A 57,671-nucleotide genomic window follows, 5' to 3' on the forward strand; every position below is an offset into this window, starting at 1 on the left:
TAAATTGCGCTCTGCTTCGATTCCCTTTAACGGCAAACCAGTTGGTGCAAGTGGATGCGAACGTCTCGTTTCTTTATAACGAGTTACAAGCGTACTATCTTTCGCATCTAAAAATAAAATATGAGGAATAATCCATGTACGTTCTGATAAATCATCAAGTGCTCCCCATAAATGTTCGAAAAACTCGCGGCCACGTAAATCAATACCAAGTGCCACTTTATTCATTTTCCCTTTTGAATCCGCCATAAGCTCAATAAACTTTGGCAATAACATCGGTGGTAAATTATCTACACAAAAATATCCTAAATCTTCAAAACTTTGTAAAGCTACTGTTTTTCCAGCTCCAGACATCCCTGTAATAATTACCATTTTTATATCATTATTCTCTGTCATCGTATCCTCTCCTTGACGGTTTAACTCGGATCTAATCGATATGAAAGCAACTCAAAATCTGGGGTATATACAAATGTACCGTAGATTATGCCATTTCCTTTAATTAAATAATCAATAATGTGATAATCTCCTGGCGCCATTGCTAAATCATCAATTTTATCAAATGTATGCCAACCAATGATGCCTTCTTCGCTCTCTAGTTTGTTTTCTCCTGCAAAATCTGTCGCTAAAAAGGAGAACATCATCCATTCAGAAACAACTTTATCACCTTCTTGGATGACAAAGGTGAAGACCCCCTTTAACGCTGGGTTTTTCAAATAAATACCTGTTTCTTCGCGATATTCGCGAACAACGGAATCTCTTACAGTCTCACCACGCTCCATTTTCCCGCCTGGTGCAACCCACCAATTCCGGCGAGGTTTTTGGAGTAAGAGTACTTCATTATCTCTAATTAACACACAGTTTGTCACTCTTTGCATGTTTCTTCACCTCAGCTACTTGCAGTAAAATTCCTCACTGCATACTTCTTTCATTATACTATCAAAAACAGTTTGCTACAACGAAGGAGCCAGTCCTCTTTCGCTAAGCATATGCTACTCAGCAATTTTAAAAAAGCTTTCTATAACAAGCAATGTAAATGCTTAGACTTTTAATGAATAGCATGAAAAATCCCCTTAACGATTTTTATCGCCAAGGGGATTAAAGCCCTTATTTCTTACCGAAATAAGTAACAATCGCAAATCCTAAAATAAAGGTAATGATTGAACTTATAATTGAAAATCCACCAGTCGGAATCCCTGGGAATACAATTACAATCGAACCGATTACAAGTCCAATAATTGCCGCAAATGTCATACTTTTATAACGATCTAATAAAAAACTAATGCCTTTACTACTTACAACAAATCCGACCATAACACCAGCACCGATAACCACGATTAAAGGTAAATTAAGTGTAGTTAAAGCGTTAATTGCTGTTGGATACACACCAATAATTAATAAAATAAACGATCCACTAATCCCAGGAAGCAGCATGGCCATACTAGCCATCCATCCTGCGAAAAATAAACCAATTGCATTTAAAATTGTTAAATTCGTAATTGGATCTGCTGCCTTATCTGGTTTAAAGAAAGCTGTAATCGCAACAAGAATTGCTGCAACTATTAATAAAACGATGTGCTTACCTTTAAACGATGACTTTGCATCAGCTTCCCTCATTAACATCGGTAATATACTAATAATTAAACCGAGGAAGAAAAATTGAGTCGGTTCATAATGATTTGCAAGTAAATATTTAATAACGTGACTTAACGTTAAAAATGCAGCTGCCACACCAGCTGCAAGGGGAATTAAAAATCCTAAATGTTTTTTCCATTCACGACTAAAGAATCCACTAATTGCCGCAAGCAATTGTTCATAAATCCCTAACACAACAGCGATTGTACCGCCGCTCACACCAGGAATTAAATCACTAACGCCCATACAAAATCCACGATATATATTACGCCATTCCATACTGAATAAATTCCTCATTTCTTATAGTGATTTTTTCCGTAAAGTCCAGTATATCAATAAGAAAGCTTATAATCCTTATATTTTTTGACAAAACTTTGACATTTTCACACAAAAAAAGAAGAAAGCTCCTGTCGGTAGCTTTCTTCTCAAAAGGTATATTATCCCTTATTTTTCTGATACAGTTTTTAATTCCTCTAATAATTCTTCTACGTAATGTTGTGCACTTTGCGCTGCAATACTACCGTCACCTGTTGCAGTTACAATTTGACGAAGCATTTTTTCACGAACATCACCAGCTGCGAAAATACCAGGGATTTTCGTTTCCATACGCTCGTTCGTTTCAAGGTAACCATTTTCATTTGTAATACCTAGTTCAACAAATGGTTTTGATAAAGGTAACATACCGATGTATACGAATACGCCGTCAGTTTTGACTTCTTTCTCTTCTCCACTATTTACGTCCACAAGTGTTACACTTCCTACTTTACCACTTGCTTCGTTGATTTCTTTTATAGTGTGATTCCAAATGAAATCTACTTTTTCGTTTTGGAAAGCACGGTCTTGTAAAATTTTCTGTGCACGAAGCGTGTCACGACGGTGAACGATCGTTACTTTTGATGCGAAGCGTGTTAAGAACACACCCTCTTCAACAGCAGAATCTCCGCCACCAATTACGATAAGCTCTTTTCCTTTAAAGAATGCTCCGTCACATACTGCACAATATGATACACCGCGGCCGCCAAGTTCTGTTTCACCCGGTACACCAATTTTTTTATACTCTGCACCGCTTGCAACGATAATTGCACGTGCTTTATATTCTTTTTTACCAGCAATAATTGTTTTGTATTCTTTACCATCGATGACTTCTTTCACATCACCGTATGCATATTCAGCACCAAATTTCTTCGCATGCTCAAACATTTTATTTGATAAATCTGGTCCTAAAATAGACTCATAACCTGGGTAGTTTTCTACATCTTCCGTGTTTGCCATTTGGCCACCTGGAATACCACGCTCAAGCATTAATGTGCTTAAATTTGCACGAGATGTATATACTGCAGCTGTCATACCAGCTGGTCCTGCACCAATAATAACGACATCATAAATTTTTTCTTCTGACACACTATTCACTCCTATCCATTCCTACACAATTAAGTTACCCTCATTATACTGTTAGCATCATTTTTTTCCCAATGATTTGCTTATCTTATGTGTGCGTACGCTTAACAGCTTGCACATACTTTCGGACAGTCGCTACAGATACATTATATACATCTCCAAGCTCCGACTGTGTCATTTTATTTCCTTGTTCGCCGCGTACAATGTATTCAATCGCAGCTGACCAGCCGTACACATTTGTAAATATGTCTCCAGATGTATATAAACGTATGAACGTACAAAACCAAAAGTGTAAACACTCTTCAATTAATTCATCATCTTTTTTCGTATAATTGTATAATGCATCCGCAATTCTCGCGCACTGCTCAAATTGCTGTAAATCAGCTGGAATACTCTTATGACTATTAAGTAAAAAGAAGTACTTTGCAAGTTGCGATACGATGGGAACACCGTTCTTCGCTTGCGTTATATCAAAGAAGAATCCAACCTTCTCCGGCGTTGACAATTCATTCATTAAATATAAAGCTAGCATTTGTTCTTCTAGCGTCGCACTTTGCTGAAATGATTTTCGTAATTCTTCAAATAACACATTTTGCCCTTCATCTGCTAAATTCAGCGCATTCCACGGTTCTTTTCCCTTTTTATCAGGATGTAATTCCACGACATATTGCCACATTTTTTCAGCTAGTTGCTGGTCTTTCACCATATACGCAGAATATGCAAACCAATAATAAAAACTAACGTCTCCCTCATATCCTTGACGCTTTAATAGTTTGAACCACTTATATGCATGCTCGAAATAACCAATTGTTGCGAGTGTAGTTCCCAGTTTCAAACGATGTTCAAATGAAATCGGATATACCGAAACTAGCTGTCCCGCTAATGCCTCTACTTGTTTATGCTCTCCAATTGAATATAGAAAAATAAGCGTATTACAAAGCGCATGTATATTGCCAGGATTTTTCTCTAAAATCATTTCTGTTAACTTCAGTGCTTTGTCTACATTACCAGATTGAAAATGTGCAATGGCTAAATTATTATGACCTGACCAAAATTCCGGATAATCTTTCGTAACAATTTCTAATGTAGCAATTGCTTCTTCCAATTGTCCATTACGAATATAGCGATTCGCTTCTTCCTGCATAACAATTAAATCATCTTCATCTTCAATCTCTTCCGCACCCATTGCTTCTTCTTCCATAATCTCAAGAAGTTCTAATGTATCTTCTACGAATTCCTTCTCTTTTGCAACTTCTAAATAAAGATCTGCATATTTCTTCGCCTGTTGAAATAACCCCATATATGCATAATTATTTGCAATAAAATAATAGCACTGTTCAAGTTCTGGATTAGATCTAACTAACTTTAAGAAGATTTGATTCGATTCTTGATATTCACCAGCCTCAGATAATACTGATGCTAATTGACATAAAATAAACGGCTCCTTCTCACTTTGTGCCGCTCTTCGAAAATATTTAATTGCATCTTGCAATTTTTGTCCTTTGTAAGCTCTCATCCCTTTTTTATAAAAGAAGTCCGCTAATTGATTAAAAGAGATAACTTGTCCGTTCTCCTTATATATCCTTTGATTTTTCCCCATATATCCTCCAGTTTTTTGTTTTCTTCGTTCACACATTCTTCTATCTATAAGTATAAACGATTCCGTAAAAAACAAAACAGTATATTATACTCAATTATTTCCTTTTTATTCATAAAAAAAGAGGAGAAATGTTACATTTTCACCATGAACCTTCTCTTGCGGTCATTTGCTCTTTCGTATAAATAATACGCATTGGATTTCCACCTACGAAAGCACCGCTCGGTACATCTCTATGAACAAGTGTGCCAGCTGAGACAGTCGCACCGTCTCCAATGTTCACACCTGGTAATATTGTTACATTCGCTCCAATCATTACTTCATTTCCAATGACGATTTCGCCAAGTCGATATTCACGAATTAAATATTCATGTGCTAAAAGCGTTGTGTTATAGCCAATAATCGAATTCTCTCCCACAGTTATCTTTTCTGGGAACATAATATCCGGCATTACCATAAGCGCAAATGATGTTTTCTTTCCTACTTTCATCCGTAAAAAAGTGCGGTACAACCAATTTTTTACGGATAAAAATGGCGTGTAACGCGCAATTTGGATAATAATAAAGTTTTTCATTACCTTCCAAAAAGACACTGTTTTATACACATTCCATAACGAATTTTCTCCTGAAACAGGATAGCGCGTTGTCCGTCGCACTTAGCTCGCTCCTCTACTAACTTACTTGGACCTTTATGAACGGTTCATGTTAGACAAAATCGGTAGCAAATCACTCATTTTATCTAGCATAAAGTCCGGCTTGTAAGCCTCTAAATACGCTCTACCTTTCAACGTCCATGAAACCGCAGCTGTTTTCGTCCCCGCATTTTGACCACCGACAATATCATGATGATTATCCCCAACCATCAATGCCTCTTCTGGTTTTGCATCTAATAATTCAAGCGCTTTTTGAAGTGGCTCCGGATGTGGTTTCACATGCTCTACATCATCAATTGTCACGACAACATCAAAAAATTCATCAAGCTTTGACAACTGTAATCCCATCTCAACGGTTTGTCTCGCTTTCGTTGTAACAATACCAACTTTATAACCTTGCTTCTTCAACTCTCGAACTGTTTCATATACAGTTTCATATTCTTCTACTAATTCATCATGATGATCATGGTTAAATTTCCGATAGCTAGTAATCATCTCTTCAACCTTACTTTCATCAATCTTGCTGAAAGTATCATGCAAAGATGGACCGATAAATGGCAACACATCTTCACGCTTATATTGATTTGGATAATATGTATTTAAAGTATGTAAAAACGAAGAAATAATAAGTTCATTTGTATTAATTAAAGTTCCATCTAAATCAAATAACACGGTATTTATTCTCATCGCCTTAGTCCTTTCGCCTTCCTGAATATGAAAGAAGCAGCATCTTATAATAAGATGCTACTTGTCTCTAATTTTCTAAATATCTTTTATCAGCTTGCCCCATTTTTTGTCTCACAATAATGAAAATAATAGAAATAACAACAAGTCCAATTGACATTACTTGTGCAATACGAAGTGGTCCTAGCATTAAACTATCTGTACGTAAGCCTTCTACGAAGAAGCGTCCTACTGAATACCAAATTAAATATGTGAAGAATAACTCCCCGCGACGTAAATTCACTTTTCTTAATGCAAGTAGTAAAATTACGCCTGCAAAATTCCATAATGATTCATATAAAAACGTCGGATGATAGTACACACCCTCAATATACATTTGATTAATAATGAAATCCGGTAAATGAAGACCTTCTAAAAACTGTCTCGTTACTTCATCACCATGCGCCTCTTGGTTCATAAAGTTTCCCCATCGGCCAATTGCTTGTCCTAGTAAAATACTTGGTGCAGCAATATCAGCCAACTTCCAGAAGGAAACCCCGCGTCGCTTCGCAAAAAGAATTCCGGTAATAACAGCTCCGATTAAACCACCATGAATCGCCAAACCGCCTTGACGAATATTAATAATTTGACTCGGATTTTGTGCGTAATATTCCCATTCAAAAATAACATAGTACATTCTCGCAAAAAGAATAGCGATCGGTACTGCAATTAATACAAGGTCAACAAATGTATCTTTTGGAATACCTAGCCTTTCTCCCTCGCGAGTTGCCAGCCAAAGACCTAATAGCACACCTGTACCGATAATAATCCCGTACCAATACACAGGAAACGGCCCAAGTTGGATAGCTACACGGTCAAGCTGTGGTACAGAAGCTAACAGCATATGTATATGACCTCCCTCTCCAAAGTTTACTCCTGATTTCCTAACTCAATTGCACTCATTAATCGTTCAGAGAACTGCTGTGCTGCATTGACTCCCATACGTTTTAAACGGAAGTTCATCGCTGCTACTTCAATAATAACAGCCAAGTTTCGACCAGGACGAACTGGAAGTGTAATCTTCGTAAGCTCTGTATCAATAATTTTCATCTTCTCTTCATCAAGACCTAAGCGATCGTAATTTTTCTTTTGATCCCAAATTTCAAGATTAATAACAAGTGTAATACGCTTATAATTTCGTACTGCCCCTGCACCGAATAACGTCATAACGTTAATAATACCTAGACCACGAATTTCTAATAAATGCTCGATTAAATCTGGTGAACTTCCGACTAACATATCTTCATCTTCTTGACGAATTTCTACACTATCATCCGCAACAAGACGGTGACCACGCTTTACAAGCTCAAGAGCTGTCTCACTTTTACCAACACCACTTTGACCTGTAATTAAAACACCAACGCCGTAAATATCTACTAACACACCATGAACAGCTGTTGTTGGTGCTAACTTACCTTCTAAATAGTTTGTTAAACGACTTGATAATCTCGTTGTCGTTTGAGAAGAACGTAATAAAGGCATACCTGATTCACGTGATGCTTGTAATAACTCATCTGGTACATCTTGATTACGAGTTACAATAATACATGGCGTCTCCTCAGTACAAAGCGCTTTCATTCTCTCTTGTTTTTGCTCTGACGTTAACGTGTCAAAGAAAGTAAGCTCCGTTTTACCAAGAAGCTGCACACGATCTGCTGGATAGTATGTAAAAAATCCTGCCATTTCAATTCCAGGTCGTGATAAATCACTTGTATCAATTGGACGATGAATACCTTCTTCACCACTGATTAACTCCAATTGAAATTGTTCAATTAAATCTTTTGTCCTTACTTTCGGCATATGTATAAACCTCCACTCCGCTGCGGGTTCAGTCTCGTTTGATGTAAAATTCCATTCTATCGGATATTGTACCATTTTTTTCTGAAAACAAGAAATACGGTTTCTAATAAATAGAAAAAAACATTTCATACGAATAATGAAATGTTTTTCTTTTTGTCACTTTCTCTTTTTTTCATATAGAGGCTCAACAATTGCCTTTTCAATTATCATATTAAAAATTGAAATACAAATTGCCGCAACAATCGCTACACCAAATCCTGATATATTAAAAGCATCTCCTAATAATGAATCTGCTATTTTTAACGTAATCGCATTAATAACAATTAAGAAGAAGCCGAAAGTTACAACAGTAATTGGTAGCGTAATTAAAATTAAAAACGGCTTTACGAACACATTTAAAACCGCCAATATAATACTCGCAATAATTGCAGTTTGTATATTTGCTACGTAAAATGCATCTGGTGCAATCCCTTTTAAAAGTCCCGATACAGCGATTAACACAACGCTATTTACAAGAAGTGATACAATCCATCTCATTTCGTCACACATCCTTTTAAACATATATATTTCATCATACGCTAATAGATAATAAACGCAAGTATGATACGAACACTTATATCAACTTATTCTATCTTTCATGCTTGTATACCTACTAACATTTCTTAGTAAAATAAGGGCCGCACCATCTATGTTCATGAGTTTTTACAAAAGTCCAAGTGAACTCCTTATCTACAATATAGATATCACCCTTATACATATCGTCCCTCTCACACAATATATCATCCATATGTAACAAACTCGCATCCTTTATTAACAGTACCTCATCACAGTGTTGGTAGAAAATGTAGCAATCCTTTTTCACTTCATTATGAAACGCGTTCTTTGCTTCTTTACCCTCTAAACACTTCTTTTTCTCATAACTAAATATGTGCCAAAGATACCCACATCCATACTTATCTCCATAAAGAAAAATGTCTTCTTTTTCTTCATCACTTAAATGATTTGCAAAGTGATCCTCCCAGCGCTTTCGAAAATATACACCCCAACTTTGAAACTCTCTTACTTTCATATTTTTCTTCCTTAACACCTCTAAAAACTTCATCTTCTCCCCCTATACAATAAAAACCGAGCGTCATTTCCACCCGGTTTTCATCAATAAACTTATTGCGATAATTCTACTTCTTTTATTTTCTCTTTCATTCTTGCTTTATCACGATTTAAAATCTCTTTTAAATATTTACCTGTGTACGAGCGCTCTTCTTTCACTACTTGCTCTGGCGTTCCGGAAGCAACGATTTGTCCACCTTTATCTCCACCCTCTGGTCCAAGGTCAACTATATAATCAGCTGTTTTTATCACATCTAAATTATGTTCAATTACAAGTACCGTCTCACCGCTCTCAACAAGACGTTGCAACACTTCTAGAAGACGTGCAATATCATGCGCATGCAAACCAGTCGTTGGTTCATCTAAAATGTATAACGTACGTCCTGTAGAACGACGGTGTAATTCAGAAGCTAATTTTACACGTTGTGCTTCACCACCAGATAACGTCGTAGCTGGTTGCCCTAATTTCATATAACCAAGCCCAACGTCTACAAGCGTTTGAAGTTTACGCTTAATTTTTGGGATATTAGCGAAGAACTCTACTCCATCTTCAATTGTCATCCCTAACACTTCAGAAATATTCTTATCTTTATATTTCACTTCTAACGTTTCACGATTATATCGTTTACCGTGACAAACTTCACACGGAACATACACATCTGGTAGGAAATGCATTTCGATTTTAATAATTCCATCACCACGGCACGCTTCACAACGGCCACCTTTTACGTTAAAGCTGAAACGTCCTTTTTGATATCCGCGCACTTTCGCTTCATTCGTTTGTGCAAACACATCACGAATATCATCAAATACACCTGTGTACGTCGCTGGATTAGAACGTGGTGTACGACCAATTGGTGATTGATCAATATCAATTACTTTATCTAAATGTTCAAGACCTTTAATCTCTTTATGAGTACCTGGCTTCGCTTTCGCTTTATATAACTTTTGAGCTAGCGATTTATATAGTACTTCATTAATCATCGTACTTTTACCAGAACCAGATACCCCTGTTACCGCTACAAACGTACCGAGTGGGAATGACATTTTCGCATTCTTTAAGTTATTCTCTTTTGCGCCGACAATCTCTACTTTACGTCCATCACCTTTACGTCTTTCAAGTGGAACTGGAATAAACTCTTTGCCACTTAAATACTTCCCTGTTAATGAATTCTCATCTTGCATAACTTCAGCCGGCGTCCCCGCTGAAACGACCTGTCCACCGTGAATACCTGCACCAGGCCCTATATCAAGTAAATAGTCAGCAGCCATCATCGTATCTTCATCATGTTCAACAACGATTAACGTATTACCTAAATCGCGCATTTCTTGCAATGTACGAATAAGACGATCGTTATCACGCTGGTGTAAACCAATTGAAGGTTCATCAAGAATATAAAGTACGCCAGTTAGACGAGAACCAATTTGCGTCGCTAAACGAATACGCTGCGCCTCACCACCTGATAAAGTTCCTGCGGCACGACTTAACGTTAAATAATCTAAACCAACGTTCACTAAGAACCCAACGCGCTCCTGAATTTCTCTTAAAATTAAATGAGCTATTTTTTGTTGCTTCTCCGTTAGCTCTACATTCGAGAAGAATTCTTGTACTTCTTGAACTGAATACTTCGTTACGTCAGCAATCGTTTTTCCGCCAACGAAAACAGCTAAACTCTCAGGCTTTAAGCGTCCACCTTTACACTTCGGACAAGCTTGCTCTGCCATATATTTTTCCATTTGCTCACGAACATAATCAGAACTCGTTTCACGATAACGACGTTCAATATTTGGAATAACACCTTCAAATAAAATCTCATTTTCCTTTACTTGACCAAATTCATTTACATAGCGGAAATAAACCTTCTCTTCACCGCTTCCGTATAACACTTTATCAAATAAATCTTTCGGTATATTTTTCACAGGCACATCCATATCAACGCCATAATGATTACATACAGATTGTAAAAGTTGCGGGTAATATTGTGAGCTTGTCGGTTCCCAAGGCGCAATCGCATGTTCCTTTAACGATAAATCCCAGTTCGGGATAACAAGCTCTAAATCTACCTCTAGCTTTGAACCAAGTCCATCACAAGAAGGACATGCTCCGAACGGACTGTTGAATGAGAACATACGCGGCTCTAATTCTCCGATTGAAAAACCACAATGCGGACAAGCATGATGTTCACTAAATAGAAGTTCCTCTTCTCCCATTACATCAATTAACACTCGGCCTCCGCCAAGCTTTAATGCACTTTCAAGTGAATCAGCAAGACGGCTTGCGATTCCTTCTTTTACAACAATACGGTCAATTACAACTTCAATGGAATGCTTCTTATTTTTATCTAACGTAATATCTTCAGATACATCAAGCATTTCACCATCAACACGTACACGAACATATCCTTGCTTCTTAATATCTTCAAGTACTTTCACATGTGCACCTTTACGCCCAGACACGATAGGAGCTAACACTTGTAATTTCGTACGTTCAGGATATTCAAGAACACGGTCTACCATCTGCTCTACTGTTTGTGATGTAATTTCAATTCCATGATTTGGACAAATTGGCGTACCAATTCGCGCAAATAATAAACGTAAATAATCATAAATCTCCGTTACCGTTCCGACAGTTGAACGTGGATTACGACTCGTCGTTTTTTGATCGATTGAAATCGCTGGTGACAATCCTTCAATCGTGTCCACATCTGGCTTATCCATTTGTCCTAAAAACTGGCGCGCATACGCAGATAATGATTCTACGTATCTGCGCTGCCCTTCTGCATAAATCGTATCAAATGCTAATGATGATTTCCCCGAACCAGACAATCCCGTTACAACGACAAGCTGATTTCTCGGAATGGTTACATCAATATTTTTTAAGTTATGTGCTCTAGCACCTTTTACAACGATAAAATCCTTGCTCTTACTCACTTTTTTCACCCTTCCGCTTTTAATTCTAATAGTAAATCTCTTAGTTCAGCTGCACGCTCGAAGTCTAACGCTTTTGCTGCTTCTTTCATCTCTGCTTCCATCTTCGCAATTGTCTTTTCGCGCTCTTTTTTCGTCATTTTCTTAGAAGGAGTTGCTTCGTATGTTTCTGTCTCTTCAGCAGCTGTCGTTGCACGGATAACATCACGAACGCCTTTTTGAATCGTTTTCGGTGTAATACCATGCTCTTCATTGTAAGCTTCTTGTATACTACGACGACGCTTCGTTTCTTCAATCGCAATCCCCATAGATTTCGTTATACGATCTGCATACATAATAACGCGGCCGTTTTCATTACGCGCGGCACGACCAATTGTTTGAATTAATGAACGTTCTGAACGCAAAAATCCTTCCTTATCAGCATCTAAAATAGCTACAAGTGATACTTCCGGAATATCTAATCCTTCTCGCAATAAGTTAATGCCGACAAGTACATCAAATTTACCGAGGCGAAGATCACGGATAATTTCAATACGTTCTAACGTTTTAATTTCAGAGTGAAGATAGTTAACTTTAATTCCTACATCTTTTAAGTAATCCGTTAAATCCTCTGACATTTTCTTCGTTAAAGTCGTAATTAATACACGTTCATTTTTTGCAATACGATCTTGAATCTCTCCTAATAAATCGTCAATTTGCCCTTCAATTGGTCGTATATCAATTGGTGGATCTAAAAGCCCTGTTGGACGAATAATTTGTTCTATTACTTCTGGTGACTGCTCTAACTCGTACGGTCCTGGCGTTGCTGAAACGTAAATAACTTGATTTGTTTTCTCTTCAAACTCATCAAACATAAGCGGTCTATTATCTAGAGCCGATGGCAGACGGAATCCATGATCCACAAGCACTTGTTTACGTGCTTGGTCACCGTTATACATCGCTCTTACTTGTGGTACTGATACGTGCGACTCATCCATAACAATTAAGAAATCTTTCGGGAAATAGTCTAATAACGTATACGGCGTTGCCCCCGCTGGACGAAGTGTTAAATGACGGGAGTAGTTTTCAATACCTGAACAAAAGCCCATCTCGCGCATCATTTCTAAATCATAACGTGTACGTTGCTCTATACGCTGCGCTTCTAACAACTTACCGTTATCATTTAACTCCTTTAAACGTTCTTCTAATTCTTTTTCGATATTTTCAATAGCGACCTTCATTTTCTCTTCACGTGTAACGAAGTGAGATGCTGGGAAGATTGCTACATGATCACGTTCTGCTAATACTTCACCTGTTAACGCATTTACTTCACGAATACGATCGATTTCATCACCGAAAAACTCAATTCGAATACAATGCTCATCAAGTGATGCTGGGAAGATTTCAACTACATCTCCGCGTACACGGAATGTACCACGCTTGAAATCAATATCATTACGTCCATACTGTACATCAACAAGTTCACGAAGCAATTGATTACGGTCTTTTTCCATACCAACTCGAAGCGAAACAACTAGCTCGCGGTATTCTTCTGGAGAACCTAAGCCATATATACACGAAACACTCGCAACGATAATTACATCGTCCCGTTCAAATAATGCAGACGTTGCCGAGTGACGCAATTTATCAATTTCATCATTAATCTGCGCATCTTTTTCAATAAACGTATCTGTTTGTGGTACATACGCTTCTGGCTGATAATAATCGTAGTAACTAACAAAATATTCAACTGCATTATTCGGGAAAAAGTCTTTCAACTCACTATATAACTGCCCTGCTAACGTTTTATTATGAGCCATAACAAGTGTTGGCTTTTGCACTTCTTTAATGACATTTGAAATCGTAAATGTCTTACCCGTTCCTGTCGCTCCAAGCAACACTTGCTTTTTCTTTCCACTATTAATTCCCTCTACAAGCTTCTCTATAGCTACCGGCTGATCACCTTGCGGGGAATACGCTGAGACAATTTCAAATTGACGTTCCAAGAAAATCCGACCTCCTCATAAAAATCTGTATTATTATTTTACCACGAATACCTATAAAAAACCTAAAAAAACGAACAGATATTCGGTAAAGTTTTCGACAATATACACATAGAAAAAGGAAGGAGTAAATACCTCCTTCCTCTACTAATTCTATTTTTTAGGTACATATACTAAGTCATATCCATTGCGCCCAGCTTCATTCATACAATCTATTAACCGATAAGTACTTTCTGATTCGCGCTGCTCTTTAACAATACCTTTACAACTATCTTTATGTAACCCTTTATCCTTCCCAGCAAATTTGTCTTTTCTATTATCTGACACATAAAATATATCGTTCCCACTATACTCTAACGTTTGAAAAATCGGGTACCCTTCAAGGGTATACTGTACAATTCTTATTTTATCAACTTCCCTTTGCTCGACATTCAAAACGAACTTTTCAAATTTATCTAGATTGAGAATTCCTGCTCCCTTTACAATGACATCATTCTTCTTATCAATTGTAGTGCTAGATGGTGAACATGCTACTAAACTAAAGAGAAATAGACTTATAAAACTGGTTCTTTTTCCTATTGTCATCCTCTCCTATAAAAATTATTTGTATACCAGAAAAGCTACTTTCAACTATGAAAGTAGCTTTTCTTTTCCTTTCTCCTTCTTCGGAAAAATCACATATGAAAATGAAATCGCTGTATCAACTAAAAATATAATCGCCCACACTTGACTCACGCGACTTGCAGCTTTATTTAAAACGATTCCCGATTCTAACCAATTACCCCATTGTTCAAATGGAATAAATCCATACGCGAAGAAAAAGAATATGTGCACACCAACGAATAAAACAAGATGTAATACCCAATTTTTTATTTCCTGCTTTGCATAGGCCATACCTGTTAATTCTACCTGTTCTTCAATAATAGGCGCCGGTTCATTACGCCATTTCGCAACTGATTTTTGTACAAATATATCAAGCTTCTTTAAATCCTTTTTCCCGTAGAAAACTGCATATAATAAAATGATTACAGTAATAATCTGAAAGTTAGAGAACTTTCCTGTTTGATAATAGTCCACTACCCCTAAAGTTAAAATAAATACTTCATTTACGAGGAGTACAATCCCCATAATAAAACTCGCCCTTTTCAAACGGAATCCGTAGCGAAGTAAAAAGAAACCGATAGCTGATAACCAAAATACAATTTCTGCCCCAATTAAAAAATACCAACGATATTCTGCGAGTATACTCATTTATCCTTCTCCCTTTCATCATAAATACGAAAAGCCTCATCCATATATGCTAAAAGTTCTTCTTCAATTGGATACATGCTCATTTTCTGTGAATCTTCCTTCGATTTTCTAACTTCCCATAACTTATCTAAAAACGCTTCGTCACCATTAGCCATTTCTAAACATTTCTGCATTAATTTCTTCGTTGCCTCTTGTACTTCATCACTCACGACTTCTTTACCGTCTTTCATAAAAGTACGTAATTGCTTTAATAAATCTACCCATTCTAAAACATTCGGATCTTCCTCACTCATATTTGGCAAATTCTGAAGCAATTTTTGTTCTTCCTTTGAAAATACTTCATTTTGAAATATTTCACGTATACGAGGAGACTGTTTTGAAAGCTGAATAAGTTCAAACATAACTTTCCAATCAAGTTCTCCCTCTACATCTACCGAATAAACAACTGCTTGTAAAACACGCTCCATTCGATTAAATTTCTTTTGTTCTTCCTGTACAAACCGAAGTTGTTTTTCAAGCGAATTTTTTAAATCCAGCTCACCTTTTACTAACATATTCGCAGCTTCTTTTAATGAAAATCCCATTTCTTTCAAAAATAAAATTTGTTGCAAACGAATAACGTCATTTTCACTATATAACCGATGTCCACCCTCTGTTTTTCCGCTCGGCTTTAATAAATCTATTTGATCATAATAACGTAGTGTACGTACTGTAACCCCTGTTTCTTTCGTCAATTCTTGTATTGAAATCACTACCATCACCTCTTCCCTCTCATTATAAAAGATGACGTTACGTAACTTTCAAGCGTTTTGTAAAAAAAATACAAAAAGCTGTTTATACAAAGTGTATAAACAGCTTTTATGGAAATAACCCCTTTTGTATGGCGCGCCCACAAAATAAAATAAGTGCTCCAACAACAACACTCGTTGCCGTTTTATGATAATGGGCTAATAATAATAAATAATACGATAAACCTACAGTACCAATCATAATACAAATGCTCGGCACTGGATTACGAGAAAAGTTTTGCATTCCCCAAAGAAGCGAAAATATAGCTGTAGCGACACATAACACCGGTAATCCCATCCCAGTTCCCCTTTTTCTATCTATTATTCCTTGTTGCTAACACGCTCGTTGATGCGATGCTAATTAATAAATCAAAACCAATCCTTATATATTTAAACGTTTACTCTAATTGAAATCTCTCAAGCTTATCATTTATTTTCTTTCTCCTTACTCCAGCGTAAATATTTCCTCCACCTTCACTCCAAAATACTTGGCGATTTTTAAAGATAACTCTAGACTCGGATTGTAATGATGGTTTTCAATCGCCACTATCGTCTGCCGCGTCACCTGCATCGCCTTTGCCATTTCAACTTGCGTTATATGATTTTGCTTTCTTAACTCTTTTATTTTATTTTTTACACCCATAGGCTCCACCTTCAAAAGTAAAGATATCTTTACTTAAATTATAAATATTTTCCAGTTATAAGTAAAGATATCTTTACAAATTTTAGAAAAACGTTTCACTGAACACCTACTCTAATAAAGTACAAGAGTAATTCAATTTATATCAGCGCAACTTAAATTATATCGGCGATTTCCCAAATATATCAGCGCAACTCCATTTATATCGGCGATTTTTCAAATATATCGACTTACCGACAAATATCGACATCCGTAGCGCTACTATAATCATAAGAAAAAGCTGTCCCCAAATACCTTCGGGAACAGCTTCTTCCTACTACATAAATCCTAACGCATATACAAGAACGTATCCAAGAACCGATAAGCAAACCGAGCCAATCAGCCCCGCCACGAACGCTTTGCTTCCTAACTTACGGAACGTTTTAAACTCTACATTTAAACCAAGTCCTGCCATCGCCATTGCGATTAGCATATAAGCAATGACAACAATGTATCCCGCAACAACTTCTGGAATAATCCCGAGCGAATGCACGGCACTCATCGCTAAAAATCCGAAAATGAACCATGGAATTGGAAGGTCGCGCCACGATCTTTTTTCCTTGCTTCCTTCACTCTTTCCAAACCATAATCCAATTAAAATTGCTACTGGTACGAGCATTGCAACGCGCGTTAACTTCACGATAACTGCGATGTCTACAGCTGTACTTCCTCCTGGCGCCGCAGCTGCGATAACATGAGCAATTTCATGCAGCGTGGCCCCTGAGAATACACCGTAACCATATGGAGATAGGCCAAGCACTGGATATAACAACGTATAAATAAGCGTAAATATCGTACCTAAAATAGCAATAATTGCAGCCCCAACTGCCGTTTCATCATCTTTTGCTTTCACTTGCGGCGCAATTGCCACGACCGCTGCCGCCCCGCAAATTGCTGTACCACATGCGGTTAAAATCCCAAGTTTCTTTTCTACCTTAAATACTTTCGTTAGTCCATATACAACGAAAATCGTAAATGTAATAACAACCGCTGCGATGACCAATACTTTCGGCCCTGCCTTCGCAATATCAACAAGATTTAATCGCATTCCAAGTAAGATGATTCCAAAGCGCAGCAACTTCTTACTCGCAAAGTTCGTCCCTGCAATCGCATCTTGAGGGACTCCAATTGCCGCACGCCAAACCATCCCAATTAGAATAGCAATTACTAATTGTCCCATAATATTTAAAAATGGAAGCTCTGCTAAATATTTCGCGGCAATTGCGATTAATAGCGTAATCCCAATCCCTTGCGAAAATCCAAAACGCTTCTTCTTTTGTATAACAAGTGTTTGTTCCATTTTGAACCACTCCAATAATCGTATTGGAACATGCATGTTCTTTCTACTTACATTATAAGAGAGTTTCTATAATAAGTTTAATACCAATACCAAATCTCTATCATTAGAAATACTTATGATAAGATAATAGAAAAAGAAAGGAGCCCATTATATGAACGTAGACATTTTAAAAATTTTTGTTACTGTCGTTGAGCAGAAACACTTCTCTCGTGCAGCAGAATTATTAAACCTTTCACAGCCTGGAGTAAGTATGCATATACGCAACTTAGAAAACGAATTTGGTACTACACTTATTCAACGCTCCCCGAAGCACGTCCAAGTTACGGAAGCTGGAAACATATTATATATACATGCAAAGCAAATGCTCTCTCTTTACGAAGATGCGAAACAAGAAATTAATGAACTACATAACGTTGTAACAGGAACACTGCGCATTGGTGCTAGTTTTACAATTGGCGAATACTTACTTCCAAAAATACTGGCTAACTATGCAAATGAAAATCCACACGTCGAAGTTCATACCTTTATCTCAAATACAGAAGACGTTTTGCAAAGCCTTCGTTCTAATCAAATTGATATCGGCTTAGTAGAAGGGCAAGTCGTATACGCTGACGTTGACGTTGAAACATTTATGCAAGATGAAATGAAGCTCGTCGTCCCGCCAAATCATCCATTGCTCCGCACAAATGAAATAAATGAAAGCTCACTCCAAGATCAAGTATGGGTATTAAGAGAAAGTGGTTCTGGTACACGCGCTTATAGTGACCGCTTTATTCATCAACACCATTTAAAAATGAAACGATTCTTTACATTCAGCAGTATCCAAAGCGTAAAGGAAGCTGTTAGTGCTGGGCTTGGCATCGCTATCCTTTCTGATTGGACTGTACGGAAAGAGCTACTAGCAAAAGAACTATTCCACGTCGAAGTTCCAAATGAACAACTCATCCGTCCATTCTCCATCGTGCGCGGCAAATATTTTATTCCGTCTAAAGCTATTCAAGTGTTTTTAAATCATGTAGATTCCTTTGCGAAAAAACAGCATTGACCTTCACATTAGTGTGAAGGTTTACAATACATGTAAAAGGAGTGAAACACATTGCGAATTGGAGAGTTATCAAAAGAAACTGGCATTAGCGAAAGATCTCTAAGACATTATGAAGAAAAGGGGTTACTCCCTTCGAAACGCCTCGCAAATGGTTACCGTGATTTTGATGAAAGTGCCATCGAAAAAGTGGAGCTTATTCAAATGTACTTACAAATTGGCTTAAATTTAGAAGAGACGGCAAGGATGCTGCGCTGCCTTGAAATTGAACCGCACCTGTACGACAATCCGTGCAGCAGTATCCTTACGCTTTACGAAGATAAACTCAATGAAGTAACAAAGCAAATCTCATTGCTTTCAAACATCCAAACGAATTTGCAAAAACACGTTTCACTCCTAAAACATGCAAAAGAAAAGGGATGATTACATGTTTGTTATACATGGCAGTTCAAGACAAAACGGAAATACAGAAGCTTTAACACATATGATGATAGAGGACATTGAAACAGAACAAATTTATTTGCGTGATCATACCGTCTATCCTATTACAGACCAACGTCATGATGCAGAAGGATTCCAATCCGTAAATGATGACTATGAGCAGTTAACGAAACGCATGCTAGAACACGACACGATTATCTTTGCTACACCATTATATTGGTACGGAATGAGTGGACATATGAAAAATTTTGTTGATCGATGGTCACAAAGCTTGCGCGATACATCCCTTCATTTCAAAGAAAAAATGAAAGGCAAAAAAATGTATGTTGTCATCGTTGGCGGGGACAACCCAAAGGTAAAAGCATTACCGCTTATTGCTCAATTCCAATATATCTTTGATTTTGTTGGCTCTTCATTTGAAGGTTATGTTATTGGGAATGCGAATGGACTGGATGAAATTAAAAACGATGCTGAGGCGCTGGCAAAAGCACAATTGTATAATGATACATTCAAAAATAGCGAACAGAAATAAGTTTGACAAACCCTTTTGTATGCGCATACAATAAAAGTAATATTATGAAAGGAAGGTACTTTGACCAATGAAGTTCTAATTCTCTTATTTATTTCATCCATCACAAATAGTGAACAAAAATGATGAAAACTAGCAGGGGATTAGTCTGTTCATTTGTCGATACTTTCTTTCGAAACGATCATGTAAAAAATCGTTTATTTATGTACGATTTTTTACATACAAGGGCGACGTTTATCCTCTCTAGTGAAACTAGGGAGGTTTTTTTATGACTATTTTATTCGCAAGTAATATTGAAAAGAGCTTTGGTGATCGCACACTATTTACATTACCATCACTGGAAATTCAAGCACAGGATCGCATAGGAATTGTCGGAGTCAACGGAGCTGGTAAATCTACGTTATTACAAATATTAAGTAAAGAAATAGAAGCTGACAGAGGCATAGTAACTCATCATAGTTCTATCAGCATCATTCCTCAGCTTAGCGAAGAACTACCGGAAACTGCTTCTTCTCTTGCAAAAGGAAAATGGAGTATTTCAAACGTTACCGACGCAATGAGCGGCGGTGAACGAATGCGGCTAAAGATCGCCCATGCTCTCGAACAAAATGCAGGCATTTTATTCGCTGATGAACCAACAAGCCACTTAGATATGGTCGGTACAGAGCAATTAGAAAAGGCACTTTCATCTTATAAAGGAGCACTTGTTTTAATATCGCATGATCGTGAATTTCTAGATAATATATGTACCAAAATTATTGAAATTGAAGACGGTACTATTCAAGAGTACAAAGGGAATTATTCAAACTATCGAAAACAAAAAGAACGTGAACGAATACAAAAACAAGCAGAATATGAGCAATATGTACAAGAAAAAAATCGTTTAGAACAGTCCATTCTACAAAGAAAGCAACGTGCTTCTAACATGACAAAAATCCCAACGCGGTTCAGTTCATCTGAATCTAGACTTTATAGGTTAAGTGGGGCTCATGGCCAAGAACAGGTTAGCAAAGCAGCGAAGGCATTAGAGACACGTCTCGAAAAACTAGAAAAGAAGGAAAAGCCAAAGGATCTTTCTCAAGCTCAATTTGACGTGCAATACCATACTCCCATTCATAGTAAGGTGGCAGTACAATTCAATAAAGCAACAAAGAAAATAGGCGACCGCACACTATTTAAAAATATGAATGGAACTATTGCCCCTGGTGCAAAGCTTGCCGTTTTAGGGGCAAATGGAAGCGGCAAAACCACTTTGTTCAACATGCTTCTCACAAACGAGCGTGGCATGCAGCTATCGAAAAGTTGTAAAATTGGATACTTCGAACAAACATTATCTATTTTAAAAACAGATAAAACCATTTTAGAAAATGTTCTAGAAGAAACAAACTATACAGAAGCATTCGTTCGCACAATACTTGCACGACTTCTATTCCGCCGTGAGGATGTTCATAAACCTGTGCACGTTCTAAGCGGGGGTGAACGAATGAAGGTTGCACTCGCAAAAGTATTTTTAGGAAACTATAATATGCTTCTGCTAGATGAACCGACAAACTATTTAGACTTAGCGACGCAAGAAGAATTAGAAACCATGTTACAAGAATATCCTGGCACAATACTTTTCATTAGCCATGACCGTGCCTTTATTCGCTCTGTTGCAGACCATATTCTACAAGTAGATGAGAGTGAACCAAGAATCTTCCACGGTAATTACGAGCAATACACAAAAAGAACCACCGGAGCTTCTGTAAACGTTACTGAGCAAGAATTGTTACGATTACAAACAAAATTAACAGAAGTCATCGGCCGGATTTCCATTCCAAATCATCACGATGACATCACATCTCTCGAACAAGAATACGCAAAATTATTAACTCAAATTCAAAAATGTAAAGAAGCGCTCTAATGTCTTCCCTATATATCGACGGGGCCTTCCACATTTCCCAAGAAATATTGAAACTTCGACATACAAAGTAAAAAGCCGTGCATCAGCACGGCTTTTTACTTTATATGCGGACAGCAGTCCCGCTCACCGCAACCATTAACATACCTTCGCGAACTACTTCGTAATCCACGTCGATACCAACAATTGCATTTGCATTTTTTTGTCTTGCGAAAGTTTTCATCTCTTCCATTGCGATGTCGCGTGCTTCTTTTAATTTACTTTCATAAGCGCCAGCACGACCGCCGACAACGTCACGAACAGAAGCGAAAAGGTCACGAACGATATTCGCGCCCATAATCGCTTCTCCATTGACAATATCAATATACTCAATAATTTCTTTTCCTTGAATTGTAGACGTTGTTGTTACAATCATACTTTATAGCCTCCCATATGAGATTTTTACCTACTTATGGTGCACTAATTCAGTACAAATTATATTTACGAACTAAACTGAGCTTCGTATAACCTACTGTATCCTCCACCTCGCTCAATTAATTCATTATGTGAACCTTGTTCTGCAATGCCATCTTTATTTACAACGACGATGCGATCTGCATTTTTAATCGTTGCAAGTCTGTGAGCGATAACTAGCGTTGTGCGACCGACAGCTAATTCAGCAAGCGATTTTTGAATCGCAAGTTCTGTCTCTGTATCTAGTGCAGAAGTTGCTTCATCCAATATTAAAATTGGCGGGTTTTTCAAGAACATACGAGCAATAGCTAGACGCTGCTTTTGTCCACCTGAAAGTTTCACGCCGCGCTCACCGATAACAGTATCTAAACCTTCCGGCTGTGAGTAAATTAAATCTTCTAACTGCGCACGTTTTACTGCCTGCCAAATTTCAGGCTCTGATGCCTTTAAATTTCCGTAAGCGATATTTTCACGAATTGTTCCTGAAAATAAGAACACGTCTTGCTGCACAATTCCAATTTGCTTACGAAGTGAAGATAATGTCATATCTTTCGTATCAATCCCATCAATTTGAATTGATCCAGATGATTGCTCATAAAAACGTGGTAATAGGCTACATAACGTCGTTTTCCCAGCTCCTGATGGTCCAACGAACGCAACCGTTTCACCTGCATGTATTTTCAAACTAATGTCATTTAAAATTGGTTCTTTATTTTCATATCCCAACGTAATGTTGTTATATTGAATATCACCATGTACATGTTTAACTTCCATTGCATCTTTAGAGTCTACAATGTCAGGCTCTGTTTCAAGAAGCTCTACATATCTTTTAAAACCGGCGATTCCCTTCGGATAGCTTTCGATTACCGCGTTAATTTTTTCAATTGGGCGGAAGAAAATATTCGTTAATAGAACGAATCCGATAAATCCACCGTACGTTAATTCTCCTTGCAGAACAAACCATGTACCGCATATTAAGACGAAGAGCGTTACGAGCCGCATGAGCATATAACTAATCGATGAATTTAACGCCATAATTTTATACGCCATTAATTTCGTTGTACGGAAACGAGCGTTGTTGACAGCAAATTGCTCTTTCTCAAACTTTTCATTTCCGAATGCTTGTACAACACGAATTCCCCCAACATTGTTCTCAATGCATGCATTAAAATCAGCAACGTCTGAGAATAAACGTCTAAATGTACCTGTCATTTTTTTATTAAAGTAAAGTGCTAACCATAATAGGAATGGAATGACGAAGAACGTTAATAACGCTAACTTCCAGTTGATCATCATCATAAATGAGAATGCCCCAACTAAAGTCATTACGGCGATAAATAGATCTTCTGGTCCATGGTGAGCAATTTCCCCAATTTCCATTAAATCGTTTGTAAGGCGTGAAATTAAATGACCAGTTTTATTATTATCAAAAAATCTGAATGATAGCTTTTGAATATGATCAAATAATTTCTGCCTCATATCTGTTTCAATGTTAACACCAAGCATATGTCCCCAATATGTAACGACATATTGTAAGCCTGCATTTAACATATAAACTGCGAGTAAACCGAAACAAGCCCATAAAATAAGCGTCCAGTTTTGCCCTGGCAATAACTTATCAATAAATTGATTTACGATAAGCGGGAAGCCTAGTTCTAATAATCCTGCGACAACCGCACAAGAAAAGTCGAGTATAAATAAACCTTTATACGGTTTATAGTACGAGAAAAATTTACGCAGCATATCTTACCTCCATTTTCCAAAATTAAAAAGACTCCCTAAATGATAACCATTATCAAATAATTATTCAAGTTATCCGTCTATGAAACTGAAAATAAGCTTTGCGATAGTTGTCGTTTTTTGCTGGAAAGTCGATATATTCGAATAATCGCCGATATATTTCGAGTTGCGCTGATATATTTGCAAAATCGCCGATATATTTCAAGTTGCGCTGATATATTCGGAAAATCGCCGATATAAATTTCATTTACTAACTACTCTCCCCTCCCCCAAAAACAAAAAAGGTACCACCACAAGGTGATACCATTCCTTCTATTACATCGCTTCCGAATCCCACTCGTGCTCCTGCTCAACGAATACAATACCTAATTCGTGATGCCCACCAGCATATAATGCAGTTTGTGCAAGACGAAGCTCACCATTTGTATCTAATACTTCTAATTTACAAAATGCTCCTGTCGTCTTCGTTTGAAGCGCATCATAAAATTCCTCGGCGCTTTTTGGAATGACTCCATTTACTTTCGTAATAATTTCTCCAGGCAGTAATTTTAGCTCTGCTCCAATTGTATTTGGAATTGTATCTAGTACAACGAGCCCATCATTGCGTGCAGCAAAATATGCTGGTCTTGTTTCATCGGCAATTTTCTCTTGCATCGAGATTGTGAAACGCCCAAGCATTGCGACTCCCATCGCGATAATTGCAAGTACGTGCCACCAGTAACTTGCGACTCCTAAAACGAGCACAAGTCCTGCTAATCCATAAACACGTCTTCCTGTAAATAATAAGGCTTCCGTCGGCTCATAACTTTTAATCTTTCTCATAAATCCAATTAAAAATGGAACGAGGAATAGAGAATATGTATTTGAACCGATTGAAACGACAGGCCACCATGAAATAAACTGCGTTACCGCATCACCCGGTACAAGAATAAAAATAGGAACGATCCATAAACGCTTTGATTCGTGTAAACCAATCTTTAATCCACGCTTCCCCTTCCTAATCCTCGGCGTCGAATATCCTACTGCGTTTTTAGAAATCAATAAGCCTTCTACAATAAGCATAACGCCTAGTAAAATAACAAGGGATACAATGGTACTCTCTTCACCTTCTCGAAGCTGTAAAAAGGAAACTGGTAGCTTAGAAGATAATAGAACACATACAATCGCAATGCTAAATGTATAAGCCGCCGATAAATATCGATACATAGCCGTTAATCCAAATAGTAACGTCCAAATTAAAATGGCCCATAAGCTCGCTTTAGAAACAACAAGTCCAAGCCCAATCGTAACAATAGATACTACTAATCCGTATCCAATCCCTGCAAATAGAGAGGTTCGCAGTTCAAACCAAATATCATAAACTTTAAAAGAAAAATCTTTTCGTTCTCTTAACATACGTAAGTATCCAACGAAGATACTACTTATTACAAATATATAGACAGCAGGGTGTAAGAAAAAACGTCCAACTGCCCGCATTATTTCAAAAATCCACGCCTCCATGAACTCATTCACCACCATTTATATCATTCTTTCTTTTTATATTATCATAACTAAACAAACGTTTGTTTAACACAAAAAAATACAGGCAGCAAACTGCCTGTATTTCTTCTTATTTTGCCATTAATTTTAATGCTGACTGTAATTGTAGATCATTTTCTCCAGAACGAATTTTTTCGATAATTTTAGTTTGAATCGCTTCAGCTGTCTTTTTATCAAGCTGTCCTGTCGCTTCCATCTCATTTGCATTTTGGAATGCTTTTAGAGCCGATTCTGTCTCTTTACTAAAGTATCCATCTTCACGACCTGGTACATACCCTAAGCTCTTAAGCATTTCTTGAGCATGTTTTACTTGTACATCATTTGAATTGTATGAAAGTGTTTTTTCAATTTGAATTGGTGTCGCATGATAATAATTTGGTTGCTTCACTTCTACTGTTGGCGCGATTCCTTTTTTATGAATCCAGTTCCCATCCGGTGTTAACCATTTAAACATCGTTAATTTAATGTTGCTGCCGTCTTTAAATGGAACAGCTTGCTGGACAGTACCTTTACCAAATGTCTTTTCACCAATTAAATCGTATCCTTCTCCTTCTTTTAGCGCACCCGCTAAAATCTCTGAAGCAGAAGCACTTCCATTATCAATTAATACTGAAATTGGATATGGTTTTCTCTCTTTCAGTTCCGTAGAGAATTTCTTCTTCTCACCATTTCGCTGCTCTACTTGTAGCATCGGCTTTTTATTCGTCATAATTTCCCCTAGTATATCTTCTACACTATTTAAATAGCCACCAGGATTACCACGTACGTCAATAACTAAGCCTTTTATATTTTTCTTCTCTAACTCTTTTAACTGATCCTTAAATTCTTTCGCTGTATTTTCAGCAAAAGAAGTGATTTGCATATAACCGATATCTTTTCCACTCTCTTGCTTCACAGAACTAAATACTGTAAAGATTGGAATCTTTTCACGCTTAATTTTAAATACGATCGGATCAGTTACTCCCGCACGTTTAATTTCAATTGCGACAGTCGTTCCCTTTTTACCACGAATTTTTAATACTGCTTCTTCACGTGATAAGTCTTTCACACTGTTTCCATCTACAGATAAAATTTGGTCATTCGGTTTAATTCCTATCTTTTCTGCTGGTGAACCTTTAATTGGCGATACGATAATAAGCTTACCGTCCGTCTTGTTCACCTCAGCCCCAATCCCCTCTAATTCGGGATCAAGCGATTCACTAAACTGTTTGGCTGTTTCTTTATCCATATACGTGGAATAAGGGTCCTTCAGCGTAGACAACATACCTTGTATTGCACCTTCAACTAACTTTTCATCTTTCACGTCTTCCACATAACGTGAATCAATTAGTGCATACGCCTCATTAATTTTTGCCAAATTCCCTTGCGCAGTGCTAGCATTCCCACTCGAAATTGTTTGCGTTACTTCTGATGGGTTAACCCCAAATACAGACATGCCTGCAAACATTCCGCCAGCACCAATTAAAAATGCAACAACCATTCCAATAATTGCAACTCTACGTTTCAATGCGGAATTCCCCTTTCCAAAACACACAGGTGGTGTAGCAAAAGGCATCACACAGTGTGTGATGCCTTTACCTATTTCTACTATATGATAAGCTTGTACGAATTATGTTTGCAACTTTTTATACTTTTAAGAAGCGACGAATTGACATTACACTTCCCCACATACCGATTAAAGCACCGATTAACACTAGTAAACCAGCTAATTGGAATACGAACGGACTGTATGGTAGAAGCTCGAAAATTGTTCCGCCAAGTTTTTCATTAAACACACCTTGCAACGAATTATACGTAATTAGAATTAGGCCAATTGGAATAATTGATCCTAATACTCCTAAGAATAATCCCTCTAGCAAGAATGGCCAACGAATAAACCAGTTTGTTGCACCAACAAGTTTCATAATTTCAATTTCTGTACTACGAGCATAAATTGTAATTTTAATTGTATTAGAGATTAAGAACATCGCTGTGAATAAAAGACCAGCAATTAACGCAATCCCAATGTTACGACCAGTTTTTACAGTATCAAATAATCGTTCAACTTGTCCTTTTCCGTACTGAACATTACTAACAAACTGCATTTTTTCAACCTTCTTCGCGATTGTCGCTGTATCGGTTGGTTCTTTTGCTTTTACAACGAATACGTTTTTAAGTGGGTTATCTTGTTCAAATAACTCAAACGTTTTTCCACTATCACCTAAGCTTTTAATTAAACGTTTTAACTCTTCTTCTTTAGAAGAATATTTAATAGAATCTACTTTTGCAATCTTACTCATATCTTCTTCTAATTTCTTTTGATCCGCTTCTTTTGCAGCTGGATCAATGTGTACACGAATCTCTACATCTTGCTCTACTTTCGTCGCAAAATGGTTCATATTCATAATCGCTGTTAAAAAGACACCTACAAGTAATAATGTAACTGTTACTGCACTAACAGAAGCAAATGTCATCCATCCGTTACGTGATAGATTCTTTACACCTTCTCGCAAATGTCGACTAAGGGTCTTAGCCTTCATATCCGTATCCTCCCTCAATCTCATCTCGAACAATTTTTCCGCCTTCAATCGCGATTACACGATGACGGATTGTATTTACGATATCTGCATTATGCGTCGCCATAACGATCGTTGTGCCGCGCTCATTAATGCGAGTAAAAATATTCATAATATCAAGAGCTGTTTCAATATCTAAGTTACCTGTTGGCTCATCGGCAATTACAACCTTTGGTCTATTTACAATTGCTCTTGCAATAGCCACACGTTGTTGCTCCCCACCTGAAAGCTCACTTGGAAGTGCGTCTGCACGATCTTCAAGGCCTACAAGACCTAGAACTTCTGTTACACGCTCACGAATTGCATCCGGTTCTTCTTCAATTACTTCTAAAGCAAACGAAACATTCTCATATACCGTTAATTTAGGTAGCAATTTAAAATCTTGGAAAATTACGCCTAATTGACGACGAAAATACGGAACGTCTCTTTCTGCCAATGTTTCGATAGTAAGTCCATTTACATTAATAGATCCTGTAGATGGTTTCTCTTCACGATACATCATTTTAATAAATGTAGATTTCCCGGCTCCACTCGGTCCAACTACGTATACGAATTCACCTTGTTTAATGTTAACTGTAAGACCAGCAATGGCTTTCATACCATTCGGGTACTCCTTATAAACATTCGTCATTTTTATCATTATTTATCACCCAATACTTAATGATTTTTTTCGAAATACTTTTCTGTACATCTGAAAATAAAAGACATCCTTCATTTTCATTTAGTCATCCTTGTTGAAGGTAGTTTACTTATGCTTTCTCATAAGCAATACCACTCTATGTAATATATTTCAGCAAAATTCTACAAACCCCATTGTAACATCAAACGGTTTCCAATTTGGATACATTTTTGTTACAGTTATGTTACATACCAGAAAAAAGGAAAACGAGCTGACTATATTATCAACTCGCCCATTTCACCTTTTTATTTATGTTCAGCTAACCATTCAGATACTTTTTTCGCATCTTCACCTTGAATAAGTCCTGGTGACATTGAACCACGGCCTTTTTTAATAATCTCTTCGATATCTGCAGCGTCGTACTTACCGCCTACTTTTCTTAAATCAGGTCCAGTTGCCCCTGATAAATCTGTTGCGTGACATCCCGCACAACTTCTTTGGAAAATTTGTTCTGCGCTGTCTGTGCTTGCAGACTGTTTCGAAGACTTACTCTCTTCTTTATTTCCGCATGCTCCTAAAGCAAAAACAACCGATGTCCCTAGCGCAATAGCCAACAATTTCTTTTTCACTTCTATCGCTCCCCATTGTTGATATTCTTTTTATTCCTAACACACTCATTTTCATTATAAGCATTATCTTTATATAGAAAAACTAAGGTGTATTTCATATTCCTCAAAAATACAGTGAGAACCTTGATAAAATAAAGCTTTCATAAGTTGTTTCAATTCTGTGAACAACTTAAAAAACTTCTATAAAGTATCCTTTTTAAAAGGAAAATTAGAAAAGTTCTATATAAATCTTTACCCTATTACCGCTCTATTTTACTATTCTCTACTTTTTACAAAACAATATACAGCATTGTAATCTACATATAATCCCATCAAAAAGAGAAGTTGTCGTTTCCAACTTCTCTTCCTCTTTACTTCATCTATAAAAATAGAATCAAATTCTTTATATTCTTTATATCCTCTATTGTCCTCAGCATGCGCCAACAATTTCGTTGGCTTTTTTTCGCTTATTAGATACGAGAACGTAAGTAAGCATCAATAAATGGATCAATCTCTCCATCCATAACAGCTTGTACGTTACCAACCTCCGTATTTGTACGATGGTCTTTTACAAGAGAATACGGGTGGAATACGTAAGAACGGATTTGGCTACCCCATCCGATTTCTTTTTGCTCTCCGCGAATTTCATCTAATTCTGCTTGTTGCTCTTCTAGTTTCTTTTGATATAATTTCGCTTTTAACATTTTCATCGCATGCTCACGGTTTTTAATTTGAGAACGCTCCGACTGACATGTTACAACCGTATTTGTCGGTGTATGTGTAATACGAACTGCTGAATCTGTCGTATTTACGTGCTGCCCACCAGCTCCACTTGCTCGGTACGTATCAATTTTTAAATCTTCTGTACGTACTTCGATTTCAACTTCATCATTGAACTCTGGTACAACTTCACAAGATACGAACGATGTATGACGGCGCCCTGAAGAATCGAATGGTGAAATACGTACAAGACGATGTACACCTTTCTCTGCTTTTAAGTAACCGTAAGCGTTATGACCTTTAATTAATAAAGTTACACTCTTAATACCAGCTTCATCACCTGGTAAATAATCAACCGTTTCTACTTTGAATCCGCGTTTTTCAGCCCAGCGTGTGTACATACGTAATAACATAGAACCCCAGTCTTGTGACTCAGTTCCACCTGCACCTGGATGTAACTCTAAAATCGCATTATTTTTATCATAAGGATCACTTAATAGTAACTGAAGCTCATACTCATTCATTTCTTGAATTAAGCCTTTTACTTCTGATTCTAATTCCTCATGTAAATCTTCATCATACTCTTCTTTTAAAAGCTCATGCGTGATTTCTAAATTTTCAAACGTCTCATCTAACTGACGGAACTTTCCAACCATATCTTTTAACGCATTCGCTTCATTAATTACAGCTTGTGCGCCTTGTTGGTCATCCCAAAATCCTGCGCCCATCATTTTTTCTTCTAATTCTGCAATTTGTTTCTCCTTAGTAGGGAGGTCAAAGAGACCCCCTAAAAGCCGCTAATCGCTTAGCCATTTTCTCTAATTCCTGTCTAATTTCTACTAATTCCATTTCCTTCACCTCTATGTAATTGCTGTTACTTTCGTATGAAAACAAGGGAAACTCTCTCCACTTATTACGGAGAGAGTTTAATCCTTCTTAATTATACATTTTTGATATAAAAGTTTGCAAAACAGCCAAAGCTACCGTCCTATATTACTGAACGATACCACAGCAGTTTTTATATTTTTTACCGCTACCACATTTACATAAATCGTTGCGGCCCACTTGGTCACCTTTTACAACTGGCTTTTTCTTTGCTTCTTCGCCATCGCTAGAAGGATGAACAGCTTCACCTTGAACAACTTCTTGACGTTCTAAGTTTTGTTCAATTTCAGCTTTCATAATGTAACGAGAAATTTCCTCTTCAATAGAAGCAACCATTGACTCGAACATCGCGAACCCTTCCATTTGGTACTCACGAAGTGGATCGATTTGACCGTAAGCACGTAAATGAATACCTTCACGAAGGTGATCCATTGCATCAATATGCTCTGTCCATTTCGTATCTACAACGCGGAATACAACAACCTTCTCAAACTCACGCATTTGCTCTTCTGGCATAAGCTTTTCTTTTTCATTGTATCGCTCTATTAATTTCGCGATAATCGGTTCGCTCATTTCCTCAGGAGCAAGGCGACGTAATTCTTCTTCTTTTACATCTCCGTCTTGAAGAAGGTTTGTATTTAAGTAGTCAACAAGACCTTTAATGTTCCAATCTTCTTCAATTTCCTCTTGCGTATGAAGGGCAACAGCACGTTCTACTGTAGATTTCATCATACCTTCAATAATGCCGCGTAAGTTGTCAGACTCCATTACCTCTTGACGCTGTTTGTAAATAACTTCACGTTGTTGACGAAGTACATCATCATATTGCAGTAACTGCTTACGTGCATCATAGTTATTTCCTTCAACACGTTTTTGTGCAGATTCTACCGCACGAGAAACCATTTTACTTTCAATCGGCTGAGAATCATCCATACCAAGGCGGTCCATCATTGCTTTCATATTATCTGAACCAAATCGGCGCATTAATTCATCTTCCATCGATAAGTAAAACTGCGTAACACCAGGGTCCCCTTGACGACCAGCACGACCACGTAACTGATTATCAATACGACGACTTTCGTGACGCTCTGTACCGATAACTGCTAAACCAACGTTTTTCACATCGTCTCCAAGCTTAATATCTGTACCACGACCTGCCATGTTCGTCGCGATTGTTACAGCACCTTTCATACCAGCCTCTGCAATGATATCTGCTTCACGAGCATGGTTTTTCGCATTTAAGATGTTATGACGTACACCTTTACGCGTTAACATTTTTGAAATAAGCTCTGAAGTTTCAATTGCAACTGTACCTACAAGAACAGGTTGCCCTTGTTTATGACGATTTACAATATCCTCAACAACAGCATTGAACTTACCTTCCATTGATTTAAAGATTAAATCGGCACGATCATCACGAATAATCGGTTTGTTTGTCGGAATTACAATAACGTTCATATTGTAAATGTTACGGAATTCCTCTTCCTCTGTTTTCGCTGTACCAGTCATACCAGATAATTTTTCATACATACGGAAGTAGTTCTGGAATGTAATTGTTGCAAGCGTCATGCTTTCATTTTGAATTTCTACACCTTCTTTTGCTTCAATCGCTTGGTGTAATCCTTCGCTATAACGACGACCTTTCATAAGACGACCAGTGAATTGGTCTACAATTACGATTTCGCCTTCTTGTACAACATAATCTGTATCACGGTGCATAACAACGTGTGCACGAAGTCCCTGATTAATATGGTGAAGAAGTGCTACATGTTTTAAATCGAATAAGTTTTCAATATGGAAAGCTTTCTCCGCTTTCGTAATACCATCTTCTGTTAGCATTACATTTTTCGTTTTCACATCAAATGAATAATCTTTTTCATTTTCTAACGTACGAACAAATGCATTTGCAAACATGTATAGCTCTGTTGATTTTTGAGCTTGTCCTGAAATAATAAGCGGCGTACGTGCTTCATCGACTAAAATAGAATCGACTTCATCGATAATAGCAAAGTGAAGTGGACGTTGAACGCACTGCTCTTTATATAAAACCATGTTATCACGTAAGTAATCGAATCCAAGCTCATTATTTGTGCTATACGTAATATCAGCAGCATAAGCCTCTTGTTTCTCTTCGCGTGACATACTATTTAAGTTAATTCCTACCGTTAAGCCAAGGAACTCATGAAGTTGTCCCATTTCGCTCGCATCACGTTGTGCTAAATATTCATTGACTGTAACAACATGAACACCTTTTCCTGTTAAAGCATTTAAATATACAGGTAATGTAGATGTTAACGTTTTACCTTCACCCGTTTTCATCTCAGAAATATTCCCTTCATGTAAGGCAATACCACCCATTAACTGTACGCCATATGGACGCATTCCAAGAACACGAGTTGCCGCTTCGCGAACAACTGCAAAAGCTTCAGGTAGTAGATCATCTACTGTTTCACCTTTTGTTAGACGTTCTTTAAATTCAAGCGTCTTTCCTTTTAATTGTTCATCAGTTAGTGGCTTAATAGATGACTCTAATGCATCAATTTGCTCAACTGTCTTTTGCATACGTTTAATTTGGCGTTGATTTACATCAAACACCTTTTTTAAAATACCGATCATAGGAAATACGCTCCTCTTTTTATTAAAATAAAACTTCCGATTGTTTTCTTTTTCTCTATTACAATCAGTCGTTATAAAAATCAAATGTATGTTATGCCAATTTTTCTCCTAATTAAAAAAACTAAAATGTATATACCTAATGATAATTGTAACACTTGTCTCATAACTATGACAACAATCGGCAAGATGTCGGGCCTTATATTCAGAAAAAGTTTTTATTTCATTTGTTACGTTCCTTTTCTCTGTCTCGCTATTTCAATTTCACGTTACAAATTTCGTATTAAATCTAAGTCATATTCTTTCAAGTTTCCTTTTAAAGAATATGACTACCAGAAATTCCTTAATAAAATCTAAATCGCAATTACAAAAAGCCGGAAACTTTGCAGGTGCAGCATCCATAGATACTTACACCTACAAAAAAACTCCGACTTTAAAAGATATTGTTATGTTGCAAGATCTACAAACACCATTAAAATATAGCTGTATCAATCATAAATTTTATTAATTTATCGGTATTTCTAATTCATGATATTTCCCTTTCTTATCCTTTATACAAGAAATGAATTTCACTTTAGTTGATTCATTTGAAAAGTTTTTATAATTTTTATAAGGGTCATCTCCTATAAAATAATTTGTCCCTATATACCCTCGTACTGTTTTACCAGCAGGTATTACAGGATCAAACTGATATTTTTTAGGTAATTCCATTGAATAAGGGATTAAATTATAAAACTCACCTATTTTAGAATAAAACATTGTATCGGAAATAGACTTATTACTAAGCAAGTTAATATCTCGATTTGTTGTATTTGTAATATCTAAAGGTAAAACATACGTCACTACTTCACGGTCTTCATAGGGATCATAAACTTTTGTAGGGTCAAGAGGATTGAGTGCATGAAACGTAACTCCTTGCCCATCTTCAAAAGTTCTATTAGATAAAAACTCATCTTTTACCACTTTATAAGATTCATTATTAAGATTTAATGTTTTAAATCTTAATAAACTAGCAAATATACATAGCAACAGACACAATCCAATACTTATTAAGATATGTTTTCTCGTCACTCTTAATCTACCAACTTTCCATTATTAACATGTACAATACGATCTACCATTTCATTATCTAGAACATGCACATCATGACTGGCTACAACAATAGTCGTTCCCTTGGCTTTTTCTACTTTCAAAATATCTAAAACATCTTTTATCCCATCACTATCTAAAGCATTAGTTGGCTCGTCTAATAACAGTAATTTTGGTTGTTCCATTAAAGCTTGCGCTATCCCTAAACGTTGTTTCATACCTAAAGAGTATCTTTTATACTTTCTCTTATCTGTTTTATCAAGTCCAACCCTTTGAATAATATTATAAATCTCCTCATCGGAGATTTTATTGTTAATCGATGATAAAAATTTCAAATTCTGAAAACCAGTATACCCTGGAATAAAACTTGGATATTCAATCAATATTCCCATAGAATCAGGAAATTGCTTTTGTTTTCCAATTATTTCATTATCTATATAAACAACTCCAGAATTCAAGCGCATTAACCCTGATATAGCGCGTAAAATCATCGTTTTACCAGAGCCATTATGCCCCTTCAAAACTAAAAATTCGCCTTTTTTTACTGACAAACTAATATTATCTAACACAATATTTCCTTTTAATCTTTTCGTCATACATTCACATTTAATATAATTGTCCATAAATTATTCACCTATCACATCTAGTTTTTTAAAACAAAAACTACCTAATAAAATCATTACAACAACAATTACTACTCCTATTAAAAGTAAATCATTATATTGAATAGATTGATTATTACCTAAAGTCAATTGAATTGAACTGTGATCAACAAAATACCAACGATTTGGCATAACAAAAGAGCCTAAAAAATAAATACTATGAAAGAAAATAGACCAAAATAGGTACAACAACATTAGTACAAAAACAATAGTTATCGGTATATAAAAAGTTAAAAACTCAAAAATCAAAGCTAATAAAAAGCTTATAATTATTTGAATTAGCATAGTACCTAATATCTTATAAGGAAATTGACTATATAAATTTAAAAAATTATACTCGCCTAAAGAAAGCAAATAGTAAGCGCTAAACCAAATAAAATACATACCAATCCAAATAATAATTATATAAAAAAACAAAGATAATATTTTCGTTAACCACAGAAAATGCTTCTTCTTAACACGAGGAAATAAATAAACACCATTCTGTTGAATATCTGAAAAAGCAAAATTCCCTACAAGCAACAAAGGAGTGATTTGAAAGAATATCCAATAAAAAGGGATAGAAAATCGCCCCTCCTTATAAAAATAAAATAAATCCACAAAATCTACTCCATGAAAAAATCGATAAAAGGTAGCATCTACTAATACAGATTCTTTACCATTACTAAGAGGCTGATTGTATAAAAAGGCAATTGCAATAATAGCGTAAATTAAGAATAAAAAAAACATTATCTTGATGGAATCTCGAAACCTTACATATAAATCTCTTTTTAACAAATAATATAAGATCATAATGTAAACTAGACCACCTCTGTCTCATCATTCATAGAAATATAACTTTTTTTAGATAAAATCCATACACTTATAAAAAAGATAAAAAAACAGCCAAATAAGCGTATAAATAAACCAGTAGCATCTTCAAAGACATTTATATAAAAAGCATTTGTAAATAAAAATCCATGTAATATAAATCTATCTAATAAAACAGCAGTAATCATACATATTATTACAAGTAAACTAGGTAAAAATAATTGCAATAAAGCACTTATCATACATATAAAAACACTCGCAAATAATTGAATGCAAAATAATAATGGATAATTTACATCAACACTAGTTACAGCCATCATAGTTGACATCAAAAACAACTGTAAAATCATACTCCCAGCAAAAAAGTAAACAAAAACGAATAATTTTAAATAATATATAGAAACTAATTTCAATGCATTATTCACTCTGTAAACAACATAAATACTAAAAAAGTTCGACATAGAATATACAGAAAAAACAATTGTTAAAGGAATAAATATAGTCGACAAATTATACAACGACATAACCTTATACAAAGCTTCCAATTCGTTCATTTTCTCTTTTACAATTCCGGGTTCAAAATAATTGAACAAGCAACCAATGATACTAACATTAAGTACAAAAAGAATACTTAACCAAACATATTTCATCCTTATAGTTTCTTTCATAACATTATAAAAGAACATACTTCCTACTCCCCCGTAAATAAAGAACTACAGAACAAAACCAAATACATAACAGTACACTAAGAAAAATTTGTAATTCAAAAAAGCCAAAATCTTTAATTAAATAATCTTTAGGATTGAGAATCCCTTTTCCAATACCAAGCCAAAAAATATGTAAAATAAATGGAACTAAATAAATAAAATAAACTCGTTTTATAAAAAACGAAACTGATAAAGCTAAACTCGAAAAAACCGCACCGTATAAGCCATTTAAAAATACATACATTAGAAAATATAAAGTAGGGTACTTATAATAAACTATATGAAATTGAGCTGTTGGCGAAACAGTAGAAGCCATATAATTTAATATTGGATGCGGAGCAACTGTTGGATAAGTCATCACATATAAATAAAAATTAAATAGTAAAGGGACACTTATAATAAAAAAAGATACAATAAAATTAATAAAATAAAGCAGCTTAAAATAATAACATGTTCCCATCTTAGAAATAACAGGATAAATAAATCCATAATTTTTATCAATTCTATAAATCCCTGCTACAGCCATTGCGGAAAGCATAGGAAATATAAGTAAATAAAACTCACTATAAAACGATAATCTATTAAAATATAAAATATTAGATAAATATGGGGATACCTTTATAATCCCAGCATCGTTAAATCCTTTAGTTGTCACAAACATAGCAATATATTGAGCAATAACAATTACTAACATAATAAATAAAGACAACCAAAACATCCTACCTTTTAAAATCCTTCCTAAAAAGTAACTCATCTATAGCTCCTCCATAAACCATTAAATTTAAATCTTTTTTAATATGAACAATTGATCCGCAACACCATAACATTTCTTTTCTTTATTTAACCAAATGTAACGAAAAGAAACATTTGCTCTCTCTCCTTCAAATTTAGGAAACTCAACTTCATACTGATAAACATCATTTGCGCCTTTTCTTTTTACACTCTTAACTTCTTGTTTCCACTGAATTACTTCTCCATCAGTTTGTTCAATCCGTCCCAAGAGATACGTTGGTTTTTTCTTATTCGTAACACCCGTCAAAAAAACATAATAATTTTCTGGTATAACTCCTAATTTCAATTTTTTATTTGAAAGCTTATCCTCTATTAAACTATCATTTTTTTCTATTTGTCCTTGAAAGAAATCATCACCATTTTCACTTTCCAAAAACACTTGTTCAAAAATAGTATTTTTGTTAATCCCTTTTAATTCAATACTTTTCAAATTATCTTTTTCCGTTAAAGTATCTTCAATATGTACAATAGGTTCATCTACTTTCTTTTGACAAGAAACTAAGAAACTAATACTCAATATAAAAAAACAAACTAAAATATATTTTGAAATAAACCTCATTACAGCTCCTCCTATTTTAAAAATGAAATAGCAGGAAAAGTCGTATAATCCGGATTTGAAACTATACGACTTTTTCTAGCACTATAAAATAAATAATTTCAATTTATAATTTCTAAATCAATATTCAATGTAAGGTCCACTAGGTCTTACACTATCAGGACTCCAAGCAGTAGGATAAGCATTATTTTCTCTAGAATAACCACCAAATCTCACAGGCACATTTTTCCCATGGTTTTCATATGCATAATTTTGAAAAAGATATGTTCTACCTGGTATCACTGTTCCTTCATGCTTACCTGAAACATTTACCCATTTTCTATCTTCTGCATTTTTATTTTTATCTGCTTCTGTCCAAACATTGAAAGAACCTCCGCCCTTCTCACTGCTCTTCACACGCATATACATAGAGGTAGGCGTCTCTTTAGGACGTGCATTAGTATAATCATATGGACTCCAAAGTCTAAAGGTAAAATTCACATGGTCATCCCTTGTACTAGCCTTAGTCGGTTCGGTTAAAGCGAAAGTACTAGCTAAAATACCTAACGATAAAACAGATCCAAACATAAAACGACTTTTTTTCTTAATGCCCACTAAAAGCACCTCCGATAATTTGTAGCATTATATTGATTGTATTTTTCCACTGAAGGAACAAAATCAATATAATACAATATTATGGTAACAACACCTCAACACACCTTCAATGGATTTCAGAATATTTAATATTACTTTTACACTTGCGAACATTTCGTTAAATTTTTAAAAACAATACTATATCCCTAGCAAAGAATTACTTGTAAAGGTAGCTACATTCCTATGCCTGTTCCAAATAATAAAGAGTAACTCACCTCTCTAAGTTTCGAATTTTCTCCTGCTGTTTTGAGGAAATACCGCCTAAAAATCACTTCTTAATGAAATCGGCTACTTATAAAACTTTTTTAACCTTGCTGCGAAAAATACAAAAAAAGCGCAGCCATTTCGGCTGCGCTTTCGAATTATTATTTAGTTTCGATTAAACCGTATTTCCCATCTTTACGGCCATATACAACATTAGTTTCGTTTGTATCAGCATTTGTGAAGACGAAGAAATTATGTCCTAGCATATCCATTTGTAGGATTGCCTCTTCAACGTCCATCGGTTTTAAATCGAATCGTTTTGTACGTACAAGTTCTAATTCATCTTCTTCTACCTCATCCAAAACAGCTACTGCTTCTGGAAGGATAAAGTTCGTTTTCATAGAACCTTTCTCACGTAACTTACGATTTACTTTTGTTTTATGTTTACGAATTTGTCGCTCAATTTTATCAACTACTAAATCGATAGCAGCGTACATATCGCTATTAGTTTCTTCTGCACGAAGTAATAAATCAGTAAATGGTATTGTTACCTCGACACGTTGCTTGTCAGAGTATACTTTTAAATTAACTTTAATCTCTGGGAATGTATCAAAATAACGCTCTAACTTACTTAGTTTTTTCTCTACATATTCCTTTAATGCTGGAGTTACTTCAATATTTTCACCACGAATGTTGAATTTCATAGATGAATTCCTCCTTTCAAGCCTATGTATTATAATTTCGACATTGGCTTAAAAACTCCTTCTAACTTTTTTAAAAAAATTAGTGGAATTGCGATTTTTTTATCGTTTTTTGTTGAAATGAAAAGATGCATCGTTTCTATCTTTATTTTATCCTATTAACATCGTGAATAACGAATATTTCTGTGGACAATTCGTTACAGAAAAGAAACAACTTTTTGACAACTTACACTATAACAAAAACCCCTTGCGAAAAACAAGAGGTTCTACTACATATATATAACGTTGCCACAAACGCAGCTTTCTCTTCCAAAAACAATATACCCTACAGTTTCACAACATTAGCTGCTTGTGGTCCACGTGCTCCATCTACAATGTCAAACTCTACTTGTTGCCCTTCTTCTAATGACTTATATCCATCTTGTTGAATAGCAGAAAAATGGACAAATACATCGTCACCATCTTCACGCTCAATAAACCCAAATCCCTTTTCTGCATTGAACCATTTCACTCTTCCTTGCATGTTCATTCCATTCCCTTCACTCTAAAAATCAGGGCATTCGCCCCATATTTTGACTATAACGAATGACAACATATGAAGTCAAAGAAGACTTATCGCCTTTTTATTATCCCTTTCGACACTGCCATATTAACTTCTACAAAGTGTCAAACTAGATACTTCTCTTGCCCCTCTTTCATATAACAAACTTCCGATTTGCCTAACTGTAATCCCTGTCGTATACACGTCATCAACGAGTAAAATATGTTGCCCAGAAAACATCTCTTCTCCCTGAAAATAAAAAGGATTGCTTCCTGACACCCTTTCTTTACGTGTCTTCTTACTTTGCTTTTCTGTTTCCCTTCTTCTTAATGATGGATAAGAAATTTTGACAGGCAAACAAGTTGCTAATAACTCAGCTTGATTAAAACCACGTTCAATTTCCCTTTCCTTACTAAGCGGAACAGCGATAACAGTTGAAACATTGGCAAAATGCTTTTGAAATAAATTTCGAAAAGGACGATAAAAAATGTGCACTAACTCTGCATCCCCCCGAAACTTAAACTGTGCTACTATTTCTTTCATCTCATCATCATACATATATAACGAACGGTTTTTAAAAGAACGATACTTCTCCTCTTTCGTCCACCTTATACAATCTATACAAATACCGTCTTCTTGAAATGAGGCAGGAACAAATTCTAAAGGTCGCCCGCACTCCATGCAAATTTCTCCTATAATATAGGAAAGTTTCTGCTCACATCTATCACATATATATTTTCTATGACACTTTACAAAAAAAGTGTACCAACTAATCTTTTCTACAAAACACTCATCACAAAGTAAACAATGCATTAATCGATCAATCCTTGTTCTTTCGCATTTTTATTCATACCTTGAATATGTTTTTTCGCGCGCACCATCGCCTCTGTCTTGCCATAGTGAAAATAAATGACCTCTCCATACGGTGCTTCAAAGCTCCGCCCTGCTCGGCCCGCAATTTGTACGAGCGCACTTTCTGAAAATATTTCTTCTTCCGCCCCCAAAACTGCGACTTGCAAATTTTTCACCGTTACGCCTCGCTCTAAAATTGTCGTTGTAACTAATAATGGGATTTCTCCCTTTTTGAAAGCCGCTACTTTTTCTTTTCTCCCTGGATCTTCTGCATGTACACCTTCAATTCGATTGTTTAATGGTTTTAACAACAAGCTTATTTCTTCTATATATCGCACATGGGGGACGAATAAAAAAATAGGGAATTTTTTATTTAAGTATGTTTGTAACCACTGTAGTAAAACTCGAGGAATTCTTTTATGAATGAGGTTTTTTTTCCAATTCCCGCACCAACAAAATAAAGGAACTGGCAAAGGATGACGATGATATCGTCCAGAAACAATAACACCTTTTTGTTTACCTTGTTTAAGTTTTCGCTTCCACGTTTCATCTGGAGTCGCAGTTAAATAAATACGCGCAGCTTTTTCTTTCATCGCTTGTTTTACCGCGTACTGTAACATTTGATCTGCACAATATGGAAACGCATCTATCTCATCTACAACCATGACATGAAACGCCCTATAATAACGTAATAATTGATGCGTAGTCGCAACGACTAGTACTGCATCTTTTTCTTTATCCACACTCCCTCCATATAAAGCCGCTACCTTTATATATGGAAATACTTCTTGCAATCTCGGTGCTAATTCCAGAACAACATCCGTTCTCGGCGTTGCGATACAAACTCTTTCTCCTTTTTGAAGCGCTTCGTTAATTCCGTAAAACAACATCTCTGTTTTCCCAGCCCCGCATACAGCCCAAATAAAAAATGATTCTTTTTGCTTAATAGCCTCTATAACTCCTTGCGCCGCCAAATTCTGGCCAGTAGACAACGTCCCGTTCCACTGTAACAAATTTGAATTCTTTTCTCTCTTTCTTTCAGCAATCCCGCGAACAAGTACAGCACATTCACTTACTCTCCCCATCGTTATACACTTCCGGCAATATGCGCACACTTTACTGCACCTTTTACATAAAAACGACGCAAATAGCCGCCGATCTACATTTCCGCAGCGTTGGCACATATATTTAGAATTCTTCTTTTTTACACCTTGTACACATACGATCTCTCCCTTCTTTTTCAAATCGTTTAATTCCCTCTGTAAATCTGAAGAAAGTTCTTCTAATAGCAACTGTTTCCCCGCTAGCATCAACAATCACCTCCAGCACTACTATAAACCTTTCTCATCATCTCGTAAAAACTCAAAAAAGCCGATAACCTACTTATAAAATAGTAAGCTATCGACTTTATACACGTTTTTTATTCTTTTATAAATCCTAGAATCGACCGTATCCTAAGAAATGTTTTTGGTTATACGAACTGTTAATATCACCGTACGCAATTCCTTTATCACTAGCATGGATCATTTGGCCATTACCAACGTAAATACCGATGTGAGATGGACCTGCTTTATAAGTACCTTGGAAGAATACTAAGTCTCCTGGTTGTGGGCTATCTACTTTAGAAACTGAGTTCCAGTAACCCCTAACGTCTTGACGACCTACACCAAAGATGTAAGAAATGAATCCACTACAGTCAAAACCACCGTTTGATGGAGATGCACTTCCCCAAACATATGGTAAACCTAAGTAGCTTTGCGCTTTTCCAATTACGCCACCCACATTTGGAGCTGGTTTTTTCTCTTCTTGTTTAGGTGCTTCTTTTTTAGGCTCTTCTTTCTTAGGCTCTTCCTTTTTAGGTGCTTCTTTTTTAGGCTCTTCTTTTTGAGCTTGTCCACCATTGTTTGCTGGTGCAGCTTGCTCTGCAGGTGCTTGTGCTGGTTGAGCTTGCGCAGCTTTAGCAGCTTGCTCTGCTTGTTTTTGAGCAGCAGCTTCTTGTGCAGCTTTTGCTTGTGCTTCTTCTTCTGCAATGCGTTGTAATTGTAACGCTTGTTTCTCAAGCTCTTTCAATTGACCCTCCGTACTTGTCATTGAAGTTACAACTGTATCCATTTTACCGCTTAAATCGTTTACCGCTGTTGCTTTTTTCTCTTTTTCAGCGTCAAGTTCTTTCTTAGCAGTTTCAATTTGAGCTTGTGCTTCTTTTAATTCTTTTTGTTTCTCTTTTACCGTTGCAACATCTTTTTTCACACTAGCTTGATCTTCTTGTTGTGTTTTCATGATATCTTCATCAGACTCAAGAATTTTAGAAACAGAAGTTAAACGATCAACTAAATCTGCAACGTTTTTAGAGTTTACAAGAACTTCTGTTACAACGTTCGTATTTGGTTGTTCTTGAAGTGCAACTAAACGCTTTCTTAGTAGCTCTTCACGTTTTGCAATCTTTGTTTGTAATTCTGCAATATCTTTATTTTTCTTTTCAATTAATTGCTCAGTATCAGAAACTTTTTTCATTGTTTCATCAAGCTTTGCAGCATTCTCTTGAACGGATTTATCTAAACCTTGAATTGTTTTGTTTAAGTCATTCATTTGCTTTTGTAATTCATCACGTTCTTGTTGTTGTTTATGTAAAGTGTCATTTTGTGTGTTAATTTGTGATTTCACGTCAGAAATTTTATCTTCTGCAAATACATTTGGTGTTAGCCCAGAAAACATTAATCCTGCAACTAATGCACAAGATGCCATTTTTAGCTTTTTCATTTTATTTTTTACACCGCTTTCTTTTTTCTTTTTCCGTATATAACCTATAAAATTTATACCATAATTCGGGATTTTTTTTGCTAATGTTACGTTTTTGTAAAACAAATGTAATATTATATGTAGCTCTAGCGCAAAATGCGTATATTTTTGTATGTATGTGTAGAAATTTATATACTTTTCTCACTTCTATAAACAAAGAAAAAACGTAAGGAATTCCTTACGTTTTATTAAATATACGAATACAAATGAAATACTACTTCATCCATTTCTCAGCCCAATTTTGGACCTCATCCATAACACTTTCTAACGCTTTTCCCTTGTCAGTTAAGCCATACTCGATTCGAACTGGTACTTCTGGATAGACATTACGAACTACAATGCCCTCGCTTTCCAATTCCTTTAAACGCTCTGACAACATACGATCGCTCATATTTGGGATAATATCTGCGATTTCTCTAAAACGTTTCGACTCTTCAAGCAAAGATTTAATAATTAAGCCAGTCCACTTCTTACTAAGCAGAGTAAAAGCTGACTCAAACTTTGGACATAAACAAGAATTATGCTCCATATGTTTCACCTCTCTTCCATTATAATATAGTTTCTTGTAAAAAGTAAGTTATAAAACTTTCCTCATTATTTTATTTTACGTACATTTTACCATTTCCAAATATTAACTTGTCAACTAAACGTAACATACCCGTAAAAAAACCCTCTTAAAAAGAGAGCTTTTTATATCTTTATTACTTCGTATACCATCCAAGACCTAATGCACCTTCACCTAAGTGCGTACCAATTACAGCTCCAAAATAACCTGTACGAATTGTGACGTGAGGATATTTTGCTTCTAATTCTTTCTTCCATTCATTCGCTTCCTCTTCACGTTGCGCATGAATGATAACTGCTTCCATAGGTACACCTTTACTTGCTTGCTCATCAAAAATTTCAATGATACGTTTTAATGCTTTTTTACGTGTACGAATCTTTTCAAACGGAATAATGATTTTATCTCTAAAATATAAAACTGGCTTCACTTGTAACAGACTGCCGATGAAAGCTTGCGCGCTATTTAATCGACCACCACGTTGTAAATGATGTAAATCATCAACTACAAAATAGGCGTCCATCGTTTTCTTCATTTCATCAAAACGAGCGATAATCTCTTTTGGATTCTTTCCTTCACTTGCTAACTTTGCACCTTCACGCACATAAAATCCTTGTACTTCACAACTAATTTCAGAGTCATACGTGTATACATCAATACCTTCTACCATCTGTCCAGCTGTTGTTGATGTTTGATATGTACCACTAATTCCACTTGATAGGTGAATACTAATAACTGCATCATAATCTTTAGCTAGTTCTTCATATAGCTCAACAAACTTTCCGATTGCTGGTTGAGAAGTTTTTGGAAGTTCCTCTTGTTCACGTACTTTCACATAAAAATCATCTGCTGAAATTTCAGCTTCTTCTTGATAAGATTCTGTTCCAAACACAACGTTTAATGGAATCATATATATATTGAGTTCATCACGAATTTGCTTCGGTATATATGCCGTACTATCAGTAACAATAGCTATTTTCATTTTCGTACCTGCCTTATAAAAAGTTTTATTTCCTAATTTTACACGAAAACTACAAATGGTGCATCCATACATGAAAATGCCGGTTGAAATTATACCTACCATCTCGACAAATTACAACAAAAAGATAAAATACTCACCAAAAACTTCAGCATATTTAGAAAAAATGTTTGAATATAAAAAGGCTCGCTTTTAAAATGGAAAGTACTAGTCATTTTGATAGATAGGGGCGTACACAAGTGCTATTACAATATTTTACAATCAAAGACTACGGCGAACACGAAATCGTCATTCAAAAATCAAGATTTATTTGTTATATTAGCCGAGCAACAACTGAGGAAGAGGCTCAAGAATTTATACAAAAAATAAAAAAACAACATTGGAATGCAACACATAATTGTTCCGCTTATTTAATTGGCGAACAAGATCATACTCAAAAGGCAAATGATGACGGTGAGCCTAGCGGTACAGCTGGCGTACCAATGTTAGAGGTACTAAAAAAACGCGGACTAAAAGATACCGTCGTCGTCGTAACACGCTATTTTGGTGGCATTAAACTTGGCGCAGGTGGATTAATTCGTGCATATGGAAAGTGTACAAGCGAAGGCATTAATCATGTCGGTGTTGTCCAGCGAAAACTAATGCGTGTGATGCAAACCGAGATTGATTACACATTACTTGGCAAAGTGGAAAATGAATTACGCAATTCAAAATATGCCATTAAAGATATTCATTATCTAGAAAATGTCACATTTGATACGTATGTAGAAGAAGACGGCAAACAAGCATTTACAGATTGGATGATTGAATTAACAAACGGGAAATGTACAATTACAGAAGGAGATATGTTGTACTTAGAACAAGATGTTATCTAAGAATAACCCATTTATCACCTTCAAAGATTAATGTAGTGAATTACTTCCCTACAAATGAACTAACGAACTAAGGAGATTATATATGGAAGAACGTTATTATCATCTCCAAAATAGCAGAATAAAAAAGAAGCGAAGAAGGAAACTTTTCTTCTTCCTTATTTTCGCATTTTTATTTGGCAGCATAGGAGTTTATGTGTTAAATTCTTACTCTTCTCTTATGGGGATGTATAGTGGTTTTACTCGTGAAAAATCGGATTTAAGAAACGAAGATGTAGAAATTACAAAGGAACCTTTTACAATTCTCATTATGGGTATAGAAGATTATGCGACAGATGGTCAAAATGGTCGTACAGACTCATTAATGTTTGCAACAGTCAATCCGAAAACTAAAAAGATTTCGCTTATGAGCATTCCTCGTGATAGCCGCGTTCCGATTGTCGGAAAGGGAAAAGAAGACAAAATTAATGCCGCCCATGCTTACGGTGGAGAGGAAATGGCAATCAAAACTGTAGAAGGTTTTCTAAAAGTTCCTGTAGACCATTATATTAAAATTGATTTCCAAGGCTTTAAAGGTATCGTTGATGCTGTTGGCGGTGTTACCGTTGACGTACCCTTCGATTTCTGGGAGCGCTCTGACGTGGATTACTACAAAAAAATTCAGTTTAAGCAAGGACAGCAAAACTTAAACGGTGAAGAAGCACTTGCTTATGTCCGTATGCGAAAGCAAGATCCAAATGGCGATTATGGTCGAGCTGCTAGACAAAGACAATTACTGGCCGCTGTTGCCCAAAAGCTAAACTCCACCTCTACTGTATTTAAAATTAAAGATTTAACAGCTGTCGTTGGAAAATATATAAAAACCGACATTCCTATTTCAGACGGACTTGCTCTTTACAATAAACTTTCTGGATTTGATCCTTCTACAATGCAAACGTTAAAGCTTGAAGGCGAAGACAAAAAGATAGGCGGTATTTATTACTTCCTTCCAGATCCAATCAGTGTAGAAACGGTGCGTAACGAAATTGAAAAAGAATTAGGAGAAAAAGCAAAAAAACCAACTACAAAAAACAACTCAAGTCCTGATTCAAATTCTAATTCTAACGAACAAACAAAAAAAGCAACAAACCAAAATAAAACACCAACTGATCCGCCACCTTCTACAAATGCTCATGCAGAGTGGATTATGCGCAATCAGCCGTAACAAAAAGGCCCAATCTATGCGATTGGGCCTTTTTTATTTACTTATTAAAGTGCTGTAAAATTGCTTCTACAATACGCTCTGATGCACGACCATCACCGTAAGGGTTAGATGCTTTCGCCATCTTATCATGAGCTTCTTTATCTGATAACAGCTCATCAGCAAGACCAAAGATTGTCTCTTCGTCTGTTCCTGCTAATTTCAGCGTACCTGCTTCAATACCTTCAGGGCGCTCTGTTGTATCACGAAGAACAAGAACTGGTACACCAAGTGATGGAGCTTCTTCTTGTACACCACCAGAATCCGTTAACATTAAGTATGAACGAGCTGCAACATTGTGGAAATCAATTACATCTAGCGGCTCAATTAAATGAATACGGTTATGTTCACCTAAAATTTCATTTGCTATTTCACGAACAACAGGGTTCATATGAACAGGGTACACAACTTGTACATCTTCATGTTTGTCAACAAGACGCTTAATTGCACGGAACATATTACGCATCGGTTCACCTAAGTTTTCACGGCGGTGAGCTGTCATAAGTACAAGACGATCATTTCCAAGTTTCTCTAGTACAGGATGACTATATGTTTCTTTTACAGTCGTTTGTAGCGCGTCAATCGCTGTATTTCCTGTGATGAAAATACGTGACTCATCTTTATTTTCCTTCTGTAAGTTCGTTGCTGATTTTGCTGTCGGTGAGAAATGAAGATCCGCCATTACACCTGTTAATTGACGATTCATCTCTTCTGGGTATGGAGAATACTTATCCCACGTACGAAGGCCCGCCTCAACATGACCTACTGGAATTTGATTATAAAAAGCAGCTAAACTTGCAATAAATGTTGTTGTTGTATCACCATGTACAAGTACAATATCCGGCTTCGCTTCTTTCATTACTTTATCCAAACCTTCTAAACCACGCGTTGTAACATCAATTAAAGTTTGGCGGTCTTTCATAATATTTAAATCGAAATCTGGCGTAATTCCAAAGATACTTAATACTTGATCTAACATTTGGCGATGTTGTGCTGTTACAGTCACAATCGATTCAATTTTTTCTGGGTGTTTTTGCAACTCTAATACAAGAGGTGCCATTTTAATTGCTTCTGGACGTGTCCCGAAAATTGTCATTACTTTTAAACGTTCAGTCATGTGATTGCCTCTTTTCTTTCACTAATTACAGCTTCTATTATGACATATAAAAATATACATGAGTACATCCCTTTTTAACGCATAACAGAAACTTTTCTATTACAAATACTTTTTCTTCCCACCGAGTAATAATCTATCTTTTGTTTCTTAACATCTTCATCAGTATAACAATTTCTCCCATCAAATAAAATAGGCTCCCTCATAAGTTGTACGTACTTTTCTAACGGATAAGTTTGAATATCTCCCCATTCTGTTACGATAAAAACCGCACTCGCATCTCTAATCGATTCATCTATACATCTACTATATTGTATAGCATCTCCAAATATATTCTTTACATATTGAATTGCTTTTGGGTCATAAAGAACAATATCTGCACCTATATTAATTAATGCTTCTATTATAATAAGAGATGATGCCTCTCTAATATCATCCGTATTCGGTTTAAAGGATGCGCCAAGAACTGCAATCCGCTTTTTATTCATGTTCATAACTTTTTTCGCTTTTTCAATCAATAGCAGCTGTTGCTTATTATTTACTTCAATAACTGCTTTTAACAAACGAAAATCATGAGCAACATTTCCCGCAATTTGTACCAGTGCTTTCGTATCTTTCGGAAAACACGACCCTCCGTAGCCAATGCCCGCATTTAAAAAAGATGCACCGATTCTCTTATCCATTCCCATCCCTTTGGCAACATCCAATACATTCGCGCCTACCTTCTCACATATATTTGAAATTTCATTAATGAAACTAATCTTTGTAGCTAAAAAGGCGTTCGACGCGTATTTAATCATCTCCGCACTTTTAATATCTGTAACATACGTTTCTAAGCATAATTGACTATACAAACTCTCTACTCTTCTTGCTACTTCCTTACTATCCGCTCCAATTACAATACGATCTCCATGAAAGAAATCATAAATACCTGAACCCTCACGCAAAAACTCTGGATTCGATACGATATGTACTGTATGCCTCCCTTTTAACTTCTCCTCAATCCATCCCTTCATTACATCATTTGTACCTACTGGAACTGTACTTTTCGTAACAACAATAATATCGTTCGTCGCATATAATCCAATATCGTTACAAGCACTCTGAATATACGTTAAATCTGCCGTCCCATCTAATAACGGTGGTGTTCCAACTGCAATAAATATAAACTCTACATCATCAAATGCCTCTTCTTTATTTGATGTAAAAGTTAAAGCATTATTCTCATATGCATAATTTATTAATTCATGTAATCTGGCCTCATAAATAGGTAAATCCCCTTGTTTTATCCGTTCAATTTTTTCATCATCTATATCAAAACATGTAACTGAATGCCCTAATTTTGCCAATCCTACTCCTGTAATCAATCCAACATATCCAGTACCTACTATCGTAATTTTCATTTCCTTTTCGCACAGGAATTTACAATAGAAAAGATATGAAATATAGAACTCTCCCTGCGCTTCCCCCTCTCATATTAAAAATGAGAAAACCCTTTTCCTTCTTCATTATATGAATTACTTCCCTTACTTTTTTTAAAGTTTTTGTAAAATTAAATGCACTATAAAGTAAAACTTAATCAGTGAGAATCAGGCTGCCAGGTCACGCGTGATAAATTCCCACATTTTAACACGAAACTTACTCATTTCTACGTGCAACACTTATAATACTGAAATAAAAGTATTCACTATTGCAGAAAAAGAGGAAATGTTACATTCCAAAGCCCAGTACGATTAACCTTCTTATATGATTCAACATTCTATATACAATTGTCATATATTCTATCCGCTTCCATTAACCGTAAAAAGAAAAAAAGATTGAATTCTAATCTTTTTGTGATACCATATGTTATGAGCCTGTAAATAAACATCATAATTTTCAGATAAATATATTTTCAAAAAAAAATTACGTTAGACTATAAAGGGTGGGGTATTAATGGACTCACAAGTGATTTATGCCATTTTGGCATCTTTCATCACTGTACTCGTCGTTACTCCTTTAGTTATTAAATTAGCTTTTAAAATAGGAGCGACAGATAAGCCAAACGCACGTAAAGTGCACCAAAAGATTATGCCACGTCTTGGCGGGTTGGCAATATTTATTGGTGTAGCTGTAGGATTTGTTGTCGGCGGCTTATATGAACAAAGAATGTTATCGATAACGCTAGGTGCGATTATCATTGTAATCATCGGAATTTTAGATGATATGTACGAGTTATCTGCGAGAGTAAAATTCGGTGGACAACTGTTAGTTGCCATTATGATTGTAAAAAGTGGATTATTAGTGCAAGTATTATATATCCCATTCCTTGGGGATACTGAACTTGGATGGCTTGCTTATCCAATTACAGTATTTTGGCTTGTAGGTATTACGAATGCAATCAACTTAATTGACGGCTTAGATGGATTATCTGCTGGGATTTCATCTATCGTACTTGCAACGCTAGCATATATGGCCTTCACTAGCCCATGGGGTACTGGAACAGCTATTATCTTGCCACTTGCATTAATTATATTAGCAAGTACAATTGGATTTTTATTCTACAACTTCCATCCAGCAAAAATTTTCATGGGAGATACAGGAGCACTATTTTTAGGATACTGTATTTCTGTTATATCGTTACTTGGATTATACAAAAGTGTAACGTTATTCAGTTTTATCGTTCCAATTATCATTTTAGGTGTACCTATATTTGATACGATATTTGCAATCATCCGTCGTATCGTAAATAAAAAACCTATTTCAGCACCAGATAAATCGCATTTACATCACCGCTTACTTGCAATGGGATTCTCTCATCGCAAAACGGTACTAATTATATACGCATTCGGTATTTTCTTTAGTGTAAATGCCATTATTTTCACTAGTGCAACGTTATGGTTATCCATTATTCTTCTTTTTGCTTTGATTTTCTTCACAGAAATCATCGCTGAAATAATCGGGCTTGTACATGAACGCTACAAACCAATCATTTCCTTTTATAAAAAAGTGAAAAAACGCGAAGACTAATTGTAGTATAGCCTTTTCAATTATGAAATATTCAAATAGCATCCTCTTTCTTATAAGAGGATGCTATTTTTTATTCTCATTTTATATTTCCAAAATATAGATTGTTTGAGAGTTCCTCTATTGGAGAAAGATATACATAATAAGAAAAGTATCAAGTTTTCTTTTTTACATCTTGATTGTCAAACTGAGGGTGAATGTTATGATCAAGCGAGTATTTCAATGTATTATTTTATTTTTAACGATTACTATGTACGTATCATCTAATACTGAAGCAACAACTGTTATTCCTGCTGAATATCATCCAAATACTGAAACAACTTCTCCTACACAAAAAATTGCGTACTTAACATTTGATGACGGGCCAAACAAATATACTACACAAATTTTAAACATCTTAAAAGAAAAGAACGGAAAAGCAACTTTCTTTGTTATTGGCGGAAAAGTGCCACATTACACAAAAACGATGCAACGATTAATTAAAGAAGGACATTATATCGGGCTCCACAGCATGTCACATGATGTAAAACGCCTTTACACTGGTGACCCTTCCACTTTAATTGCAGAAATGGAGCAAACACAAAGCATTGTCCAGCAAGTTACGAAATTAAATACACATCTCGTTCGCGTTCCATATGGTAGTATGCCTTACTTAAAAAAGAATTACCGTGACGCACTTGTATCGGCCCAGTATAAAATGTGGGATTGGACGATCGATACATACGACTGGAAAAGCTATGACAATCCTTCTGCCATACTCGAAAGAGTACGTAACCAAAGTGATGAACAAGTCGAAGTCATTTTAATGCATGATTCGAGTGTAACCGTACAAATACTGCCAAAAGTAATTGATTATTTACAGTCACAAGGATACAAACTTCTTCCCTATAATCCTTCTTCTCATCTCAAGGTGAATTTTTGGAAAGACACAAGATTGTAACAGCTTTAGTGCCTATGTGCTAAAGCTGTTTTATTTTTCTCTTCCCACCCTTCCCATTTTTGTGTAAAATTTTAAATAGTGATGAAGTTTCGAGGTGAATAGAAATGAAACGAATAGATCTCATTTTTAACGCAATACAAAAAGGCAATTATACAGAAGGTGTAACCGCATCAGAACTCGCTACATTTCTGCAACTAGATCGCGCCAATGTAAGTAGCGATTTAAACAAACTTGTAAAAGATAAACGTTTATTAAAAACAAATACGCGACCTGTTCGTTTTTACATAGAAACGAACACTTCGTTGGAAACGCATTCAAAAGACATAACTTCATTAGATACATTTGCAATTGAAAATACGAGCCTTAAAATTGCAATTGAAAAAGCGAAAGCTTCTATTCTCTATCCTCCAAACGGTATGCATACTTTACTACTGGGAGAAACAGGGGTCGGAAAGTCTATGTTTGCTTCTTTAATGCACGAATATGCAATTGAAGTTGAACAGCTTCCAAAAGATGCACCATTTATCGTATTTAACTGTGCTGATTATGCAAATAATCCACAGTTACTACTCGGGCAATTATTTGGGATTAAAAAAGGAGCTTATACAGGAGCAAGTGATCAAAAAGGGTTAATTGAAAAAGCACATGAAGGAATTCTTTTCTTAGATGAAGTACATCGCCTGCCTCCAGAGGGACAAGAAATGCTTTTCACCTTTATTGACCGCGGAGTATACCGCCGCCTTGGAGAAACAGAGAACGAACGTAAAGCACAAGTATTAATCATTACTGCAACAACAGAAGAACCAAATTCATTTTTATTAAAAACATTTACAAGACGTATACCAATGACTGTTACGCTGCCACCACTTCGTGAGCGTACACATAAAGAGCGCTTTGCTTTACTACAGCTATTTTTCACAAATGAAGCAATTCGTCTGCGAAAAGACATTCACGTTAGCCCAAATGCAATGCGTGCTTTCGTCTTTTACAATTGTCCCAATAACATTGGTCAATTAAAAACAGATGTTCAAATTGCCTGTGCGAAAGCCTATTCTGATTTGGTCACAAAGAAACGTGATTCTGTCTATGTTTCAAGTACAGATTTACCTTGGTATATGAAAGAAGGATTGTTCATTGAAAGGAAGAGCCGTCACTTATACCAAATACCAAATGAAACATTTGTATTTACAGGTGAGGAAGGTTGGAGTAATCATAAAACAGAAGATGAAAAACGCTCTTCTATTTACGATTATATTGATTATAAATACGAAGAACTTCAAGCACGTGGTATTGAAGAGGAAGAATTAGAATTACTAATAGAAAATGATGTTCAAAGCTTTTTCGTACAATATTTTAACCAAATATCAAAAAAAACAAGCCATGAAAATGTTTTTAAAATTGTGGATCGTAATATCGTTTCCGTATGTGAAAAAATAGCGGAACTTGCTGAAAAGCATTTATCTAAGACGTTTGATGAAAAAGTATTTCTCGCTTTAAGTTTACATGTACAGACAACTCTACAACGTTTACAAAGCGGAAAACAAATACATCACCCACAATTAAATCAAATTCGTACGAAATATAAAGAAGCTTTTTCCGTAGCTATGCAATGCATTCAACTACTGGAGGAAGAATTACAAATAACAATGCCTATTGATGAAGCTGGCTTTTTAACAATGTTCTTCGTTGTTGATCCAATTCCTGCCTCACAAACAGAAGTAAAAGTATTAATATTAGCACACGGTAATGGCATCGCAACTGAAATGGCAAACGTCGCAAACGAACTTCTCGGCATTGAGGAAGTAACCGGTATTGATATGCCGTTACACGAATCACCGAAAGATTTCTTGGAACGTGTGAAAGTGTATATGAAAACACTACAAAATGTAAATGGGCTTCTCTTACTTGTCGATATGGGGTCACTTGCTTATATCGGTGACATATTAGAAACGGAGTTCAAAATCCCTGTACGTGTTCTCTCGATGACGAGCACACCACACGCACTAGAAGCAGCTCGAAAAGCTCAGCTCGGTTATTCATTAGATGCGCTGTATGAAACAGTAAAAAATTTAACACCATTTTACTTAAACGTACAAGAAGAAAAGAAAAAACCTCTCTCTCCAATGAAATCTGTTATTTTAACAGCTTGCTTAACTGGTGAAGGAAGTGCTTTAGCTATTCAAAAAATGTTAGAGAACTATTTACGATTTGATAAAGACTTAATTGAAATTATTCCGATTAGTATCGTCCATGAAAAAGATTTAACGAAAATGATTGAGAACATAAAAAAAGAGCGTAACATCATTTGTATCGTCACGAATTTCGATGTGCAAGTACCATGCTTAACATATCATTTCCAAGACATCGTAAACTACACAGCGATTCAGCCAATTCAAGAATTAATTACGTATGAAGAAACATATGCAAAAATGGCGGATATTCTTGAACAACAAATGCAGCGTAACGATGGAGCATTACTTATCAAAACAATTCGTTACGCATTAAATACAATTCAGGAATTAATTTCCTTACAGCTAACTCCTGATAGCTTAATGGGTGTTATTCTGCATATGAGCTGTATGGTTGACCGTCTTCAAAAAGGAGAAAGCCTTCTTCCTCACCCTGATAAAGAGAAAAGAAGACAAGATGAGTACTGGATGTATATGAAAGTAAAAAAAGCGTTGCAACCAATTGAAAATACATTTGAAATACAAATACCTGATGACGAAGTATTTTATGTTATGGACTTCTTTATTAAAAATCAGCCTGTGAAAAATTAATCGAGGCCGTTTTTAAAAATATCGACCGTAACGTGAGTTATATCAGCGATTATTGAAATATATCGGCGCAACTCAGATTATATCAGCGATTTTCAAAATATATCGGCGTAACTCAGATTATATCAGCGATTTTCAAAATATATCGGCGTAACTCAGATTATATCAGCGATTTTCAAAATATATCGGCGTAACTCAGATTATATCAGCGATTTTCAAAATATATCGGCGTAACTCAGATTATATCAGCGATTTTCAAAATATATCGATTTACCGACAATAATTGCTAAAACTAGCACCTTATATAATGAGAAAAGGCTGTTCCAACATATGGACAGCCTTTGCCTCTATTTCTTTACTTTTCTAACTCGCCCTCTTATTTCTCCTCTTTTTTGTGATTTCGTATGGACATTAACATATACATTTGCTTGAATAATTTCTTGAAGTAAATGTACGAATGATTTCCCTTGTAAAGGTCCCTCAAAATCCTCTACATTCACTACACCAGTAATACTTCCCTCGTTCAAGCTAATCCCTTGCTCCAGTGGACCATACAAATATAAAACAACAGGACCAATTTGAGTAGACTTCCCTAAATGAATTTGACACGATGTAACCTTTTCTATATTTTTTAGTATTACTCTGTAATGCAATTTCGTTAAATCATCACTAAAAATAAACTCTGCTACCCCAAAAGCTTCTGTATTTACAGGAGGCACTTCCCTCTTACCTGTTAACCTGGCAAAGAAATGTGTTGTCATAAGGCATTCTCCTTATATAAATTTCCCAGCACTACTTCTACTACTTTATGGTTTAAACATAATCATTTATGACTTTTTCAATTTTAATTACAAAGAAAAGATTCACAAAATCTTTACATTGTGATTGTTCCTGTAGATTGAAAGTCTCTTGTATAATGCACATAGAAAAACATTATAGGAGGTTCCATTGAAAACTAACAAATACACTTTTCATACATTATTAGAGATTTTTCTCGTCTCATTTAAATTAGGACTTACTTCATTCGGCGGTCCTGTCGCTCATCTCGGCTATTTCCACCAAGAATACGTGCAAAAAAGAAAATGGATGGATGAACGAAGCTATGGAGATTTAGTAGCACTATGTCAATTCCTTCCCGGTCCTGCCAGCAGTCAAGTCGGTATGGGGGTTGGATTATTACGGGGCGGTCTATTAGGAGCTATTATTTCATGGATTGGATTCACTTTACCGTCTGTGCTTGTTTTGGTTTTCTTCGCCTCATTCCTTAATCAGTTCGATCTTGGAAGTGCTGGCTGGATTCATGGACTAAAACTTGTAGCAGTCGCTATTGTCGCTCATGCCATATGGGGAATGGCGCGAAAGTTAACTCCAGATCGAAATCGTGCAACGATTGCGATTGTAACTGCCGCAATCGCCTTATTATGGCCAAGTAGTTGGACACAAGTCATCCTTATTATAATATGTGGCTTTATCGGTTGGTTTTTATATCGCAACCAACCAATTAGCCAATCTCAAAATATAAGAGTACCTATTTCAAAAAAGATAGCAGTTTCTTGCCTCGTCTTATTCTTTGGACTATTACTACTGCTACCAATATTAAGACCGTTCTCTTATTACATCGCTTTATTTGACAGTTTCTATCGCTCTGGCGCACTTGTATTTGGAGGAGGACACGTCGTGCTGCCCCTTCTTGAAGGTGAGTTCGTACAAAACGGAATGATGACGAAAGAACAGTTCCTAGCTGGATACGGATTAACACAAGCAGTACCAGGACCACTATTTACATTCGCCTCTTATATAGGAGCAGTGTTAAACGGGACGCTTGGGGCAATAATCGCAACAATTGCGATTTTCCTCCCTGCTTTCTTACTCGTTATTGGTGTTTTACCATTTTGGAACAATGTGAGAAAAATATCATTCATACAAGGCGCACTACTTGGTGTTAACGCCGCAGTTGTTGGTATTTTAATTGCCGCTTTTTACGATCCCATTTGGACGAGTACAATTATAAATGCTTCAGATTTCGTTTTCGCTTCGCTTCTTTTTTGCTTACTAGCTTTTTGGAAAGCACCGCCTTGGGTTATCGTTATACTTGGAGCTTTTGGCGGATATATTCTATCCATTTTGTAAATAAAAAACGACGGCATGATGTAGCCGTCGTTTTTCTATTAAAACTTCACAAGTTCTATCCCTTCAGGCAACTCACTCTCTGTTAAAATACGCAATTCCTTCACACGATCCATTACGTAAGAAGAACGCTTCACAAGCTCTGGATCAATATAAGCTGGATGAACCATAATTTCTACCGTTTGTTCACCTTGTACTTTTTCTTTTAACTTCACAAAGTAATCTTCCGT

General features: G+C 36.0%; 56 protein-coding genes (2 of these 56 only partly in view). 10 read left to right on the plus strand and 46 right to left on the minus strand.

Going from position 1 to position 57,671, the window contains the following annotated elements; translation table 11 throughout:
• The 19 genes from rapZ to DN407_RS25495 form a co-directional block, all read right to left on the minus strand.
• Positions 1-393: the 5' portion of an RNase adapter RapZ gene (rapZ, locus tag DN407_RS25405; protein WP_000138459.1), read on the minus strand. It extends 489 nt beyond the left edge of the window; only the first 393 of its 882 coding nucleotides appear in the window; its start codon is at positions 391-393; its stop codon lies off the left edge, out of view.
• Positions 394-413: 20 nt separating this feature from the next.
• Positions 414-872, minus strand: coding sequence for an NUDIX hydrolase (locus DN407_RS25410; RefSeq protein ID WP_001190080.1), 459 nt, complete (start codon positions 870-872; stop codon positions 414-416).
• Positions 873-1,101: 229 nt separating this feature from the next.
• The gene (locus DN407_RS25415; protein WP_149216699.1) at positions 1,102-1,908 is read right to left on the minus strand and encodes a DUF368 domain-containing protein; all 807 of its coding nucleotides are present in this window, start codon (positions 1,906-1,908) and stop codon (positions 1,102-1,104) included.
• A 165-nt stretch (positions 1,909-2,073) separates the two neighbouring features.
• On the minus strand, positions 2,074-3,030 hold the full coding sequence (gene trxB, locus DN407_RS25420) for a thioredoxin-disulfide reductase (protein WP_001288078.1): 957 nt from the start codon (positions 3,028-3,030) through the stop codon (positions 2,074-2,076).
• An 85-nt stretch (positions 3,031-3,115) separates the two neighbouring features.
• Entirely contained in the window at positions 3,116-4,627 is a 1,512-nt protein-coding gene (locus tag DN407_RS25425) for a tetratricopeptide repeat protein (protein WP_149216700.1), read from the minus strand.
• 139 nt (positions 4,628-4,766) lie between these two features.
• Entirely contained in the window at positions 4,767-5,279 is a 513-nt protein-coding gene (locus DN407_RS25430; protein WP_001255073.1) for an acyltransferase, read from the minus strand.
• Positions 5,280-5,312: 33 nt separating this feature from the next.
• Positions 5,313-5,963, minus strand: a complete 651-nt coding sequence (gene ppaX / locus DN407_RS25435; RefSeq protein WP_002097946.1) for a pyrophosphatase PpaX — start codon at positions 5,961-5,963, stop codon at positions 5,313-5,315.
• A gap of 67 nt (positions 5,964-6,030) precedes the next feature.
• Positions 6,031-6,843: a prolipoprotein diacylglyceryl transferase gene (lgt, locus tag DN407_RS25440; RefSeq protein ID WP_149216701.1), complete on the minus strand. Its 813-nt coding sequence runs from the start codon at positions 6,841-6,843 to the stop codon at positions 6,031-6,033.
• A 26-nt stretch (positions 6,844-6,869) separates the two neighbouring features.
• Positions 6,870-7,799: an HPr(Ser) kinase/phosphatase gene (gene hprK / locus DN407_RS25445; RefSeq protein ID WP_001127250.1), complete on the minus strand. Its 930-nt coding sequence runs from the start codon at positions 7,797-7,799 to the stop codon at positions 6,870-6,872.
• Between the two features lie 156 nt (positions 7,800-7,955).
• Positions 7,956-8,336 (minus strand): phage holin family protein, encoded by a 381-nt coding sequence (locus DN407_RS25450; RefSeq protein WP_001267308.1) that lies wholly within the window; start codon positions 8,334-8,336, stop codon positions 7,956-7,958.
• Between the two features lie 115 nt (positions 8,337-8,451).
• Positions 8,452-8,901 carry a DUF4275 family protein gene (locus tag DN407_RS25455; RefSeq protein WP_000670206.1) on the minus strand — a complete coding sequence of 150 codons (450 nt, stop codon included), beginning with the start codon at positions 8,899-8,901 and terminating at the stop codon, positions 8,452-8,454.
• A 59-nt stretch (positions 8,902-8,960) separates the two neighbouring features.
• The gene (uvrA, locus tag DN407_RS25460) at positions 8,961-11,837 is read right to left on the minus strand and encodes an excinuclease ABC subunit UvrA (protein ID WP_087965229.1); all 2,877 of its coding nucleotides are present in this window, start codon (positions 11,835-11,837) and stop codon (positions 8,961-8,963) included.
• 5 nt (positions 11,838-11,842) lie between these two features.
• Positions 11,843-13,819, minus strand: coding sequence for an excinuclease ABC subunit B (gene uvrB / locus DN407_RS25465; protein ID WP_000441055.1), 1,977 nt, complete (start codon positions 13,817-13,819; stop codon positions 11,843-11,845).
• A 150-nt stretch (positions 13,820-13,969) separates the two neighbouring features.
• On the minus strand, positions 13,970-14,401 hold the full coding sequence (locus DN407_RS25470) for a DUF4362 domain-containing protein (RefSeq protein ID WP_149216702.1): 432 nt from the start codon (positions 14,399-14,401) through the stop codon (positions 13,970-13,972).
• Positions 14,402-14,446: 45 nt separating this feature from the next.
• On the minus strand, positions 14,447-15,067 hold the full coding sequence (locus tag DN407_RS25475) for a hypothetical protein (RefSeq protein ID WP_000025225.1): 621 nt from the start codon (positions 15,065-15,067) through the stop codon (positions 14,447-14,449).
• On the minus strand, positions 15,064-15,825 hold the full coding sequence (locus DN407_RS25480) for a MerR family transcriptional regulator (protein ID WP_141529073.1): 762 nt from the start codon (positions 15,823-15,825) through the stop codon (positions 15,064-15,066). The genes DN407_RS25475 and DN407_RS25480 overlap by 4 nt, the downstream gene beginning before the upstream one ends.
• Before the next feature lie 100 nt (positions 15,826-15,925).
• Positions 15,926-16,153, minus strand: coding sequence for a hypothetical protein (locus DN407_RS25485; RefSeq protein WP_000524139.1), 228 nt, complete (start codon positions 16,151-16,153; stop codon positions 15,926-15,928).
• Positions 16,154-16,300: 147 nt separating this feature from the next.
• Complete coding sequence (locus tag DN407_RS25490) at positions 16,301-16,498, minus strand: helix-turn-helix transcriptional regulator (RefSeq protein WP_000538364.1); 198 nt, start codon at positions 16,496-16,498, stop codon at positions 16,301-16,303.
• 313 nt (positions 16,499-16,811) lie between these two features.
• Positions 16,812-17,834, minus strand: a complete 1,023-nt coding sequence (locus tag DN407_RS25495; RefSeq protein ID WP_000438439.1) for a YeiH family protein — start codon at positions 17,832-17,834, stop codon at positions 16,812-16,814.
• 151 nt (positions 17,835-17,985) lie between these two features.
• Between DN407_RS25495 and DN407_RS25500 the strand changes: the two genes are divergently transcribed.
• The 4 genes from DN407_RS25500 to abc-f all read left to right on the plus strand — a co-directional run bounded on the left by DN407_RS25500 (position 17,986) and on the right by abc-f (position 21,749).
• Positions 17,986-18,879 carry a LysR family transcriptional regulator gene (locus DN407_RS25500; RefSeq protein ID WP_001099982.1) on the plus strand — a complete coding sequence of 298 codons (894 nt, stop codon included), beginning with the start codon at positions 17,986-17,988 and terminating at the stop codon, positions 18,877-18,879.
• 51 nt (positions 18,880-18,930) lie between these two features.
• Positions 18,931-19,299 carry a MerR family transcriptional regulator gene (locus DN407_RS25505; RefSeq protein ID WP_001219181.1) on the plus strand — a complete coding sequence of 123 codons (369 nt, stop codon included), beginning with the start codon at positions 18,931-18,933 and terminating at the stop codon, positions 19,297-19,299.
• A gap of 4 nt (positions 19,300-19,303) precedes the next feature.
• Entirely contained in the window at positions 19,304-19,849 is a 546-nt protein-coding gene (locus DN407_RS25510; RefSeq protein WP_000497612.1) for a flavodoxin family protein, read from the plus strand.
• A gap of 265 nt (positions 19,850-20,114) precedes the next feature.
• Positions 20,115-21,749 (plus strand): ribosomal protection-like ABC-F family protein, encoded by a 1,635-nt coding sequence (abc-f, locus tag DN407_RS25515; protein WP_000153779.1) that lies wholly within the window; start codon positions 20,115-20,117, stop codon positions 21,747-21,749.
• 100 nt (positions 21,750-21,849) lie between these two features.
• Here abc-f and DN407_RS25520 read toward each other — a convergent pair whose 3' ends face one another.
• The 23 genes from DN407_RS25520 to DN407_RS25635 all read right to left on the minus strand — a co-directional run bounded on the left by DN407_RS25520 (position 21,850) and on the right by DN407_RS25635 (position 45,368).
• A complete protein-coding gene (locus tag DN407_RS25520) occupies positions 21,850-22,161 on the minus strand; it encodes a heavy metal-binding domain-containing protein (protein WP_000637523.1) in 312 nt (103 codons plus the stop codon).
• Positions 22,162-22,226: 65 nt separating this feature from the next.
• Complete coding sequence (locus DN407_RS25525; RefSeq protein ID WP_149216703.1) at positions 22,227-23,942, minus strand: ABC transporter ATP-binding protein; 1,716 nt, start codon at positions 23,940-23,942, stop codon at positions 22,227-22,229.
• A gap of 312 nt (positions 23,943-24,254) precedes the next feature.
• Positions 24,255-25,439, minus strand: coding sequence for a PDZ domain-containing protein (locus DN407_RS25530; RefSeq protein WP_139848103.1), 1,185 nt, complete (start codon positions 25,437-25,439; stop codon positions 24,255-24,257).
• A 109-nt stretch (positions 25,440-25,548) separates the two neighbouring features.
• Positions 25,549-26,985 carry a S41 family peptidase gene (locus DN407_RS25535; RefSeq protein WP_000830313.1) on the minus strand — a complete coding sequence of 479 codons (1,437 nt, stop codon included), beginning with the start codon at positions 26,983-26,985 and terminating at the stop codon, positions 25,549-25,551.
• A 118-nt stretch (positions 26,986-27,103) separates the two neighbouring features.
• The gene (gene ftsX / locus DN407_RS25540; protein ID WP_000645027.1) at positions 27,104-27,997 is read right to left on the minus strand and encodes a permease-like cell division protein FtsX; all 894 of its coding nucleotides are present in this window, start codon (positions 27,995-27,997) and stop codon (positions 27,104-27,106) included.
• Complete coding sequence (gene ftsE / locus DN407_RS25545) at positions 27,987-28,673, minus strand: cell division ATP-binding protein FtsE (RefSeq protein WP_000594321.1); 687 nt, start codon at positions 28,671-28,673, stop codon at positions 27,987-27,989. The genes ftsX and ftsE overlap by 11 nt, the downstream gene beginning before the upstream one ends.
• A gap of 284 nt (positions 28,674-28,957) precedes the next feature.
• A complete protein-coding gene (gene cccB, locus DN407_RS25555; RefSeq protein ID WP_000727971.1) occupies positions 28,958-29,281 on the minus strand; it encodes a cytochrome c551 in 324 nt (107 codons plus the stop codon).
• Between the two features lie 449 nt (positions 29,282-29,730).
• Positions 29,731-30,829 (minus strand): peptide chain release factor 2 gene (gene prfB, locus DN407_RS25560; RefSeq protein WP_096001716.1). Its coding sequence is split into 2 segments (ribosomal slippage): positions 29,731-30,756 and positions 30,758-30,829, totalling 1,098 coding nucleotides; the frame shifts between segments, so codons are not numbered across the junction.
• 144 nt (positions 30,830-30,973) lie between these two features.
• Positions 30,974-33,481 carry a preprotein translocase subunit SecA gene (gene secA / locus DN407_RS25565; protein ID WP_000579388.1) on the minus strand — a complete coding sequence of 836 codons (2,508 nt, stop codon included), beginning with the start codon at positions 33,479-33,481 and terminating at the stop codon, positions 30,974-30,976.
• A 501-nt stretch (positions 33,482-33,982) separates the two neighbouring features.
• Complete coding sequence (locus DN407_RS25570; RefSeq protein ID WP_033668381.1) at positions 33,983-34,510, minus strand: hypothetical protein; 528 nt, start codon at positions 34,508-34,510, stop codon at positions 33,983-33,985.
• 41 nt (positions 34,511-34,551) lie between these two features.
• The gene (locus tag DN407_RS25575; RefSeq protein ID WP_000371027.1) at positions 34,552-35,190 is read right to left on the minus strand and encodes an ATP-binding cassette domain-containing protein; all 639 of its coding nucleotides are present in this window, start codon (positions 35,188-35,190) and stop codon (positions 34,552-34,554) included.
• A gap of 3 nt (positions 35,191-35,193) precedes the next feature.
• Positions 35,194-35,958, minus strand: coding sequence for a hypothetical protein (locus DN407_RS25580; protein WP_149216769.1), 765 nt, complete (start codon positions 35,956-35,958; stop codon positions 35,194-35,196).
• Between the two features lie 71 nt (positions 35,959-36,029).
• Positions 36,030-36,725 (minus strand): hypothetical protein, encoded by a 696-nt coding sequence (locus tag DN407_RS25585; protein ID WP_000466510.1) that lies wholly within the window; start codon positions 36,723-36,725, stop codon positions 36,030-36,032.
• Positions 36,712-37,500, minus strand: coding sequence for a hypothetical protein (locus DN407_RS25590; protein WP_000120045.1), 789 nt, complete (start codon positions 37,498-37,500; stop codon positions 36,712-36,714). The genes DN407_RS25585 and DN407_RS25590 overlap by 14 nt, the downstream gene beginning before the upstream one ends.
• 27 nt (positions 37,501-37,527) lie before the next feature.
• Positions 37,528-38,097, minus strand: a complete 570-nt coding sequence (locus DN407_RS25595) for a hypothetical protein (RefSeq protein ID WP_001211057.1) — start codon at positions 38,095-38,097, stop codon at positions 37,528-37,530.
• A 117-nt stretch (positions 38,098-38,214) separates the two neighbouring features.
• A complete protein-coding gene (locus tag DN407_RS25600; RefSeq protein ID WP_098286447.1) occupies positions 38,215-38,688 on the minus strand; it encodes a DUF2712 domain-containing protein in 474 nt (157 codons plus the stop codon).
• Positions 38,689-39,092: 404 nt separating this feature from the next.
• Entirely contained in the window at positions 39,093-39,635 is a 543-nt protein-coding gene (gene hpf, locus DN407_RS25605; RefSeq protein WP_000671186.1) for a ribosome hibernation-promoting factor, HPF/YfiA family, read from the minus strand.
• A 322-nt stretch (positions 39,636-39,957) separates the two neighbouring features.
• Complete coding sequence (gene cspC, locus DN407_RS25610) at positions 39,958-40,155, minus strand: cold shock protein CspC (protein WP_001990088.1); 198 nt, start codon at positions 40,153-40,155, stop codon at positions 39,958-39,960.
• 126 nt (positions 40,156-40,281) lie between these two features.
• Positions 40,282-40,986 carry a ComFC family protein gene (locus DN407_RS25615; RefSeq protein WP_080450914.1) on the minus strand — a complete coding sequence of 235 codons (705 nt, stop codon included), beginning with the start codon at positions 40,984-40,986 and terminating at the stop codon, positions 40,282-40,284.
• Positions 40,986-42,335, minus strand: a complete 1,350-nt coding sequence (gene comFA / locus DN407_RS25620; RefSeq protein ID WP_070184465.1) for an ATP-dependent helicase ComFA — start codon at positions 42,333-42,335, stop codon at positions 40,986-40,988. Before comFA ends, DN407_RS25615 begins: the two co-directional genes overlap by 1 nt.
• 127 nt (positions 42,336-42,462) lie before the next feature.
• Entirely contained in the window at positions 42,463-43,890 is a 1,428-nt protein-coding gene (locus tag DN407_RS25625) for a C40 family peptidase (protein ID WP_141551779.1), read from the minus strand.
• Between the two features lie 148 nt (positions 43,891-44,038).
• Entirely contained in the window at positions 44,039-44,353 is a 315-nt protein-coding gene (locus DN407_RS25630; protein ID WP_000400857.1) for a winged helix-turn-helix transcriptional regulator, read from the minus strand.
• A 172-nt stretch (positions 44,354-44,525) separates the two neighbouring features.
• A complete protein-coding gene (locus DN407_RS25635; protein ID WP_000684725.1) occupies positions 44,526-45,368 on the minus strand; it encodes a DegV family protein in 843 nt (280 codons plus the stop codon).
• 236 nt (positions 45,369-45,604) lie between these two features.
• Between DN407_RS25635 and DN407_RS25640 the strand changes: the two genes are divergently transcribed.
• Together DN407_RS25640 and DN407_RS25645 are read left to right on the plus strand one after the other, a co-directional pair.
• Positions 45,605-46,240: a YigZ family protein gene (locus DN407_RS25640; RefSeq protein ID WP_149216704.1), complete on the plus strand. Its 636-nt coding sequence runs from the start codon at positions 45,605-45,607 to the stop codon at positions 46,238-46,240.
• 82 nt (positions 46,241-46,322) lie between these two features.
• A complete protein-coding gene (locus DN407_RS25645) occupies positions 46,323-47,441 on the plus strand; it encodes an LCP family protein (protein ID WP_000392785.1) in 1,119 nt (372 codons plus the stop codon).
• Positions 47,442-47,478: 37 nt separating this feature from the next.
• Here DN407_RS25645 and wecB read toward each other — a convergent pair whose 3' ends face one another.
• Both wecB and DN407_RS25655 read right to left on the minus strand, forming a co-directional pair.
• Positions 47,479-48,594, minus strand: coding sequence for a non-hydrolyzing UDP-N-acetylglucosamine 2-epimerase (gene wecB / locus DN407_RS25650; RefSeq protein WP_000140145.1), 1,116 nt, complete (start codon positions 48,592-48,594; stop codon positions 47,479-47,481).
• A 74-nt stretch (positions 48,595-48,668) separates the two neighbouring features.
• The gene (locus DN407_RS25655; protein ID WP_000704920.1) at positions 48,669-49,994 is read right to left on the minus strand and encodes a UDP-glucose dehydrogenase family protein; all 1,326 of its coding nucleotides are present in this window, start codon (positions 49,992-49,994) and stop codon (positions 48,669-48,671) included.
• A 532-nt stretch (positions 49,995-50,526) separates the two neighbouring features.
• On the opposite strand from DN407_RS25655, the gene DN407_RS25660 reads away from it, so the two are divergent.
• The 3 genes from DN407_RS25660 (at position 50,527) to DN407_RS25670 (ending at position 55,317) form a co-directional block, all read left to right on the plus strand.
• Positions 50,527-51,600 (plus strand): UDP-N-acetylglucosamine--undecaprenyl-phosphate N-acetylglucosaminephosphotransferase TagO, encoded by a 1,074-nt coding sequence (locus DN407_RS25660; RefSeq protein WP_000378319.1) that lies wholly within the window; start codon positions 50,527-50,529, stop codon positions 51,598-51,600.
• 199 nt (positions 51,601-51,799) lie between these two features.
• Positions 51,800-52,537 (plus strand): polysaccharide deacetylase family protein, encoded by a 738-nt coding sequence (locus tag DN407_RS25665; protein ID WP_000597152.1) that lies wholly within the window; start codon positions 51,800-51,802, stop codon positions 52,535-52,537.
• Between the two features lie 104 nt (positions 52,538-52,641).
• The gene (locus DN407_RS25670) at positions 52,642-55,317 is read left to right on the plus strand and encodes a sigma-54-dependent transcriptional regulator (RefSeq protein ID WP_000820967.1); all 2,676 of its coding nucleotides are present in this window, start codon (positions 52,642-52,644) and stop codon (positions 55,315-55,317) included.
• Positions 55,318-55,661: 344 nt separating this feature from the next.
• On the opposite strand, the gene exsM is transcribed toward DN407_RS25670, so the two are convergent.
• Positions 55,662-56,075 carry an exosporium regulatory protein ExsM gene (exsM, locus tag DN407_RS25675; RefSeq protein WP_000207046.1) on the minus strand — a complete coding sequence of 138 codons (414 nt, stop codon included), beginning with the start codon at positions 56,073-56,075 and terminating at the stop codon, positions 55,662-55,664.
• 187 nt (positions 56,076-56,262) lie between these two features.
• Between exsM and DN407_RS25680 the strand changes: the two genes are divergently transcribed.
• Positions 56,263-57,444, plus strand: coding sequence for a chromate transporter (locus DN407_RS25680; protein ID WP_000856219.1), 1,182 nt, complete (start codon positions 56,263-56,265; stop codon positions 57,442-57,444).
• A gap of 38 nt (positions 57,445-57,482) precedes the next feature.
• Here the strand turns inward: DN407_RS25680 and chbG are convergent, their stop codons facing one another.
• A protein-coding gene (gene chbG / locus DN407_RS25685) for a chitin disaccharide deacetylase (protein ID WP_000593491.1) crosses the window boundary here: on the minus strand, positions 57,483-57,671 show its 3' portion. 516 nt of this gene lie beyond the right edge of the window; only the last 189 of its 705 coding nucleotides appear in the window; its start codon lies off the right edge, out of view; its stop codon occupies positions 57,483-57,485.

The sequence above is a fragment of the Bacillus sp. JAS24-2 genome (assembly GCF_008274905.1).
Classification (GTDB): Bacteria; Bacillota; Bacilli; order Bacillales; family Bacillaceae_G; genus Bacillus_A; species Bacillus_A cereus.

What these genes read in the sequence shown, in the direction of transcription:
- hpf (WP_000671186.1), bottom strand. Translation starts at nt 39,635, where the DNA reads ATGAAATTCAACATTCGTGGTGAAAATATTGAAGTAACTCCAGCATTA.
- comFA (WP_070184465.1), bottom strand. Translation starts at nt 42,335, where the DNA reads ATGCTAGCGGGGAAACAGTTGCTATTAGAAGAACTTTCTTCAGATTTA.
- DN407_RS25425 (WP_149216700.1), bottom strand. Translation starts at nt 4,627, where the DNA reads ATGGGGAAAAATCAAAGGATATATAAGGAGAACGGACAAGTTATCTCT.
- DN407_RS25530 (WP_139848103.1), bottom strand. Translation starts at nt 25,439, where the DNA reads ATGGAGGCGTGGATTTTTGAAATAATGCGGGCAGTTGGACGTTTTTTC.
- abc-f (WP_000153779.1), top strand. Translation starts at nt 20,115, where the DNA reads ATGACTATTTTATTCGCAAGTAATATTGAAAAGAGCTTTGGTGATCGC.
- DN407_RS25575 (WP_000371027.1), bottom strand. Translation starts at nt 35,190, where the DNA reads ATGGACAATTATATTAAATGTGAATGTATGACGAAAAGATTAAAAGGA.
- wecB (WP_000140145.1), bottom strand. Translation starts at nt 48,594, where the DNA reads ATGACTGAACGTTTAAAAGTAATGACAATTTTCGGGACACGTCCAGAA.
- DN407_RS25655 (WP_000704920.1), bottom strand. Translation starts at nt 49,994, where the DNA reads ATGAAAATTACGATAGTAGGTACTGGATATGTTGGATTGATTACAGGA.
- DN407_RS25525 (WP_149216703.1), bottom strand. Translation starts at nt 23,942, where the DNA reads ATGCTGCGTAAATTTTTCTCGTACTATAAACCGTATAAAGGTTTATTT.
- DN407_RS25635 (WP_000684725.1), bottom strand. Translation starts at nt 45,368, where the DNA reads ATGAAAATAGCTATTGTTACTGATAGTACGGCATATATACCGAAGCAA.
- DN407_RS25415 (WP_149216699.1), bottom strand. Translation starts at nt 1,908, where the DNA reads ATGGAATGGCGTAATATATATCGTGGATTTTGTATGGGCGTTAGTGAT.
- secA (WP_000579388.1), bottom strand. Translation starts at nt 33,481, where the DNA reads ATGATCGGTATTTTAAAAAAGGTGTTTGATGTAAATCAACGCCAAATT.
- DN407_RS25660 (WP_000378319.1), top strand. Translation starts at nt 50,527, where the DNA reads ATGGACTCACAAGTGATTTATGCCATTTTGGCATCTTTCATCACTGTA.
- DN407_RS25500 (WP_001099982.1), top strand. Translation starts at nt 17,986, where the DNA reads ATGAACGTAGACATTTTAAAAATTTTTGTTACTGTCGTTGAGCAGAAA.
- DN407_RS25470 (WP_149216702.1), bottom strand. Translation starts at nt 14,401, where the DNA reads ATGACAATAGGAAAAAGAACCAGTTTTATAAGTCTATTTCTCTTTAGT.
- DN407_RS25450 (WP_001267308.1), bottom strand. Translation starts at nt 8,336, where the DNA reads ATGAGATGGATTGTATCACTTCTTGTAAATAGCGTTGTGTTAATCGCT.
- DN407_RS25520 (WP_000637523.1), bottom strand. Translation starts at nt 22,161, where the DNA reads ATGATTGTAACAACAACGTCTACAATTCAAGGAAAAGAAATTATTGAG.
- DN407_RS25580 (WP_149216769.1), bottom strand. Translation starts at nt 35,958, where the DNA reads ATGTTTTTTTTATTCTTAATTTACGCTATTATTGCAATTGCCTTTTTA.
- DN407_RS25630 (WP_000400857.1), bottom strand. Translation starts at nt 44,353, where the DNA reads ATGGAGCATAATTCTTGTTTATGTCCAAAGTTTGAGTCAGCTTTTACT.
- ppaX (WP_002097946.1), bottom strand. Translation starts at nt 5,963, where the DNA reads ATGAGAATAAATACCGTGTTATTTGATTTAGATGGAACTTTAATTAAT.
- exsM (WP_000207046.1), bottom strand. Translation starts at nt 56,075, where the DNA reads ATGACAACACATTTCTTTGCCAGGTTAACAGGTAAGAGGGAAGTGCCT.
- cspC (WP_001990088.1), bottom strand. Translation starts at nt 40,155, where the DNA reads ATGCAAGGAAGAGTGAAATGGTTCAATGCAGAAAAGGGATTTGGGTTT.
- hprK (WP_001127250.1), bottom strand. Translation starts at nt 7,799, where the DNA reads ATGCCGAAAGTAAGGACAAAAGATTTAATTGAACAATTTCAATTGGAG.
- DN407_RS25665 (WP_000597152.1), top strand. Translation starts at nt 51,800, where the DNA reads ATGATCAAGCGAGTATTTCAATGTATTATTTTATTTTTAACGATTACT.
- DN407_RS25485 (WP_000524139.1), bottom strand. Translation starts at nt 16,153, where the DNA reads ATGGGATTACCGGTGTTATGTGTCGCTACAGCTATATTTTCGCTTCTT.
- DN407_RS25455 (WP_000670206.1), bottom strand. Translation starts at nt 8,901, where the DNA reads ATGAAGTTTTTAGAGGTGTTAAGGAAGAAAAATATGAAAGTAAGAGAG.
- DN407_RS25645 (WP_000392785.1), top strand. Translation starts at nt 46,323, where the DNA reads ATGGAAGAACGTTATTATCATCTCCAAAATAGCAGAATAAAAAAGAAG.
- DN407_RS25590 (WP_000120045.1), bottom strand. Translation starts at nt 37,500, where the DNA reads ATGAGTTACTTTTTAGGAAGGATTTTAAAAGGTAGGATGTTTTGGTTG.
- DN407_RS25595 (WP_001211057.1), bottom strand. Translation starts at nt 38,097, where the DNA reads ATGAGGTTTATTTCAAAATATATTTTAGTTTGTTTTTTTATATTGAGT.
- DN407_RS25490 (WP_000538364.1), bottom strand. Translation starts at nt 16,498, where the DNA reads ATGGGTGTAAAAAATAAAATAAAAGAGTTAAGAAAGCAAAATCATATA.
- ftsX (WP_000645027.1), bottom strand. Translation starts at nt 27,997, where the DNA reads ATGAAGGCTAAGACCCTTAGTCGACATTTGCGAGAAGGTGTAAAGAAT.
- DN407_RS25510 (WP_000497612.1), top strand. Translation starts at nt 19,304, where the DNA reads ATGTTTGTTATACATGGCAGTTCAAGACAAAACGGAAATACAGAAGCT.
- DN407_RS25410 (WP_001190080.1), bottom strand. Translation starts at nt 872, where the DNA reads ATGCAAAGAGTGACAAACTGTGTGTTAATTAGAGATAATGAAGTACTC.
- DN407_RS25495 (WP_000438439.1), bottom strand. Translation starts at nt 17,834, where the DNA reads ATGGAACAAACACTTGTTATACAAAAGAAGAAGCGTTTTGGATTTTCG.
- DN407_RS25480 (WP_141529073.1), bottom strand. Translation starts at nt 15,825, where the DNA reads ATGGTAGTGATTTCAATACAAGAATTGACGAAAGAAACAGGGGTTACA.
- ftsE (WP_000594321.1), bottom strand. Translation starts at nt 28,673, where the DNA reads ATGATAAAAATGACGAATGTTTATAAGGAGTACCCGAATGGTATGAAA.
- DN407_RS25615 (WP_080450914.1), bottom strand. Translation starts at nt 40,986, where the DNA reads ATGCATTGTTTACTTTGTGATGAGTGTTTTGTAGAAAAGATTAGTTGG.
- DN407_RS25670 (WP_000820967.1), top strand. Translation starts at nt 52,642, where the DNA reads ATGAAACGAATAGATCTCATTTTTAACGCAATACAAAAAGGCAATTAT.
- DN407_RS25585 (WP_000466510.1), bottom strand. Translation starts at nt 36,725, where the DNA reads ATGTTCTTTTATAATGTTATGAAAGAAACTATAAGGATGAAATATGTT.
- DN407_RS25475 (WP_000025225.1), bottom strand. Translation starts at nt 15,067, where the DNA reads ATGAGTATACTCGCAGAATATCGTTGGTATTTTTTAATTGGGGCAGAA.
- lgt (WP_149216701.1), bottom strand. Translation starts at nt 6,843, where the DNA reads ATGCTGTTAGCTTCTGTACCACAGCTTGACCGTGTAGCTATCCAACTT.